55 protein-coding genes (1 of these 55 running past the window's edge) are annotated in these 56,907 nt (G+C 60.5%); 12 read left to right on the forward strand and 43 right to left on the reverse strand.

Annotated elements, in window-relative coordinates; translation table 11 throughout:
* Nucleotides 1-360: 360 nt before the first annotated feature.
* From recO to rpoE, 9 genes are all read right to left on the reverse strand, one after another.
* Nucleotides 361-1,044 (reverse strand): DNA repair protein RecO, encoded by a 684-nt coding sequence (recO, locus tag ACSAMW_RS09305; RefSeq protein WP_500593676.1) that lies wholly within the window; start codon nt 1,042-1,044, stop codon nt 361-363.
* A gap of 15 nt (nt 1,045-1,059) precedes the next feature.
* Nucleotides 1,060-1,962, reverse strand: coding sequence for a GTPase Era (era, locus tag ACSAMW_RS09310; RefSeq protein ID WP_168084343.1), 903 nt, complete (start codon nt 1,960-1,962; stop codon nt 1,060-1,062).
* Nucleotides 1,955-2,647, reverse strand: a complete 693-nt coding sequence (gene rnc, locus ACSAMW_RS09315; protein ID WP_500593677.1) for a ribonuclease III — start codon at nt 2,645-2,647, stop codon at nt 1,955-1,957. Before rnc ends, era begins: the two co-directional genes overlap by 8 nt.
* Nucleotides 2,644-3,021, reverse strand: a complete 378-nt coding sequence (locus tag ACSAMW_RS09320) for a DUF4845 domain-containing protein (RefSeq protein WP_500593678.1) — start codon at nt 3,019-3,021, stop codon at nt 2,644-2,646. The genes rnc and ACSAMW_RS09320 overlap by 4 nt, the downstream gene beginning before the upstream one ends.
* 72 nt (nt 3,022-3,093) lie before the next feature.
* Nucleotides 3,094-3,951 (reverse strand): signal peptidase I, encoded by an 858-nt coding sequence (lepB, locus tag ACSAMW_RS09325; protein ID WP_500593679.1) that lies wholly within the window; start codon nt 3,949-3,951, stop codon nt 3,094-3,096.
* An 8-nt stretch (nt 3,952-3,959) separates the two neighbouring features.
* Nucleotides 3,960-5,756: a translation elongation factor 4 gene (gene lepA / locus ACSAMW_RS09330; RefSeq protein ID WP_500593680.1), complete on the reverse strand. Its 1,797-nt coding sequence runs from the start codon at nt 5,754-5,756 to the stop codon at nt 3,960-3,962.
* 154 nt (nt 5,757-5,910) lie between these two features.
* Nucleotides 5,911-7,338 carry a DegQ family serine endoprotease gene (locus ACSAMW_RS09335; protein ID WP_195755886.1) on the reverse strand — a complete coding sequence of 476 codons (1,428 nt, stop codon included), beginning with the start codon at nt 7,336-7,338 and terminating at the stop codon, nt 5,911-5,913.
* A 348-nt stretch (nt 7,339-7,686) separates the two neighbouring features.
* On the reverse strand, nt 7,687-8,196 hold the full coding sequence (locus ACSAMW_RS09340) for a sigma-E factor negative regulatory protein (RefSeq protein WP_168084349.1): 510 nt from the start codon (nt 8,194-8,196) through the stop codon (nt 7,687-7,689).
* Nucleotides 8,197-8,227: 31 nt separating this feature from the next.
* On the reverse strand, nt 8,228-8,809 hold the full coding sequence (rpoE, locus tag ACSAMW_RS09345; RefSeq protein WP_003252049.1) for an RNA polymerase sigma factor RpoE/AlgU: 582 nt from the start codon (nt 8,807-8,809) through the stop codon (nt 8,228-8,230).
* A 509-nt stretch (nt 8,810-9,318) separates the two neighbouring features.
* Here rpoE and nadB point away from each other — a divergent pair.
* Nucleotides 9,319-10,929, forward strand: a complete 1,611-nt coding sequence (gene nadB / locus ACSAMW_RS09350; protein WP_500593681.1) for an L-aspartate oxidase — start codon at nt 9,319-9,321, stop codon at nt 10,927-10,929.
* Here nadB and ACSAMW_RS09355 read toward each other — a convergent pair.
* From ACSAMW_RS09355 to ACSAMW_RS09365, 3 genes are read right to left on the reverse strand one after another with little or no spacing between them, the layout of a single operon-like run.
* The gene (locus tag ACSAMW_RS09355) at nt 10,872-11,444 is read right to left on the reverse strand and encodes a GNAT family N-acetyltransferase (RefSeq protein WP_500593682.1); all 573 of its coding nucleotides are present in this window, start codon (nt 11,442-11,444) and stop codon (nt 10,872-10,874) included. The genes nadB and ACSAMW_RS09355 overlap by 58 nt on opposite strands.
* A complete protein-coding gene (locus ACSAMW_RS09360) occupies nt 11,441-11,911 on the reverse strand; it encodes a protein YgfX (RefSeq protein WP_500593683.1) in 471 nt (156 codons plus the stop codon). The genes ACSAMW_RS09355 and ACSAMW_RS09360 overlap by 4 nt, the downstream gene beginning before the upstream one ends.
* Nucleotides 11,895-12,149: an FAD assembly factor SdhE gene (locus tag ACSAMW_RS09365; protein ID WP_168084353.1), complete on the reverse strand. Its 255-nt coding sequence runs from the start codon at nt 12,147-12,149 to the stop codon at nt 11,895-11,897. Before ACSAMW_RS09365 ends, ACSAMW_RS09360 begins: the two co-directional genes overlap by 17 nt.
* A gap of 141 nt (nt 12,150-12,290) precedes the next feature.
* Between ACSAMW_RS09365 and ygfZ the strand changes: the two genes are divergently transcribed.
* Nucleotides 12,291-13,232: a CAF17-like 4Fe-4S cluster assembly/insertion protein YgfZ gene (gene ygfZ / locus ACSAMW_RS09370; protein WP_500593684.1), complete on the forward strand. Its 942-nt coding sequence runs from the start codon at nt 12,291-12,293 to the stop codon at nt 13,230-13,232.
* 56 nt (nt 13,233-13,288) lie between these two features.
* Nucleotides 13,289-14,101, forward strand: coding sequence for an HDOD domain-containing protein (locus ACSAMW_RS09375; RefSeq protein ID WP_500593685.1), 813 nt, complete (start codon nt 13,289-13,291; stop codon nt 14,099-14,101).
* 207 nt (nt 14,102-14,308) lie between these two features.
* On the opposite strand, the gene ACSAMW_RS09380 is transcribed toward ACSAMW_RS09375, so the two are convergent.
* Nucleotides 14,309-15,703 carry a sensor histidine kinase gene (locus tag ACSAMW_RS09380; RefSeq protein ID WP_500593686.1) on the reverse strand — a complete coding sequence of 465 codons (1,395 nt, stop codon included), beginning with the start codon at nt 15,701-15,703 and terminating at the stop codon, nt 14,309-14,311.
* Nucleotides 15,696-16,367, reverse strand: a complete 672-nt coding sequence (locus ACSAMW_RS09385; protein ID WP_168084357.1) for a response regulator — start codon at nt 16,365-16,367, stop codon at nt 15,696-15,698. The genes ACSAMW_RS09380 and ACSAMW_RS09385 overlap by 8 nt, the downstream gene beginning before the upstream one ends.
* 188 nt (nt 16,368-16,555) lie before the next feature.
* On the opposite strand from ACSAMW_RS09385, the gene ACSAMW_RS09390 reads away from it, so the two are divergent.
* From ACSAMW_RS09390 to ACSAMW_RS09405, 4 genes are read left to right on the forward strand one after another with little or no spacing between them, the layout of a single operon-like run.
* Nucleotides 16,556-17,536, forward strand: a complete 981-nt coding sequence (locus ACSAMW_RS09390; protein WP_500593687.1) for a Bug family tripartite tricarboxylate transporter substrate binding protein — start codon at nt 16,556-16,558, stop codon at nt 17,534-17,536.
* 48 nt (nt 17,537-17,584) lie between these two features.
* Nucleotides 17,585-18,040, forward strand: coding sequence for a tripartite tricarboxylate transporter TctB family protein (locus ACSAMW_RS09395; protein ID WP_500594011.1), 456 nt, complete (start codon nt 17,585-17,587; stop codon nt 18,038-18,040).
* A 1-nt stretch (nt 18,041) separates the two neighbouring features.
* Nucleotides 18,042-19,553 (forward strand): tripartite tricarboxylate transporter permease, encoded by a 1,512-nt coding sequence (locus ACSAMW_RS09400; RefSeq protein WP_500593688.1) that lies wholly within the window; start codon nt 18,042-18,044, stop codon nt 19,551-19,553.
* Nucleotides 19,546-20,586, forward strand: coding sequence for an AbrB family transcriptional regulator (locus tag ACSAMW_RS09405; RefSeq protein ID WP_500593689.1), 1,041 nt, complete (start codon nt 19,546-19,548; stop codon nt 20,584-20,586). The genes ACSAMW_RS09400 and ACSAMW_RS09405 overlap by 8 nt, the downstream gene beginning before the upstream one ends.
* Here ACSAMW_RS09405 and ung read toward each other — a convergent pair.
* Nucleotides 20,581-21,276 carry a uracil-DNA glycosylase gene (ung, locus tag ACSAMW_RS09410; protein WP_500593690.1) on the reverse strand — a complete coding sequence of 232 codons (696 nt, stop codon included), beginning with the start codon at nt 21,274-21,276 and terminating at the stop codon, nt 20,581-20,583. The genes ACSAMW_RS09405 and ung overlap by 6 nt on opposite strands.
* Before the next feature lie 109 nt (nt 21,277-21,385).
* On the opposite strand from ung, the gene dspII reads away from it, so the two are divergent.
* Nucleotides 21,386-22,489, forward strand: a complete 1,104-nt coding sequence (gene dspII, locus ACSAMW_RS09415; protein ID WP_500593691.1) for an enoyl-CoA hydratase/isomerase DspII — start codon at nt 21,386-21,388, stop codon at nt 22,487-22,489.
* Nucleotides 22,490-22,568: 79 nt separating this feature from the next.
* Here dspII and ACSAMW_RS09420 read toward each other — a convergent pair whose 3' ends face one another.
* The 7 genes from ACSAMW_RS09420 to ppc all read right to left on the reverse strand — a co-directional run bounded on the left by ACSAMW_RS09420 (nt 22,569) and on the right by ppc (nt 29,426).
* Nucleotides 22,569-22,979: a hypothetical protein gene (locus ACSAMW_RS09420; RefSeq protein ID WP_500593692.1), complete on the reverse strand. Its 411-nt coding sequence runs from the start codon at nt 22,977-22,979 to the stop codon at nt 22,569-22,571.
* Between the two features lie 99 nt (nt 22,980-23,078).
* Nucleotides 23,079-23,762 carry an extensin-like domain-containing protein gene (locus ACSAMW_RS09425; protein WP_500593693.1) on the reverse strand — a complete coding sequence of 228 codons (684 nt, stop codon included), beginning with the start codon at nt 23,760-23,762 and terminating at the stop codon, nt 23,079-23,081.
* A 13-nt stretch (nt 23,763-23,775) separates the two neighbouring features.
* Entirely contained in the window at nt 23,776-24,636 is an 861-nt protein-coding gene (locus tag ACSAMW_RS09430; RefSeq protein ID WP_500594012.1) for a DUF72 domain-containing protein, read from the reverse strand.
* Nucleotides 24,633-24,935, reverse strand: coding sequence for a hypothetical protein (locus ACSAMW_RS09435; RefSeq protein WP_500593694.1), 303 nt, complete (start codon nt 24,933-24,935; stop codon nt 24,633-24,635). The genes ACSAMW_RS09430 and ACSAMW_RS09435 overlap by 4 nt, the downstream gene beginning before the upstream one ends.
* A gap of 149 nt (nt 24,936-25,084) precedes the next feature.
* Entirely contained in the window at nt 25,085-25,768 is a 684-nt protein-coding gene (tsaB, locus tag ACSAMW_RS09440) for a tRNA (adenosine(37)-N6)-threonylcarbamoyltransferase complex dimerization subunit type 1 TsaB (protein ID WP_500593695.1), read from the reverse strand.
* A gap of 94 nt (nt 25,769-25,862) precedes the next feature.
* Complete coding sequence (adk, locus tag ACSAMW_RS09445; protein WP_500593696.1) at nt 25,863-26,510, reverse strand: adenylate kinase; 648 nt, start codon at nt 26,508-26,510, stop codon at nt 25,863-25,865.
* Nucleotides 26,511-26,780: 270 nt separating this feature from the next.
* Complete coding sequence (ppc, locus tag ACSAMW_RS09450; protein ID WP_500593697.1) at nt 26,781-29,426, reverse strand: phosphoenolpyruvate carboxylase; 2,646 nt, start codon at nt 29,424-29,426, stop codon at nt 26,781-26,783.
* A 168-nt stretch (nt 29,427-29,594) separates the two neighbouring features.
* On the opposite strand from ppc, the gene ACSAMW_RS09455 reads away from it, so the two are divergent.
* The 3 genes from ACSAMW_RS09455 to lptF all read left to right on the forward strand — a co-directional run bounded on the left by ACSAMW_RS09455 (nt 29,595) and on the right by lptF (nt 31,368).
* Nucleotides 29,595-29,972, forward strand: coding sequence for a pilin assembly protein (locus ACSAMW_RS09455; protein WP_500594013.1), 378 nt, complete (start codon nt 29,595-29,597; stop codon nt 29,970-29,972).
* Nucleotides 29,973-30,129: 157 nt separating this feature from the next.
* Entirely contained in the window at nt 30,130-30,546 is a 417-nt protein-coding gene (locus ACSAMW_RS09460) for a DUF4398 domain-containing protein (protein WP_500593698.1), read from the forward strand.
* Between the two features lie 39 nt (nt 30,547-30,585).
* Nucleotides 30,586-31,368, forward strand: coding sequence for a lipotoxin F family OmpA-related lipoprotein LptF (lptF, locus tag ACSAMW_RS09465; RefSeq protein WP_500593699.1), 783 nt, complete (start codon nt 30,586-30,588; stop codon nt 31,366-31,368).
* A 174-nt stretch (nt 31,369-31,542) separates the two neighbouring features.
* Here the strand turns inward: lptF and ACSAMW_RS09470 are convergent, their stop codons facing one another.
* The 14 genes from ACSAMW_RS09470 to ACSAMW_RS09535 form a co-directional block, all read right to left on the reverse strand.
* On the reverse strand, nt 31,543-32,403 hold the full coding sequence (locus tag ACSAMW_RS09470) for an alpha/beta hydrolase (RefSeq protein ID WP_500594014.1): 861 nt from the start codon (nt 32,401-32,403) through the stop codon (nt 31,543-31,545).
* A 4-nt stretch (nt 32,404-32,407) separates the two neighbouring features.
* On the reverse strand, nt 32,408-33,685 hold the full coding sequence (locus ACSAMW_RS09475; RefSeq protein WP_500593700.1) for a flavohemoglobin expression-modulating QEGLA motif protein: 1,278 nt from the start codon (nt 33,683-33,685) through the stop codon (nt 32,408-32,410).
* Between the two features lie 16 nt (nt 33,686-33,701).
* A complete protein-coding gene (locus ACSAMW_RS09480; protein ID WP_500593701.1) occupies nt 33,702-34,253 on the reverse strand; it encodes a hypothetical protein in 552 nt (183 codons plus the stop codon).
* Nucleotides 34,254-34,270: 17 nt separating this feature from the next.
* Complete coding sequence (locus ACSAMW_RS09485) at nt 34,271-34,987, reverse strand: TetR/AcrR family transcriptional regulator (protein ID WP_500593702.1); 717 nt, start codon at nt 34,985-34,987, stop codon at nt 34,271-34,273.
* A gap of 172 nt (nt 34,988-35,159) precedes the next feature.
* Entirely contained in the window at nt 35,160-36,233 is a 1,074-nt protein-coding gene (locus ACSAMW_RS09490; protein ID WP_500593703.1) for a DUF6036 family nucleotidyltransferase, read from the reverse strand.
* Between the two features lie 45 nt (nt 36,234-36,278).
* Nucleotides 36,279-37,781 (reverse strand): lysine--tRNA ligase, encoded by a 1,503-nt coding sequence (gene lysS / locus ACSAMW_RS09495; RefSeq protein WP_500593704.1) that lies wholly within the window; start codon nt 37,779-37,781, stop codon nt 36,279-36,281.
* A gap of 143 nt (nt 37,782-37,924) precedes the next feature.
* Nucleotides 37,925-39,020, reverse strand: a protein-coding gene (prfB, locus tag ACSAMW_RS09500; RefSeq protein WP_168084376.1) for a peptide chain release factor 2 whose coding sequence is annotated in 2 segments (ribosomal slippage) — nt 37,925-38,947 and nt 38,949-39,020 — 1,095 coding nt in all. Because the reading frame shifts where the segments join, the coding sequence is not laid out codon by codon here.
* 100 nt (nt 39,021-39,120) lie between these two features.
* A complete protein-coding gene (locus ACSAMW_RS09505; RefSeq protein ID WP_500593705.1) occupies nt 39,121-40,128 on the reverse strand; it encodes a diguanylate cyclase in 1,008 nt (335 codons plus the stop codon).
* 54 nt (nt 40,129-40,182) lie between these two features.
* Nucleotides 40,183-41,190 carry a chemotaxis response regulator protein-glutamate methylesterase gene (locus tag ACSAMW_RS09510; RefSeq protein ID WP_500593706.1) on the reverse strand — a complete coding sequence of 336 codons (1,008 nt, stop codon included), beginning with the start codon at nt 41,188-41,190 and terminating at the stop codon, nt 40,183-40,185.
* The gene (locus ACSAMW_RS09515) at nt 41,187-43,448 is read right to left on the reverse strand and encodes a hybrid sensor histidine kinase/response regulator (RefSeq protein WP_500593707.1); all 2,262 of its coding nucleotides are present in this window, start codon (nt 43,446-43,448) and stop codon (nt 41,187-41,189) included. Before ACSAMW_RS09515 ends, ACSAMW_RS09510 begins: the two co-directional genes overlap by 4 nt.
* On the reverse strand, nt 43,445-44,131 hold the full coding sequence (locus ACSAMW_RS09520; RefSeq protein ID WP_500593708.1) for a chemotaxis protein CheW: 687 nt from the start codon (nt 44,129-44,131) through the stop codon (nt 43,445-43,447). Before ACSAMW_RS09520 ends, ACSAMW_RS09515 begins: the two co-directional genes overlap by 4 nt.
* Entirely contained in the window at nt 44,128-45,384 is a 1,257-nt protein-coding gene (locus ACSAMW_RS09525) for a CheR family methyltransferase (protein WP_500593709.1), read from the reverse strand. Before ACSAMW_RS09525 ends, ACSAMW_RS09520 begins: the two co-directional genes overlap by 4 nt.
* A complete protein-coding gene (locus ACSAMW_RS09530; RefSeq protein WP_500593710.1) occupies nt 45,381-45,905 on the reverse strand; it encodes a chemotaxis protein CheW in 525 nt (174 codons plus the stop codon). Before ACSAMW_RS09530 ends, ACSAMW_RS09525 begins: the two co-directional genes overlap by 4 nt.
* Complete coding sequence (locus ACSAMW_RS09535; protein ID WP_500593711.1) at nt 45,905-47,527, reverse strand: methyl-accepting chemotaxis protein; 1,623 nt, start codon at nt 47,525-47,527, stop codon at nt 45,905-45,907. The genes ACSAMW_RS09530 and ACSAMW_RS09535 overlap by 1 nt, the downstream gene beginning before the upstream one ends.
* A gap of 278 nt (nt 47,528-47,805) precedes the next feature.
* On the opposite strand from ACSAMW_RS09535, the gene ACSAMW_RS09540 reads away from it, so the two are divergent.
* Complete coding sequence (locus tag ACSAMW_RS09540; RefSeq protein WP_500593712.1) at nt 47,806-49,425, forward strand: glucan biosynthesis protein D; 1,620 nt, start codon at nt 47,806-47,808, stop codon at nt 49,423-49,425.
* An 85-nt stretch (nt 49,426-49,510) separates the two neighbouring features.
* On the opposite strand, the gene ACSAMW_RS09545 is transcribed toward ACSAMW_RS09540, so the two are convergent.
* From ACSAMW_RS09545 to ACSAMW_RS09575, 7 genes are all read right to left on the reverse strand, one after another.
* Nucleotides 49,511-50,617, reverse strand: coding sequence for an NADH:flavin oxidoreductase/NADH oxidase (locus tag ACSAMW_RS09545; RefSeq protein WP_500593713.1), 1,107 nt, complete (start codon nt 50,615-50,617; stop codon nt 49,511-49,513).
* 212 nt (nt 50,618-50,829) lie between these two features.
* A complete protein-coding gene (gene recJ, locus ACSAMW_RS09550) occupies nt 50,830-52,539 on the reverse strand; it encodes a single-stranded-DNA-specific exonuclease RecJ (protein WP_500593715.1) in 1,710 nt (569 codons plus the stop codon).
* A 54-nt stretch (nt 52,540-52,593) separates the two neighbouring features.
* Nucleotides 52,594-53,136 (reverse strand): YaeQ family protein, encoded by a 543-nt coding sequence (locus ACSAMW_RS09555; RefSeq protein WP_500593716.1) that lies wholly within the window; start codon nt 53,134-53,136, stop codon nt 52,594-52,596.
* Nucleotides 53,137-53,382: 246 nt separating this feature from the next.
* Nucleotides 53,383-53,637: a DUF3509 domain-containing protein gene (locus ACSAMW_RS09560; protein ID WP_500593717.1), complete on the reverse strand. Its 255-nt coding sequence runs from the start codon at nt 53,635-53,637 to the stop codon at nt 53,383-53,385.
* Between the two features lie 115 nt (nt 53,638-53,752).
* A complete protein-coding gene (locus ACSAMW_RS09565) occupies nt 53,753-54,154 on the reverse strand; it encodes a hypothetical protein (protein WP_500593718.1) in 402 nt (133 codons plus the stop codon).
* Between the two features lie 122 nt (nt 54,155-54,276).
* Nucleotides 54,277-55,686 carry a threonine synthase gene (gene thrC / locus ACSAMW_RS09570; RefSeq protein WP_500593719.1) on the reverse strand — a complete coding sequence of 470 codons (1,410 nt, stop codon included), beginning with the start codon at nt 55,684-55,686 and terminating at the stop codon, nt 54,277-54,279.
* Nucleotides 55,687-55,873: 187 nt separating this feature from the next.
* Nucleotides 55,874-56,907: the 3' portion of a homoserine dehydrogenase gene (locus ACSAMW_RS09575; protein WP_500593720.1), read on the reverse strand. The gene runs 271 nt beyond the window's last position; 1,034 of the gene's 1,305 nt are visible here — the last part of the coding sequence; its start codon lies beyond the right edge, outside the window; it ends in the stop codon at nt 55,874-55,876.

Below are 56,907 nucleotides of genomic sequence, written 5' to 3' on the forward strand. Positions count from 1 at the left end.
CTTCCCGGCCTCCGCCTTCGGCTACACAGCAGGGCCATTGTAGGAGCTGGCGAAGCCCGCGAACCTGGCCGAACGCGTTGTGCCATACGTTCCCGGCCTTCGCCTTCGGCTACACAGCAGGGCCATTGTAGGAGCTGGCGAAGCCTGCGAACCTGGCCCAACGCGTTGTGCCATACGTTCCCGGCCTCCGCCTTCGGCTACAACCGGTCCCACAAGGAACGCACAGCAGGGCTATTGTAGGAGCTGGCGAAGCCTGCGAACCTAGCCCAACGCGTTGTGCCAGACGCTCCCGGCCTCCGCCTTCGGCTATGACCGGTCCAACAGGGAGCGCATAGCAGGTCCGATGCGTTGCCGTGCTCGTCACACCTTGCGAAACAGTTCGCGACTCATCAGAGGTTTGCCGCCCAGGTGCGCCGCCAAGGCTTGGCGCATGAGGCGTTTGGCTGCCAGCAATGCACCCTCGGCGGCCCAGTCCGCATCAGCCATGGCCAGCAGGTCTGCCCCTTTGAACAGCCCTGGCGCGAAGCTGGCTACGCGTTCCAGGCCTTCCTCCGTGCTGAGCCTATAGAGCCCCTGCGCTTCTACAGGGTGGCCGCTGTTGTCTTGGTTCAGTGCAAAGGCGTAACCCAGCTCCACCAACAAGCGCCACTCGAAAGCCCGTAGCAAGGGCTCCAAAGGGTGGCCTTGAGCGAGGGCTTCCAGGGTAAGGGCATACTGCTCATACAGGGCAGGGTTTGCCGTCTCGAAGGGCAACAAGCGAACCAGAAGTTCGTTCAGGTACAGGCCGCTGAACAGCGCTTCGCCGACCAGCCAGGGGCTGTTGCCTGCGCTTTCGAACCGACCTACGCTACGCAGCTCGCTTTTGCCCCGGAATTCGACCACCAGCGGCACAAAGGGCCGTGCCAGGCTGCCGGTCTTGCCCCGAGCGCTGCGCAGTACCCCACGCACGCGGCCCCCTGGGGTGAAGAAATCCACTAGCGCGCTGGTTTCACGGTAGGGCCGTGTGTGCAGCACATAGGCCGGCTGAGCCTCTGTGCTACTCATGAACGCACCCGCCGGTTATACGTCACCGTAGCCAAGCGAGCGCAGGGCACGCTCGTCATCAGACCAGCCGTTCTTCACCTTCACCCACAGGTTCAGCATCACCTTGTTGTCGAACATCTGCTCCATGTCCTTGCGCGCTTCCATGCCAATGCGCTTGATACGCTCCCCTTTGTCGCCAATGATGATTTTCTTCTGCCCGTCACGCTCCACCAGGATCAAAGCATGGATGTGCAAGGTAGCGCCCTGCTGCTTGAACTCTTCGATTTCGACGGTGATCTGGTACGGCAGCTCGGCACCCAGCTGGCGCATGATTTTTTCGCGGACCAGCTCGGCCGCCAGAAAACGGCTGCTGCGGTCAGTGATCTGGTCTTCCGGGAAGAAATGCTCGTTTTCCGGTAAGTAATTGCCAATCAGCGCTTCCAGGGTGTCCAGGTTATGGCCCTGCTGCGCAGAGATGGGCATCACTTCGGCCTTGGGCAGTTGCTGCTGCAGCCACTCGAGGTGCGGGATAAGCGCGGCCTTGTCTTCCAGGCGGTCCGTCTTGTTGATGGCCAGAATCACCGGGCCTTCCACGTATTGAACACGCTCGAGCACCATCTGGTCCTCGTCGGTCCAGCGGGTACGGTCCACCACGAAGATCACCACGTCCACGTCCTTGAGGGCTGCAGAGGCCGTCTTGTTCATGTAGCGGTTCAGGGCCTTGTCATTGTCCTTGTGCATACCGGGGGTATCCACGTAGACAGCCTGCACATTGCCTTCGGTCTTGATGCCCAGCATGGTGTGCCGCGTGGTCTGGGGCTTGCGGGAGGTAATGGCCAGCTTTTGCCCAAGGATATGATTGATCAGCGTCGACTTGCCCACGTTAGGGCGGCCGACGATGGCGACATAGCCGCAACGGGTTGCAGGGGTATCAGTCATTGCCATTCTCCACACCCAGGGCGATCAGGGCTGCGGCAGCAGCCACCTGTTCGGCAATGCGCCGGCTAACGCCCTGGCCCCGACTTTTTTCATTGAGCAAAGCCACTTCGCATTCCACGAAAAAGGTGCGGCAATGCGGTTCACCCTGGATATCCACCACCTCGTAGCGCGGCAATTCGCAGGCCCGGGATTGCAGGAATTCCTGCAACCGGGTTTTAGGGTCTTTGTTGGTATCCACCAGCGTAAGGCTTTCGAACTCACCGGCCAGCCAGGCCAATACCCGCTCGCGGGCCGTGTCCATATCGGCATCCAGGTAGATGGCGCCAATAAGCGCCTCCAGAGCATCTGCCAGAATGGATTCGCGGCGGAAACCGCCGCTCTTAAGTTCTCCCGAACCCAGCCGGAGGTACTCGCCCAAATCAAAGCCGCGAGCCAGCAGCGCCAGGGTCTCGCCTTTCACCAGGCGCGCACGCAGCCGTGACAACTGGCCTTCGCGGGCTTGAGGGAAACGGTCGTAGAGCGCCTCGCCTGCCACGAAATTGAGAATGGCATCGCCAAGGAATTCGAGCCGTTCGTTGTTACGGCCGGCAAAGCTGCGATGCGTTAAAGCCAGCAGCATCAGGTCCTTGTCTTTGAAACTGTAACCGAGCTGACGCTCCAGGCGGTTCAAGGTGTTCTGGTTCACGGGGTATGCACGCTGGTCTGGTGATCGAAACTGACGACCAGGTCAATATTGCCCGCCAGGTGTTCGCGCTTCTCATAGGCCAGGTGTGCTACGAGGCCGCCTTGTTGTTCGGTAATGCTCAACGCTTTTTTCAAATCCAGATCCCGGATGTTATTGACCTGCAGGCTGCGGCTAACGTAGTCGAAATAGCCGCCCGCCCCGTCAGCTTTGGCCGCCGGGTCAGTTGCCGCTTTGTCCATGGCCTTCTTGATAGACCAGAAATCGAGGTAGTGAGGGCCTAGCCTTGCCCCGGCAATGGCGATGAAGATAACGGCTACCAACAGCACCAGGCTTCCGATCAGGGACGCACCACGCTGGGATCGTACTGGGTTCATGCAAGCCCCCTGCTCGGCGTTACCGGGAAAACCCACAGGCGCCCATGCAGCACCTGCGGGATAGGACAGGCCTTACTTGATCAGGCCTACCCGATCCAGTGTAGGCATATGACGCATTTTCGGCTCGGGCCAGCTCATCCATACCGCAAAGGCCTTACCGACGATATTGCGGTCCGGGACCATACCCAGCAGGTCCTTGGGAATGCTGGTGTCATCCCAGTAACGGCTGTCATTGGAATTGTCACGGTTGTCGCCCATCATGAAGTAATGACCGGCAGGCACCGTCCACTCCCCACCCGGCAGCATGCGGTAGGCCGCCATCTGCTGATGGATAAGGTGCTCGGCTTTGCCGATCTGCTCTTTGTAAACACCCACTTCGCCCAGTTGCGGATCGAAAGTAGTGCCCACCATCTGCTCTTCTACCAGCGCGCCGTTGACATACAGGTGCTTGTCCGACGTATACCGGATGGTGTCCCCTGGTGTACCTATTACCCGCTTGATGTAGTTAACCGAGGGGTCGCTAGGGTAGCGGAACACCATCACATCACCACGCTGGGGGTCGCCCACGGAGATCACTTTGGTGTCCAGCACCGGCAAGCGAATACCGTAGGAAAACTTGTTCACCAGAATGAAGTCGCCCACTTCCAGCGTGGGTTTCATGGACCCGGAAGGAATCTGGAACGGCTCCACAAGGAACGAGCGCAGCACCAGCACAATGAACAACACCGGGAAAAACGACTTACCGTATTCGACCAGCAACGGTTCCTTGTTCAACTGCTCCAGCACAGCAGGCTCTGGCTGAGCCACGCTGCCCTGGTAGTTCGCAATGGCGGCTCGCCGCCGCGGTGCGTAGTACAGAAGGTCCAGCAGACCCAGCAAGCCACACACGGCCACGAGAATAACCAACAACAGCGGGAAGTTAAGAGACATAGAACCTGCTATTCCAACCTGAGTACGGCAAGGAAGGCTTCTTGTGGAATTTCCACGTTGCCGACCTGCTTCATACGTTTCTTACCGGCCTTCTGCTTTTCGAGCAGCTTGCGCTTGCGGCTGACGTCGCCACCATAGCATTTGGCAAGAACGTTCTTCCGGAGTGCCTTGACAGAGGTCCGCGCGATGATCTGGCCGCCAATGGCCGCCTGGATCGCCACGTCGAACATCTGACGAGGAATCAGCTCCTTCATTTTTTCCGTTAGTGCACGCCCCTTGTAATGGGCGTTGTCACGGTGAACGATCAAGGCCAGGGCATCGATCTTGTCGCCGTTGATCAGCACATCCAGCTTCACCAGGTTGGCCGACTGATAGCGGTCGAAATGGTAATCGAGCGAGGCATAGCCGCGGCTGGTGGACTTGAGGCGGTCGAAGAAGTCCAGCACCACTTCGTTCATGGGCAGGTCGTAGCGTACCTGCACCTGGCTGCCCAGAAACTGCATGTCCTTCTGCACCCCGCGCTTTTCCACACACAGGGTAATCACGTTACCCAAGTGCTCTTGGGGAACCAGGATGGTGGCTTCGACAATAGGCTCGCGGAAGTCCTCGACTGAGGAAATATCGGGCAGCTTGGATGGGTTATCCACGTAAAGCGTTTCGCCCGTTTTCATTTTCACTTCATAGATCACGCTTGGCGCCGTGGTGATCAGGTCCAGGTCGTATTCGCGCTCCAGACGCTCCTGAATGATCTCCATGTGCAGCATGCCCAGGAAGCCGCAACGGAAGCCGAAGCCCAGTGCGTCCGAACTCTCCGGTTGGTATTGCAGCGAAGAGTCGTTGAGGGTCAGCTTCTGCAGAGCCTCACGGAAATCCTCGAACTCATCGGAGCTGGTGGGGAACAGGCCCGCATACACCTGCGGCTGGATACGCTTGAACCCTGGCAGCACTTCCACATCGGGGGTAGTAGACAGCGTAAGGGTGTCACCTACTGGCGCCCCATGGATGTCCTTGATGCTGCCGATGATGAAGCCCACTTCACCCGCTTTCAAGTCAGCGGTAGGTGTGTGCTTGGGTGTAAACACGCCCACGCTATCCACCAGGTGGGTTTTACCTGTGGACTTGACGAGGATCTTGTCGCCTTTCTTGACCCGCCCGTGGCGTACCCGCACCAGCGAAACCACACCCAGGTAGTTATCGAACCAGGAGTCGATGATCAATGCCTGCAACGGCGCATCGATGTTGCCTACCGGAGCCGGAATAGTGTGTACCAGGCGTTCGAGTACCTCTGGCACGCCCATGCCGCTCTTGGCACTGCAGGCCACGGCGTCGGTAGCATCGATGCCGATGATTTTCTCGATTTCTTCCTTCACCCTGTCCGGGTCGGCCTGGGGAAGGTCCATCTTGTTGAGCACGGGCATCACTTCAAGGCCCTGCTCGATGGCGGTATAGCAGTTGGCGACCGACTGCGCCTCTACACCCTGCCCTGCATCCACGACCAGCAGTGCGCCTTCGCACGCTGCCAGGGAACGGCTGACTTCATAGGTGAAGTCTACGTGGCCGGGGGTGTCGATGAAGTTCAACTGATACGTTTTGCCGTCGTTCGCCTTGTAGTGAAGGGTCACGCTATGGGCTTTGATGGTAATCCCACGCTCGCGCTCAAGGTCCATCGAATCGAGCACCTGGGCTTCCATCTCACGGTCGGCAAGGCCACCGCACATCTGGATGAACCGATCGGCCAGCGTCGACTTGCCGTGGTCGATGTGGGCGATGATGGAGAAATTGCGGATATGACTCAGATCACTCACAGATCAACACTCGAAAAGGCCTTGGGCCGGGCGCCCGACAAAAAATAGCCGGGCATTGTACCTGATGCAGCGCACCTTGTGGGAGGGCCTGCATGTTAGCGGGTGTCAGGCATGAAAAAGGCGATCCGAAGATCGCCTTTTTCGAGGGCCTGCGTTACTCGGCCAACTTGAAGGTAATGAAGCTGGCGCGCCCCTGGCGCAGTACGCGCATGGACACCGAGCGATTCTTCGGCAGCCCTTTGGCCACGTCCGTGAACTGCTTGGCTGAGGTGATAGCCTGGTTGTTCAGGTGTGTGATCACATCGCCTGGTTGCAGGCCAATCATGGCAGCGGGGCCATCCTGAACGTCCTTGATCAGCACGCCGCCTTTAAGGTCGGCAGCCTTTTTCTGCTCATCGGTCAGGTCGGCCACAGCAACACCCAGTCGGTTGCTGCTGCGCTCAGGCTGACCATCTGCGCCAGCGGCTGCATCCATGTCATCTTCATCAGGCAATGCGCCTACGGTCAGGTCCAGGTTCTGGCGCTTGCCGTCGCGAATAATCTCAAGGGAGGCCTTGGCACCTGACTTGAGGCCACCTACGAGGTGGGGAAGGTCTGCCGACATGATGATGGGCTGGCCATTCATGCTCAAGATCACATCACCTACCTGCAGGCCACCCTTGGCGGCTGGCCCATCCTGCATCACCTGCGCTACCAATGCGCCGGCTGGCTTGTCCAGCCCGAAGGACTCGGCCAAGTCCTTGTTGACCTCCTGAATGACAACACCCAGCCAACCGCGGCTGACCTTGCCGTCTTTCTTGAGCTGATTGGAGACGTCCAGCGCCACGTCGATCGGAATAGCGAACGACAGCCCCATGAAGCCACCCGAACGGGTGAAGATCTGGGAGTTGATACCCACCACTTCCCCATTCATGTTGAACAGCGGGCCACCCGAGTTACCTGGGTTGATGGCCACATCGGTTTGAATGAACGGTACATAGGAGTCATTGGGCAGGGTGCGACCCTTGGCACTGACAATACCTTTGGTAACGGAGTGGTCGAAGCCAAAGGGCGAACCGATCGCCAGTACCCATTCGCCCACCTTGAGCTTATCAGAGTCGCCCAGTTTGACCGTAGGCAGGTTCTTGCCATCGATCTTGAGCAACGCCACGTCGGTGCGTGTGTCAGTGCCGATCAGCTTGGCCTTGAGCTCGCTGCGATCAGACAGGCGAACGATGATTTCATCGGCGTCGGCCACCACATGGTTGTTGGTCAGCACATAGCCGTCGGGCGAAATGATGAAACCTGACCCCAGCGACTGCGCTTCACGCTGACGGTCACCCCGGTTGCGCGGTGCGTTCTTTGGCATATTGCGCTCGAAGAACTCGCGGAACATGGGCGGCAGGCCTTGAAGGTCAGGCATCTGGCTGTCAGCTACGCCACGGTTGGGCAGCTTCTGAGTAGTGCTGATATTCACAACCGCAGGGGAGGCTTGCTCCACCAATGTGGTGAAATCAGGCAGCGCCTCTGCTTGGGCGGTCACAACCTGCCCCAGCATGAGCACTGCGGCGAAGAGCGACAGGCAGGTTTTCAAGCGTGGTATCGACATACGGCTCCCGTAGATTACGAGGATGGTTAAGCGAAGGGGCGTCCCTGGTCCCGTACCGGGGCGGCAAAGCAACGCACGCTTCCTGGTAGTAGTGACCTATAAAAAAAACAGGGTCGCATTGCAACTGTATCGTCTGAACTTTCATGTTGCATTTTGCTACATGAATCAAAATTTAACGCCTTTGAAGCGCGCTTTCAGACAATCACGCCTCTCCTTAACGGCTAGGGCTACTGAACCCTATGGCAACATTTCATGTAGCTAGAGCCCCCCCTAGATCCCCCACCAGAAACGCAAATGCCGCACATAAGTGCGGCATTCAGGGTAACCCAGGGGGCGGTAAGCTTACCGCTGTGTGCCTTGAGCCGCCGGGGCTTGCTGCCAACCGGCCTGATCCTGTACAGCGGGCGCTTTAACAGCATCGCTGCTCTCGCTTTCCGTGTAACCCGCCAGTACCGCAGGCCCTTGAGCCTGTGGGGCCACCAGTGCAGGCTGCGGAGCCTGTTGCGCAACTTGCGCGCCACCGATGTCGTTCTGGTTGTACAGGCGAACACCTGCCAGCACGGCCAGCGTGACGGAAGCCGCCACGGCCAGGCGGCCTACACTGCGCCAAGGATTACTAGCTGTACGGACAGGAGCAGCTTCATCAGCAAGCGCCGCTGCTACCGCTGCTGCCAGGTCCAGTTTAGGTTCAAGCAGCTCCTTGTGCATGGCAGCCCTTGCGACCTGGTAGCGAGACCAGGTGGCGCGCGCTTCACTGTCCTCCACGGCAGTCAGCACGCGGCGTAATTCAAGTTCGTCCGCTTCGTTATCCATCACCGCGGACAGCGATTCCTGCAGGGCTTCACGACTCATTGCGGTTCCTCTCTTGGCTGTCGCCGCTGTCTCAGGTTTCCTGCAGCAATGGCTGCAAGGCTTTGTCTATGGCTTCGCGAGCGCGGAAGATACGCGACCTCACGGTGCCCACCGGACATTGCATCACACTGGCAATGTCTTCATAACTCAGGCCATCGAACTCGCGCAGGGTCAGGGCCGTGCGAAGGTCTTCCGGCAACTGCTGGATGGTCCGGTGGACGGTGCCCTCGATCTCATCCCTCAACAGCGAGCGTTCCGGCGATTCGAGATCCTTGAGACCATGATCGCCATCGTAGAACTCCGCATCCTCGGAGCTGACATCGCTGTCCGGTGGCCGCCTTCCGCGGGACACCAAATAGTTTTTCGCCGTGTTGATGGCGATCCGGTAAAGCCAGGTGTAGAACGCGCTATCGCCGCGGAAGTTACCCAAGGCCCTGTACGCCTTGATGAACGCTTCCTGAGCTACGTCCTGCGCCTCATGGGTATCGTGCACAAAGCGCACGATCAATCCGAGAATCTTGTGCTGGTACTTGAGCACCAACAGGTCGAACGCACGCCGATCTCCGCGCTGAACGCGCTCGACCAGCTGTTGGTCTTCTTCCTGGGTTAGCATGAACACTCCTCGATACGCGCCAAGGAGCGCTGCAAGAGCCATTGTTCAGGCTTGCAACCATAGACTCGGGCTTTGTGCAAAAGTTCTCCCCTCTACGCAAGTTTCCTACCCGCAAATTCGGGTACAGGAAAAAACGCACCAGGCACTTACCTGCTGCGTGACAGTCCGGATGCCCGGTGACTGACAAGCCGCCCCCAGGGGCTGTGCACTGTCGTACCGTGTTGTGATAACCCACCTATGGATTGTGCCCCAATTAGGAAAGTTCCCAAATCCAGATAGCCAATTTCCTACAAGCCGGGCCATCAAGTCCAGCCCTTCAGCTCTCCAGCGGGACATTAACATGGCTCCGTCTGTGCGCCGCTGGTATAAATATCGACTGCCCATGCAGCACTATGGCTCCATTGTGCCATAGCCGCAGCAGTGGAGCCTTTGCTAGGGTTTCGTGCTACCGCAGTACCCCAGCGGTCAAGATAAAACCGGCCCCCAAGCCGCAGGAGTTTCCCAGCCACATGAGTCAGCATCTGCATCACGACGTATTGGTCATCGGCAGCGGTGCCGCAGGCTTGAGCCTTGCCTTGAATCTTCCAGCCCACCTTAGCATCGCGGTACTGAGCAAGGGCGAACTCTCGAACGGTTCAACCTATTGGGCACAGGGCGGCGTTGCGGCAGTTTTGGACGATGCCGATACTGTGGATTCTCATGTGCGTGACACCCTGGATGCTGGCGGCGGGCTATGCCAGGAAGAGGCCGTCCGCTTTACGGTGGAGCATAGCCGCGAAGCCATAGAATGGCTCATAGACCAAGGCGTTCCGTTTACCCGTGACGAAGCTGCGTCAGCGGAAGATGGCCATTTCGAATTCCACCTCACCCGTGAAGGCGGCCACAGCCACCGGCGTATCATCCACGCTGCGGACGCTACCGGCGCCGCCATCTTCAACACCCTGCTGGCCCAGGCCCGCCAGCGACCGAACATTGAATTGCTCCAGCAACGCGTCTCTGTCGACCTTATTACCGAAGCCAAATTGGGCCGTGAGGGTAACCGTTGCCTGGGTGCCTACGTGCTGGACCGCAAGACAGGTGAGGTGGACACCTTTGCAGCCCGCTTTACCGTGCTGGCCACAGGGGGCGCGGCGAAGGTGTACCTGTACACCAGCAATCCCGATGGCGCCTGTGGTGATGGAATCGCTATGGCATGGCGCGCAGGTTGCCGTGTGGCAAACCTGGAATTCAACCAGTTTCATCCCACGTGCCTATACCACCCCCAGGCAAAAAGCTTTCTGGTGACAGAGGCCCTGCGCGGTGAAGGCGCTGTACTCAAGCTACCTGATGGTGAGCGTTTCATGTCGCGCTTCGACCCACGTGAAGAGCTGGCGCCACGGGACATCGTGGCGCGTGCCATTGACCATGAAATGAAGCGCCTGGGCGCCGATTGTGTGTACCTGGATATAAGCCACAAGCCTGCCGCCTTCATACGCGCCCACTTCCCCACCGTGTATGAGCGCTGCCTGGCGTTTGGGATCGATATCACGCGCCAAGCCATTCCTGTGGTGCCCGCCGCCCATTACACCTGCGGTGGCGTGATGGTCGACAGCGACGGCCGTACTGACGTGCCCGGCTTGTATGCGATTGGGGAAACCACCTTCACCGGCCTGCATGGGGCCAACCGCATGGCCAGCAACTCGCTGCTGGAATGTTTTGTGTATGGGCGCTCCGCAGCCGAGCACATTCAGGCACAACTGCCAGCGGTTACGCTCCCGGAGGGCCTCCCCACCTGGGACGCCAGCCAGGTGACGGACTCGGACGAAGACGTGGTGATCGCCCACAACTGGGATGAGTTGCGCCGTTTCATGTGGGACTACGTTGGCATTGTTCGCACCACCAAGCGACTCACCCGGGCACAACACCGGGTACAGCTGCTGCTAGCGGAAATCGATGAGTTCTACAGCAATTACAAAGTCAGCCGCGACCTGATCGAGCTGCGCAACCTGGCCCAGGTGGCGGACCTGATGATCCGCTGCGCCCTGCTGCGCAAGGAATCCCGAGGGCTGCACTATACGCTGGATTACCCAGGCTTGCTGGATGAGGCCAGGGATACCGTGCTGGAGCCTGCCTGCCCTTGACCTCGGCCGTGACCCCTCTTAGCAAGCGACAGCACATACTTACGCTCATGACCGACCCTGGCCCGGTACGCCGTGCCGCCATCCGTCCAACCCTGCGCCTGATACAGGCGCAAGGCGGCAGTATTGCCTGGGTCTACTGACAGCACCAGTTCAGTGATATCCGGCCATAGGGCCTGGGTAGCAGCCGGTAGGGCCCGCAGGCACGCCGCACCCAGGCCTTGACGCTGGAAACGGCGGTCTATTTGAAAGGAATGCATCAGTGCTGCCATGGGGCCTACCCACGCGGGAGTAAGTGGCGCACGCATCAGCATCAGGAACCCCACAGGCTGTTCCTCTCTCAACACTGCCCAGGCGACTTGGGCTGAAGCAGGGCGGTCCATCAGCAGGTAGAGCGCACTTTCTACGGTGCCACAGGCATCACGCTGCCAAGGTTCCACATCCAGCCCCAGCACAGCCTTGCGCTGCTCGGCATTGAGGTTACCGTAGGGCACCAGGCAGGTGGCATTGGGCGTCATGCGTCTGACGCTTGGGAAACGGGATAGGCAAACAGGCGGCGATCCCAACGCAGCCTCAGGCGCAACCGCCGATGGGCTTCAGCGCCCAGTGAGTCTGCCGGAATGCAGGCTGAACGAGCCCACCATTGGCCCGGTGTGCGGAACCGCAGGATCACGACCGCAGGCAATGCCATGCTGTCTGGGCACAACTGGACCGCCTGCCATCCCAGGCTGCGACTGAACACGGCCCAACCTTGCGGGCTACGGCGCACGCCACTGACAGCACAGGCTGCGCTCAACAGAATGTGGCGGGGCAACACCCAGGCGGCATGGGCAAGGCACGCCGTTACCATCCCCAGCTGTACACTGGCAGGCAACTGCAATACGAACGTGGAGCACAAGGCCAGCAGCAGTGTGGCGCCGTAGGCCGCAAACAGCCGACGCGACGGCTGCCAGCGGCATTCGAACACGTCACTTTGGCTGGACACGGTCCAGGATCATGCGAACCATGCGCTGCAGCTCCGGGTCTTCGGACTCGCTGCGCTCCATGAACCAGCCGAACATGTCCTGGTCTTCGCACTCAAGCAGCCGGACATACACAGCGCGGTCGGTTTCGTTGAGTGAGGGGTACACTTCCTTGACGAAAGGTACCAGCAGCACGTCCAGCTCCAGCATGCCACGGCGGCTATGCCAGTACAGGCGGTTGAGTTCGATGTCCGCGACCATGGTGGGCTCCTTGGAAAAGGCCGCCAGTATACAGAGCGAGCGTTGCCTGGGCACACCAAGGGTATGAGTGAATATGGCGTGCCTGTTTATTTTGCTTGTGCCGCACTATGATGGGTGCACATCCGCTCAGCTAAGTGCCTCATGTCTGACTCTCCTTTTTTCTGTGCGCTCGACCACGAGGGCGTTCTTGCAGTCCGCGGCTCGGATGCCAGCAAATTCCTGCAAGGCCAGCTCACCTGCAACCTCAACTACCTGGGTGCCGACGCCAGCAGCCTGGGCGCTCGATGTACGCCCAAGGGCCGTATGCAGTCGAGTTTTCGCATCGCTCCCCAAGGCAATGGCTACCTGCTGGCGATGGCCAGCGAACTGGTAGAGCTGCAGTTGGCCGACCTGAAGAAATACGCCGTGTTTTCCAAGGCAACGCTCACTAACGACACACCACAGTGGGCACGGTGGGGTATCAGCCAGGGCGACGCGTGGCTGGCAAGCCTGGGCATTCAGTTACCAGAAGCGCCCCACGCCATGGTGAGCCAGGGTGATGCGATGTTCATCCGCGTATCGCCAGGCCGGGCAGAAGCCTGGGTGCCTGCCGAGCAGGCTGAAGGGTTGCGCTTGCAGTTGGCGGAGGGCTTACCCACAGGGCACCTCAACGACTGGCTGCTGGGGCAGGTTCGCGCCGGCATAGGCCAAGTGTTCGGCCCTACTCACGAACTGTTCATTCCCCAGATGCTGAACCTGCAAGCCGTTGGTGGTGTGAGCTTTAAAAAGGGCTGCTACACCGGCCAGGAAATCGTGGCGCGCATGCAATACCTTGGGAAGCTCAAGCGCCGCTTGTATCACCTGGCATTACCGGAAGGCGAGCTGCCAGCACCGGGCACACCGCTGTGCTCGCCTGCACATGCCAGTGCAGTAGGAGAAGTGGTAGTGGCTGCCGCCGCGCCTGGCACAGTAGAGTTGCTGGCCGTGTTGCAGAACGATGTGGCCGAGCAGGGTGAAGTGTTCCTGGGTACTGCGCAAGGGCCCCGCCTGACGCTACTTGAGCTGCCTTACACACTGGACCGCGATCGCGAGATTCAACGCTAACCTGTTGTACAGGGCGTGTTCGCCCAGGCTTCATGCCTTATAACCCGAGAGGCCCCATGAGCGAGCTGGCCCAGGCGGTTCAAAACGACTTGCTGGTCGCCATCGACCGGGATGATCTGATGCTGCCCACGCTGCCCGAAGTAGCGCTGGAAATCCGCCGGGCCGCCGAGAACAGCGAAGTCAGCGTCAGCGAACTCGGCAGGGTGGTGGGCCGTGATCCCGCACTCAGCGCGCGCCTGATCAAGGTGGTGAACAGCCCTCTCCTGCGAAGCCACGTAGAAGTGACCAGCCTGCAGGCGGCGATCACGCGCCTGGGGGTAAACTATACCTGCAACCTGGCGATCGGCTTGGTGATCGAACAGATCTTCAATGCTCGCCAGCCTGTGGTGGAAGCCAAATTAAGGGAAATCTGGAGCCAAAGCATTGCCGTGGCCGGCATTGCCTATGAAATTGCGAGGCGCCAGCCGCACCTCAAGCCAGACCAGGGAGCGTTGGCTGGCATGGTCCACCTGATCGGTGTCTTGCCCATATTGACGTACGCCGAAGAACACAACGACTTGCTCAGTGACCCCATCTGCCTTAACCACGTGATAGACCGCATTCACCCGGTGATCGGCGCACGCATTCTCAAATCCTGGGACTTTCCTCGCGCACTAGCAGAGGTGCCTTTGCTGTACCTGGACTACGAGCGGGAACAGGCCAAGGCCGATTATTCAGACGTGGTGCAGATGGCGTCGCTACTAAGTACGCCCATTGAGCAGCGACCCTCCATCAGCGGGCTACCCAGCTATCAGCGCCTGCGCATGGATGCACTTGACCCACCCTTACTAGGGCGTGAACTGGCTGATGCACGGACGATGCTGGCTTGAGCGCATGCGGGCACGTGAACAGAACGAACCTAGCCTCTTCCTGAGCAAATGAACAATACTGGCCCTGTCTCCCTAGAACCTTGTTCGCCCGCTGCGCGGGGTTCCTACAGAGACTTACTAAGCTCATCGCCATGCGCTATCGCTGTGGGACTGGTCGCAGCCAAAGGCGGAGACCGGGAACCTCCCCTATGAAGTTCACCCAGCTATCTACGGAGCCAGATCAGGCAGCTCAGTGAACGCGACCCTCACTTTCAACCCGCCTAGGGCGCCATCGTGCAGCGATATATCGGCCAGGTGCGCCCTACAGATTTCGCCCACGATCGCCAGCCCTAAGCCCGTGCCTTGTTGGCCGCGCCGGTAAAAACGCTGAAACACCCGTGCCCGATCGTCTTCAGGGATACCCGGGCCTTCGTCTTCCACTTCCAGCACGGCGTCTGGTAACACGCGCAGTACCACCGTCCCGCCCTGGGGCGTATGGGCCAAGGCATTGTCCACCAGGTTGCTGAGCAATTCGGTCAGCAAGGTGGGTTCACCGCGGATATACACCGGTTGTTCGGCCTCAAGGGCCAGGGCCAGGCCTCTTCCATGGGCCAGGGGCGCCAAGGCCATACCCAGCTCCCGGGCCAGTTGCGACAGGTCAATGCGTTCGGCACCGCCCTCGGCAATCGCCTGGGCCCCGTTCTCGATACGTGCCAGGGACAGCAGCTGGTTCGCCAGGTGGGTAAGGCGATCAATACCCTGCCGCCCTTCCACCAGCGCCAAGTGAAGCTCGGCTGGGTCGCTGCTGCGCAACCCTAGCTCCACACGTGCCTTAAGGGCTGCCAATGGCGTGCGCAGCTCGTGGGCAGCCTCGGCGATGAACTGGCCCTGCCGCTCGAACTGCACCCTCAACCGCTCGGTAAAGTGATCGATGGACTGCACCAGAGGCAACAGCTCACGCTGGACCTCTTCACGCGGCAATGGCCGCAGGTCATCGGACCGGCGCTCTTCCACTGCCCGCCGCAAGCGATCCAGGGGGTTCAGCGCATTGCTGACGGTAATCCAGGCCAGCAACAACGCACCGCCCCCCAGCATGCCTAGGCGCAGCAGCGTGTCAGTCATCAGGCCGCGTGCCATGTCTACACGGGCTTCGTCCGTTTCGGCCACACGAATCTCTGCCATGCCGTTCATGCTAGGTTCGGTGACCGCCTTGAGCAGGCTCACCACGCGCACGTCCTGGCCCTTATAGGTGCCGTTGTAAAACTTGGCCAGCGCCGGGTAGGCATCTGTACGAGGTGTACCGGCAGGGGGCGCAGGCATGTTTTCATAACCAGAAATCAACTGGCCATCAATCCCGTTGACCTGGTAGTAGATGCGGCCCGCGCTGTCGTAGGCGAACGTATCCAGGGCCACATAGGGCACATCCAGGCTCAGGCGGCCATCCTGGGCCGTCAAACCCGCAGAGATGGTTCTGGCGGAGGCCAGCAGGGTACGGTCATAGGCGATATCTGCCGCCTCACGCCCATTCCAGTAGGCGCTCATGCCACTGGCCAGCATCAATAGCACCAACAGCCACGCCAGGTTGCCCAGCAGGCGCCAGCGCAGGCTGGCCGGCTTAGGCATCACGGCCTTCCAGCAGATAACCCAGCCCTCTGAACGTCACAATGGCAACGCCTTGGCCGTCCAGCTTCTTGCGCAAACGGTGAATATAGATTTCGATGGCCTCGGCACTGGCGTCTTCATCCAGGCCGAATACTTGAGCGGCCAACTGCTCCTTGCTCATTACGCGCCCAGGGCGAGCAATCAGGGCTTCGAGCACAGCTTGCTCGCGAGAGGTCAGCACCAGTGCTACCTCATTCATGCTGAAGCGTCGCGCTTCCAGGTCGTAGACCAGTGAACCGCAGCGCTGAATGCGCTCTCCGCCTAATAAAGTACGGCGCAGCAGCGCCTTCACACGGGCTTCCAGCTCAGTCAGCTCGAAGGGTTTTGCCAGGTAATCGTCTGCGCCCAGGTTCAAGCCGTGAACCCGGTCCTTTACGTCGCTACGGGCGGTGAGCATCAACACCGGCAGGTTCTGGCCACGGTCGCGCAAGCGGGCCAGCACCTCAAAACCTTCCAGGCGCGGCAAGCCCACATCCAGAATAGCCATGGCGTAGTTTTCGCTGGTCAAGGCCAGGTCTGCCGCCACGCCGTCATGTAGCACGTCTACCGTAAGCCCGGCGGCCTTTAACGCCTGGGCAATGCTTTGCGACAATTGCTCATGATCTTCTACCAGCAGGATGCGCATGCGGTCTCCCTCGTTCAGCGACGCGCGGGAAGTGTCCCTTATTCCCTAGCGCTTGGCGATCCTGGCGCAGGAAAGATAAAGATTTTTTCAGAAAACCACGATTTTGAAAGTCTGGTGAAAGTTTCACGCCATAGGCTCGGGCTCAGCTTGTACTGACTATCACAAAAACAACAATCAGGACGTCGCCCATGACCCCCCTACTGCGCCCCCTCGCGTTGGCAGTCTCCTGCCTTGCATTCGCCCATTCCGCGCTCGCCGAAGAGCCCAAACGCCCTGAGTGCATCGCGCCAGCCTCCCCTGGCGGCGGCTTCGACCTCACCTGCAAACTGGTACAAAGCGCATTGCTGAACCAGAAGCTGCTGGAAAAGCCTATGCGCGTGACCTACATGCCAGGCGGCGTGGGTGCAGTGGCGTACAACGCCGTGGTAGCGCAACGCCCTAAGGATGGCGGCACTATCGTTGCCTGGTCCAGCGGCTCCCTGCTCAACCTGGCGCAAGGCAAGTTCGGCCGTTTCGACGAAAACGCCGTGCGCTGGCTGGCCGCCGTCGGCACCAGCTATGGCGCCATTGCAGTGAAAACCGACTCCCCCTACAAAAACCTGGATGACCTGGTACAGGCCTTGAAGGCTGACCCCAGCAAGGTCGTGATCGGCTCAGGGGGTACCGTGGGCAGCCAGGACTGGATGCAAACCGCACTGCTGGCCAAAGCCGCCGGCATCAACCCTAAGGACCTGCGCTATGTAGCGCTTGAAGGGGGCGGCGAAATCGCTACCGCGCTGATGGGTGGCCATATCCAAGTAGGTAGCACGGACATCTCCGACTCCATGCCCCACATCGAAGCGGGCAACATGCGCATCCTGGCCGTGTTCTCGGACAAGCGCCTGGACGAACCTGCCATGAAGGACATCCCTACCGCCAAGGAGCAGGGCTACGACATCGAATGGCCGGTGGTACGCGGCTTCTACGTGGGCCCGAAGGTCAGTGACGAAGAGTACGCCTGGTGGAAAACCACGTTCGACAAGATGCTGGCCACCGATGAGTTCGCCACCCTGCGCGACCAGCGCGAGCTGTTCCCCTTCGCCCTTACCGGTGCAGAACTGGACGCCTACGTGAAAAAGCAGGTAACGGACTACAAAGGCCTGGCCAAGGAATTCGGGCTGATCCAGTAACCCCCTGGGCCCGCACCCTCGCGGGCATGCCGGAGAATAACAATGAAAATGCTGCAACGGCTGTTTGCCGGGGTGCTGCTGCTGGTGTGTGTCGCCTTGGCGGCCATGGCCTGGCCGTACCAGGCTGCTTTCTCCTACGAACCCGTAGGCCCACGTGCGTACCCCCTGTTGCTGCTGGCCCTCATGGGGCTGGCGTTTGCCTACATGCTGATACGCCCTGCCACCATCGTGCATAACGAGGATGAGCCGGCCCTGGATCGCCACAGCCTGGTGAAGATCGCCGCCTGTGTAGGGCTATTGCTGCTGTTCGCCGGCCTGTTTGAGCCGCTGGGCTTCATACTCAGCGCCCTGCTCATCGGCCTGCCCATGGCGCGCCTGTATGGCGGGCGCTGGCTTCCCGCACTGGTGGTCATCCCGCTATCAGTCGTTGCCCTTTACCTCTTGTTTGACCGCGTGATGGACGTCCCTCTGCCCTTGGGCCTGCTCGACGTACTGGAGAACTGACATGGACACACTCGGTTACCTCGGGCAGGGCTTTGGTGTTGCCCTCACGCCTTACAACCTCACTACAGCCCTGATCGGCACCTTGATCGGAACCGTTGTGGGCCTGCTGCCTGGGCTAGGCCCAATCAACGGTGTGGCCCTGCTTATCCCTATTGCTTTCGCGCTGGGGCTTCCACCGGAGTCGGCGTTGATCCTGTGTGCTGCTGTGTACCTGGGGTGCGAATACGGCGGGCGTATCAGTTCAATTCTGCTGAACATCCCAGGCGAAGCGTCCACTGTGATGACCACGCTAGACGGCTACCCCCTTGCCCGCCAGGGTATGGCTGGCGTGGCCCTGTCGCTGTCGGCCTGGAGCTCGTTCATTGGCGCGTTCATCGCCACCTGCGGCATGGTGCTGTTCGCCCCGCTGCTGGCCAAATGGGCCGTAGCCTTTGGGCCGGCCGAGTACTTCGTACTAATGGTATTTGCCATCGTGTGCCTGGGCGGCATGGCCGGCAACCGGCCTTTGAAGACGTTTATCGCCGCGCTGATCGGCCTGTTTCTGTCCACTATCGGCATCGATGCCAACAGCGGGGTGTACCGTTTTACCGGTGACAGCGTTCACTTGGCCGACGGTATCCAGTTCGTGGTGTTGGTGCTGGGCCTGTTCTCGGTATCGGAAATCCTGCTGCTGCTGGAGAAGACCCACCATGGCCACGTGGCGGTGCAGGCCACCGGGCGCATGATGTTCAACCTCAAAGAGGCCGCTGCGGTCTGGGTGGTTAACCTGCGCTGTGGCTTACTGGGGTTCATTATGGGCGTGCTACCAGGTGCCGGAGCTACCTTGGCCAGCGCCGTGGCCTACATGACTGAAAAACGCATGGCGGGCACCACGGGCAAGTTCGGCCAGGGTGACCTGCGTGGCCTCGCGGCACCTGAAACCGCCATTGGCGCATCGGCCTGTGGTGCACTGGTGCCGATGCTTACCTTGGGCGTACCAGGGTCGGGCACCACGGCCGTGATGATCGGCGCGCTGAGCCTGTACAACATCACCCCAGGCCCCTTGCTGTTCGAACAGCAGCCGGACATCGTGTGGGGCTTGATCGCTTCGCTGTTTATCGCCAACGTGATGCTGGTCATCCTCAACATCCCCATGATCCGCGTATTCACCCGCATCCTGTCCGTACCCAACTGGGCGCTGGTACCGATCATCGCCATCATCACCGGTATCGGGGTGTACGCCGTACACGCCACCACCTTCGACCTGTTCCTGATGGTGGGCATCGGTATCTTCGGCTATATCCTGCGCAAGCTGGACTTCCCTCTCTCGCCGTTGCTGCTGGGCTTTATCCTGGGCGGCCTGATGGAACAGAACCTGCGCCGGGCGCTGTCGATCTCCAACGGGGACCTGCATATCCTTGCAGGCAGCCCGATCACCATCGGCACTTGGGTGCTGACCGTTGTCATGCTGGCCTTCCCGTTGGTGCGCATCTGGCGTAACCGTCAACGCGCACGACAGGCTGCCAATGCCTGAACGTGACGCGCCGGCCTGGTGGCTGACCGGCCTCACCGGCCTTGCCGGAGGGTGCCTGGCCAGCCTGGTCGGTTGGCCACTGCCCTTCATGACCGGCGCACTGATGGCCGTGATCCTGGTGCGCTGTGCCACGCCCTGGCAGCTGCGAGAAATACCCAACGGCCGCCGGTGCGGGCAATGGATCATTGGCATCGGCATTGGCCTGCATTTCACCCCCCAAGTGATCGAGCAGGTAGCCGACCATTGGGTGCTTATTCTAGGGGGCGCGCTGGTGACCAGCCTGTCCAGCCTAGTGAGCGTGTGGCTGTTGCTGCGCACCGGTGAAGACCGCCCCACAGCGTTTTTCTCCAGCATGCCCGGTGGTTCGGGGGAGATGGTAAACCTGGGCGCCCGTAATGGCGCCAACCTGAGCCGTGTTGCCGCTGGGCAAAGCCTGCGCGTGCTGTTAGTGGTGCTGTTGGTACCGGCCCTGTTCAAATACCTGCTGGGCGAGGGCGGCGTCGTTCAACACGGCGGTGCCCTGCCTTGGGGGTGGCTGGCACTGGCAGGCGTATCTGGTTTGGGTGCGGCGCTGATCTGGCAGAAGCTGGACCAACCTAACCCCTGGCTGTTTGGGCCGCTGCTGGTGACGGCCAGCTTGAGCATCGGGTTTGACCTGCACGGTTCACTCCCCACCGGCGGCAGCCAAGTGGGCCAATGGTTGATTGGCAGCGGCCTGGGCTGTCATTTCAACCGGGCATTTTTCCGCCGTGCGCCCTCCTTTCTCGGGCGTACCTTGGTAGGGACCCTCTTGACCATGCTGATTGCCGGGCTGGCGGCCTGGGTACTGAGTGCCGCCACCCAGTTGGACCTACGCTCGCTTACTCTGGGCATGATGCCCGGCGGCATCGCTGAAATGAGCCTGACCGCCGAAACCCTGCAGTTGTCCGTTCCCTTGGTGACCGCGTTGCAGGTCATGCGCCTGCTCTTCGTGCTATTCCTGGCCGAACCCCTGTTCCGGCGCTGGGCACAGGGGCTTCAAAAACCGTTATAGCGCCCAGTCGATGGGCGTCATGTCGTGGTCTTTGAGAAACTGGTTGGCCTTACCAAAGTGCCCGTTGCCGATGAAGCCCCGGTGCGCCGATAACGGCGAGGGGTGCACGGAGGTGAGGATCAGGTGCTTGGTGTTATCGATCAGCTTGGCCTTGCTCTGGGCGTGCGCGCCCCACAGCAGGAACACCACATGCTCGCACCGCTCATTCACGGTTTGAATGATCCGATCGGTAAACGGCTCCCAGCCCTTTTTCGCATGGGACGCCGCGTTGCTCCGCTCCACGGTCAGAGTGGTATTAAGCAGCAGCACCCCCTGCTCCGCCCACGGCTGGAGGCATCCATGGCGAGGGATATCAATGTTCAGGTCACGCTTGAGCTCTTTGTAGATATTCACCAACGAGGGTGGCGTGGCGATGCCTGGCTGCACCGAGAAGCACAGGCCATGGGCCTGGCCAGGGCCGTGGTAGGGGTCTTGCCCCAGAATAACCGCTTTTACCTTGTCCAGCGGCGTGAGGTTCAACGCGTTGAAGATCAGCGGGCCGGGTGGGTAGATCTCTTTGCCAGCCGCCAGCTCATGGCGTAGAAACTCGCGCAACTGGCGCATGTAGGGTTGGTCGAATTCATCTCTGAGCGCTTCTTTCCAGCTCGGTTCGAGCTTGATGCGGTCGTCTTCCGGGGCAGTAGTCGTCATGTGGCAGTCCATGGAACAATCCGGGGACACTAGGAAAGACCTTCTCTGTTGTCAATCGAACTGACCCAAGCGGTCCACAATTCCAACAAGCGTTACACAGAGGTGTTCGATGAACCTGAGTTTCGAAGAATTGATCGGGGCCAGCGGTGCCTGCATCGGCATCGCTACGCTGGACGCCCCCAAATCCCTCAATGCGCTCTCGCTGCCGATGATTGAGGCACTGCTGGAAAGATTGGAGGCGTGGGCTCAAAACCCGCGTATCGCCTGTGTGTTGCTCAAGGGCAATGGGGCCAGGGCGTTCTGCGCCGGGGGCGATGTCCGCACCCTGGTCGACGCTTGCCGCTCGCACCCTGGCGAAGTGCCCCCCTTGGCGGCACGTTTTTTCGAAGCTGAATACCGTTTGGACTATCGCCTGCACACATTCAAGTGCCCGGTGATCTGCTGGGGCCATGGCTATGTGCTGGGGGGCGGCATGGGCTTGCTGCAAAGCGCAACCATCCGCATCGTTACCCCGACCAGCCGGCTGGCCATGCCGGAAGTGAGTATCGGGTTGTACCCGGACGTGGGCGCGGGATGGTTCTATAACCGCCTGCCCGGCAAGCTGGGGTTATTCCTGGCCATGACCGGGGCGCAGGTCAATGGCACCGATGCGTTGGACCTGGGGCTGGCTGACCGCCTGCTGCGCGACGACCAGCAGGACGCCCTGATCGACGGGCTGGTACAACTGAACTGGCAGGAAGACGCTCAGGTGCAACTGACTAGCCTGCTGCGCGCCTTGGAACACGAGGCGCTTCCCGACCGCCCTGACCCGAAGTGGCTGGCGCGCCGTGCTGCCATTGATGACCTGCTTGATGTGGCCACCCCTGTGCAAGCGTGGAAAGCGATTGCCCGCTGGCACGACCACGCCGACCCAGACCTGGCGCTGGCCGCGCGCAACCTGGTCAGCGGCTGCCCCCTCACCGCGCACCTGGCCTGGCATCAGCTCAAGCGCGCCCGCCAGCTGTCCCTGGCTGACACACTGCGCATGGAGTTCAGCATCAGCCTTAATTGCTGCCGTCACCCAGAATTCAGCGAGGGCGTACGTGCCCGGTTGGTGGACAAGGACAACACGCCCCACTGGCACTGGCCCGACGTGGCCGCGATCTCCGAGGCGGTCGTGCAAGCGCACTTCAGCCCGGCGTGGGAGGGCGAGCATCCGCTGCAGGACCTGTAACATCCGCACTGCTAGGGCAGGCGGACCCGCCATGCCGCTGCGCCCTGTTAACCGTCTGCCGCTTTAACGTCGGCCAGCGTTATCGGCGGTCCCAGCCCCCTCTTCCACCATAACCACCGCGCGGCCCCCAGCCTGGCCCACCTGGGCCATGGCCTTGCCAACCTGGACCCTGCCAACCAGGCCCACGGTCGTGGCGCCACTGGGGTGGAGGGCCGCCTTGCCAGCCGGGGCCAGGCCGAGGTGGTGGGCCAGGGCGCCAGGCCGGTGGAGGGGGTACCGGGTAATACCGAGGCGGCGGCACGTAATAGCGCGGGGCGGGGGAAATGTAGTAACCCCCCGCATACCCATAGGGGTACCCGTAAGGGCGTTCTACGTACACAGGGCTAGGTGCACTGTACACCTCTGTGCGTACGTAACTGTCAGTGGCATAGGGCGCACAGCCGGACAGCAGTGCACTAAAGACGGCAATGATCGATAAGGTGCGATACATGGGGCGGCCTCCGGGACCGCAGTGGGATAGCTGCACAACCTCAGACTCTGTTTTAACGATCCAGTGCGTTTTGGGAAACACCTGGTAATACATCTAGGCCTATCGGCACACCGACCATCCGCCCATATCCAAGTGGAAGTGATTGCGGTGCGCAGCGTTGTAGTCGGGCCCCAGCACAGTGCTGAAGTACCGGCAGGCTGACGTGCGCGCTGCTTGCAAGAAAGCTGCATCGTCATTGGCACCGCTCCAGCCTTTAAGCACGCTGATGCGCCGGCCATTGGCCAGGCGAAACGCTGAAATGTCCAAAGCATTGGCAGTGGCGTGCTGGCTGAGGCGGCCTTGGGCACGGTGATAGATATTACGGCAGGCATAGCTGCCCATGTGCTCGACCTCCACCACGGATGAGTTGAACGCCGCTTGAGCTGCCGGTTGCAACCCGTAGCGTTCGAACAGTGCAAACGCAACGGCTACCGGGCAGGTGGCCAGAAAACTACTACTGAGGCGTACAGGCCCTCCGCTTACCCTCACCACATTTACCAACGGGCAACGGCTACTTGGCGCAGCATCTGCCTGGGCACGGGTCACGAAGCTTGAAGTGGCTAGGGCGGCCTTGCATAGGTCAGGGTCGCTGCGCAGGCGCATGAGTTTGTAGGGGGTCAGCCAGTTGGGCGGTTGCTCAACGTTCAAAGGGGCCCACGGGTCCCATTGGGAAGGAAGCGGGACGGTCCACCAGGCCAGCCACAGTGTTAGCCCAAGGCCTATCCAGACGCCTAGCGTGCGCACAGCAACGCCCGTGTCAGAGCAGCCCCATCTGCGCCGACGGCTCAGGTTCGGTCAGTGCTGGCATACCCGGTAAACGCGCCATCAGCCGAGCATGGAACCGTTGCGCAAAGGCAGGTGCGTCCAAGTTGTCTGCCGTGTGTAGAAACACGTAGGGGCACTTGTCGGCCTCGATCCATGTCGCGACTTTCTCTACCCAAGGGTCTAGAAACGGCTCGTTATCCTCCACATTGGGCAGCCCGATGATCCGTACCTGTGGGTGGTGGGTGAAGGCAGCCGGGCGCGGAGGTACGTGGGGCTTTTTTTCCTGTGCATGCACAATGCGTGGGTCCGTGGACGTCACGCTGAACAATGCGCGCGGGTCCAGGCAAATCCGCTCTGTTCCTGTAGACAACAGCAGCCGGTTGAGGGCGCGTTCTTCTTCGCCACGAGCAAAGAACGCAGGGTGGCGCACCTCTACAGAGACAGGCCGCCCCAAGGCTTCGATAAATACGGCCAGTTCGCCCAGGCGCGCTGGGCTGAAGCTGGCCGACAGCTGCAGCCAGACGGTAGATACCCGTGGGCCAAGCGGTGACAGCAATTTTAAAAAAGCTTCTGCCGCCTCTACCTGGGTTGCCAGGTCACCCTCGTGGCTGATGTCGCGGGGAAACTTGGCCGTGAACCGAAAATGCTCAGGCATCTCCCGCGCCCATCGCGCTACGGTGCTTTCAGCGGGCCGGGCATAAAAGGTGGTGTTGCCTTCTACCGCGTTGAAGGTAGTGGCATACAGCCGCAGAGCATCGGCGGCGGTGGATTCAGCGGGATAAAGGCGACCACGCCAGGCAGGGTCGCTCCACGAAGGGCACCCCAGGTAATAGGGCAGGTGAGCGGAAGTCAGATGTGCACGTCCAGGCCAAGCACTTCCCCTTCCCAGTCCACAAACGTGGCGGTGGTCATGTAGCTGGCCAAGGCAGACGCCACCCGCGCATTGATGCCGCGGAACATTTCTTCTTGCTGACGGGCCGAGAACACAGGCACCAGCGAGCCGCGACTTCCGCCTGCAGCGGGTCGCTGACGGGCTTCGATCACCTCGGTTTCGCCTTCCTGTTCGTCGACCGCTTCGTCTACCCTTGCCAGGCCGCTACGTGGCTTGCGCTTGATGGGGTAGGCGCGCGATCCCACTCCGTCTATGCGCATAAGGGGGCTCGGTTAACTGCTGTCTATAGGCAGGCACTGTAGCGTGAGGCTGCACGGCCTGGTGATAACTTGACCACATAAACTGTAAAAGGTTTATAGCCTGTCTTCGAACAAGAAGCGATCAGCCCGCGACCTGCGGCAAGTTCCCGCTACGTGGGCTTGTTCACTTTAGGTGTGGCGACATTATCACGCAGATAGACCGGGTGGGCCTGCGCCGCCTCGATGGCCTCGTTGCGCGCCCATGCGAAACCCGCCAAGGCAAGCACGTCTTCAGCGTGGGGCAACGCCGAAGCATCGAAACGCTGAGCCTTCACCGCCAGGCGATCCGCATAGCCCCATCCTGTGCCTGCGCCATACCAGCCTTCCAGGTTATCGGCAGGCACTTGGACAGCATGAGGTGGTAGCACGGCCTCGGTACCACACAGGCGCATTTCGCCACCCTCCTCGCGATAGCAGCCCCAATACACTTCATCCATTCGTGCATCGATAGCGGCCGCCACCTGGGTAGCGCCTTCCCGGCGCCAGGCGCCTTGCGCTAACGCGGCCAGGTTGGACACCCCTAGCACGGGGCGGTCCAGCGCAAAGGCCAAGCCTTGCACCACACCAATCGCAATTCGCACCCCAGTAAACGCGCCGGGGCCCCGACCAAAAGCGATGGCATCCACAGCACTCAGGCCTACCCCCGCGTCCGCCATGATCTGCTGGATCATGGGCAGCAGCTTCTGGGCGTGCAACCGCGGAATCACCTCGTAGTGGCTTAATACCTTGCCGTCATGCAACAGGGCGACGGAACAGGCTTCAGTGGCGGTATCGAGGGCCAGCAGCGTGGGCATTGCGGTATCCGGTCAGGTAGAAATGGGGGGGTTGGAAAGGCGGGCAGTATAAACGACGAAAGCCCGCGAACGGGCTTTCGTTTACCACCAGCGATCAGCTCAGCGCTGCAACCACCTTGTGGGTAATGTCTTCAACAGTGCCCACGCCTTCGATACGGGCGTACTTGGGCTTGCCCTGCTCAGCAGACAGGTTCACGTAGAAGCTGACCAGCGGCTCGGTCTGGTCATGGTAGACCTTCAGGCGCTTGCGTACGGTTTCCTCAGTGTCATCGGCGCGGTGAACCAGGGCTTCGCCTGTTACATCATCCTTGCCTTCCACTTTCGGCGGGTTGAATACCGTGTGGTACACCCGGCCCGAATTTTCATGCACGCGGCGGCCAGCGATGCGGTTGACGATTTCTTCGTCCGCCACGTTGATTTCCACCACGTAGTCCAACACGACACCTGCACTGACCAAGGCCTCGGCCTGAGGAATGGTGCGCGGGAAGCCGTCGAACAGGAACCCCTTGGTGCAATCGGGCTGGGCGATACGCTCCTTGACCAGCGCGATGATCAGGTCGTCAGACACCAACCCGCCGCTGGCCATCACTTCCTTGGCCTTGAGGCCCAGTTCGGTGCCGGCCTTGACTGCTGCGCGGAGCATGTCGCCAGTGGAGATCTGCGGAATACCGAACTTCTCGGTGATGAACTTGGCCTGCGTACCTTTCCCGGCTCCGGGAGCTCCCAGCAGAATCACGCGCATCGATATGCTCCTCAATGTTTTTTTATTTAAACAACACCAATGACCCTGGAGAAAACATAACTACCGGTGAGCCATCGAAAAATTCGGGCTGGCCGAACAATCGGCCAAAAGGCTGCCCAAGATACACAGCCGCCTACCCCCAGACAAGCCACCTAAGGTCGCAGGCACCCGCCGCAGGGCGACAGGTGCGACCCAGTGCAACCCTCTAACCTTTCAAGCACAGGTAAAGCAGCCCCTGACCCGCCTGTGGCCAGGAGCACAGCGCACGTGTTACCCCGTGTTGCGTAGCCCGGCAGCGATACCTGCCACTGTTACTAGCAAGGCCTGCTCAAGGCCACTGCCTGGGGCCCCCTGCTGAACGCGCGAACGTGCCAGCAGCTCCATTTGCAGCCGGTGCAGTGGGTCCAGGTAGGTATTACGCAGCGCGAAGAACTCCAGGGTTTCCGGGCTGCTGGCAAGCAGCTTGCTCTGCCCTGTCAGGGTTAGCACTTGCCGCACGCACTGCGACAATAAGTCGCGCAACTCATGGCCCAACGGCTTCAGGGCATCCTTGACCAAGTGCTCGTCGTACTGCCGCGCAATCTCGGCATCGGCCTTGGCCAGTACCATTTCCAGCATGTCGATACGTGTACGGAAGAACGGCCAGTGTTCGCGCATGTCAGCCAGCCGGTCGCCCTCCCCACGCTGCAGTGCATTGCCCAGCGCTGCTTCCCAGCCCAACCAGGCTGGCAGCATGAGGCGGGTCTGGGTCCAGCCGAAAATCCAGGGGATAGCGCGAAGGCTTTCAATGCCCCCTTGCCGCCGTTTAGCGGGGCGGCTGCCGAGGGGAAGGCGCCCCAGTTCCTGCTCGGGAGTGGATTGGCGGAAGTATTCGACAAATTGCGGGTGCTCACGCACCACCTTGCGGTAGGCCTGCACACCGTCCCTGGCCAACTCGTCCATCAGCGCACGCCACGGCGCCTCCGGTGGTGGCGGCGGTAACAGCGTGGCCTCCAGTACAGCGGCCAGGTACAGGTGGAGGTTCTGCTCGGCGATGTCTGGCAGGCCGAATTTGAACCGGATCATCTCCCCCTGTTCGGTGGTACGGAAGCGACCGGCTACTGAGCCGGGGGGCTGGGACAGAATAGCGGCGTGGGCCGGGCCACCTCCGCGCCCTACCGTGCCGCCCCTGCCATGGAACAACAGCAGTTCCACGCCATGCTCGCGGCAAATGTCGACCAAGGTTTCCTGAGCACGGTACTGCGCCCAGGCCGCAGCGGTAGTACCTGCATCCTTGGCCGAGTCGGAGTAGCCGATCATCACTTCTTGCGGGCCTTGTAGCCGTGCGCGGTAACCTGGCAATGCCAGCAGGCGTTCAATGACCGGGCCGGCGTTGTCCAGGTCGGCCAATGTTTCAAACAACGGCACCACACGCATGGCCCGCTGCAACCCGGCCTCTTTGAGCAGCAGTTGCACGGCCAACACGTCTGAAGCAGCGCCTGCCATGGAAATCACGTAGCTGCCCAGGGAGGCTGCAGGCGCTGCCGCCACTTCACGGCAGGTAGCCAACACTTCAGCAGTGTCCGCCGAGGCCTTGAACGACGGCGGCAGTAAGGGCCGACGGTTGTCCAGCTCCGCCAAAAGAAACGCAACGCGGTCTTCCTCGTCCCAATCGGCGTAACGGCCCAACCCCAGGTATTCAGTGATATCGCTCATGGCTGCACAATGCCGTGCAGCGTCTTGGCGCACGTCCAGGCGCACCAGGAACAGCCCGAAGGTGACGGCGCGCCGGATGCAATCGAGCAGAGGGCCATCAGCGATGACCCCCATGCCGCACGCATGCAGCGAATCGAAACACAGTAGCAAGGGTTCCAAGAGCTCGCGGTTGTCCTGCAGCACGTCTGCATAGGCAGGTTCAGGGCCCTTGAGAGCAGCTTGGGCCCAGTGGCGTGTGGCCTTGAGCCGTTCACGCAGTTGCTTGAGCACACTGCGGTAAGGCTCAGGGCTGTTTTCACTGCGTGCGCGCAGTGCGTCGCTGGCCTGCTGCATGGACAGCTCGCCTGCCAGGTGGTCCACGTCCCGCAAGAAAAGGTCTGCTGCCATCCAGCGTGCTAGTAGCAGCACCTCGCGGGTAACGGCAGCGGTAACGTTGGGGTTGCCGTCCCGGTCCCCGCCCATCCAGGAGGCAAAACGGATAGGCGCCGCCTCCAGGGGCAGGTGCAGGCCCGTGGCCTCGTACAGTGCGGCGTCTACCTTGCGCAAATGGCTGGGTACCGCGTGCCAAAGGGAATGCTCAATGACGGCAAAGCCCCATTTGGCCTCGTCCACAGGCGTAGGGCGTGTTCGCCGGATCTCGTCAGTGTGCCAAGCCTCGGCAATCAGCCTTTGCAGGCGATTGTGAAGGCTCTGCTGCTCCGCGGTAGTGAGGTCTCGATGATCCAGCGCCGCCAACTGGGCGGCAATGGCATCGTACTTCTGGATCAACGTGCGACGCGCCACCTCAGTGGGGTGGGCGGTCAGCACCAGTTCGATGTCCAGGCGGCCCACGTGCTGTGCCAGGTGATCCGCGCTGTGACCGGCGGCACCCAGCCGTGCCAGCAACTCGGGCAGGCGCTGGGCGTCCAGTACTTCACCGGCCTGGCCGCTGTCTTCGGTGCGTCGGCGGATGAGCTGGTATTGCTCGGCAATGTTGGCCAGGTTCAAGAACTGTGTGAAGGCCCTGGCCACTGGCAGCAGGTCGTCTTCACTGAGCTCATTGAGCCGGTCACTCAGCTGCGCCGGGCCGGCCTGGGCGCTGCGCCGGTCGGCCTTGGCGCCATGGCGAATGCGCTCGATCTTGTCCAGAAAGGCATCGCCGTATTGCTCGCGAATGGTGGTGCCAAGCAATTCGCCCAGTACATGGACCCGTTCGCGCAAGCGCGCGTCGATCTCACTCATGTTTCCATTCTCCGTCAAAGGGCCGGTAGACGCAGCAGGATAGCGCACCGGATGACTGAACGCGGCGTCGAAAAACAGCTCAATACCCAGGTAACTCACCCGTCGTCCAAGGGCACACACACCGCGGTTGTGCCTTGGGCGTTGTGTTATCCGACCCACGAGGTGCCCATGAAAATCCGTGAGCTAGCCCGCCACTGGGAACAGAACGCCAAAGGCCGCCTGACCGAAACCCCCTACAGCATCCACTTGGACGTTGAGTCAGCCGCACGCCTGGAAGCCTTGCAGGAGATGTACCCCAAGCACCACCCCGAAGAACTGCTAGGTGAGTTGATCGGGGCTGCTTTAGAAGAACTGGAAACCAGCTTTCCCTATGTGCGAGGCACCAAGGTAATTGCTACCGACGAGGAAGGCGATCCGATGTATGAAGACATCGGCCCTACCCCACGTTTCCTGGCGCTGTCGCGGCGTAACCTTGAGAAAATGACCCAGAGCTCACCCCAAGCGCCCATACCTCCTCAGCCTGCTGGTGCGCCACAAGGCTCATAACAGAGCCTTCAGACTGTAAAAAACCACGCAACAGGCCAGATTTCTGAACTATTCGAAAAACACTTGAGTCCCAAACATTAGCCATCGCAGTACAACGCTCGCGGCCACGTTGCCCCTGCCGCTGCCATGGAAACACCGTTCTGAAAAAAGCCCTCCTATGGAGTCGAAGATCATGAAGACTTGTACTGCCAACCCTTCGTCCAACGCTGTTCGTGGGCTCAAGCTCGCCGTACTGGCGTTGGGCAGCAGCTTCATCCTGGCCGGTTGCGCGGGTAACCCACCGACCGAGCAATACGCCCTGGCCCAGTCGGCCGTGAACAGCGCCGTCAGCGCTGGCGGCACTGAATTTGCGGCCGTGGAAACCAAGTCGGCCCAGGACAAGTTCAAGGCGGCTGAAATCGCCATGCACGACGAAAACTATGACAAGGCCCGGATGCTGGCCGAGCAAGCCGAATGGGATGCTCGTGTAGCGGAACGCAAGGCCCAAGCTGCGAAGGCACAGAAAGCTGTAGACGATGCGCACCAAGGCGTGGAAGACCTGCGCCAGGAAGGCATGCGCAACATCCAGCCTTAATTGCCACGACCGTACTTCGCACAGATAAGGAATAGCCCCATGCGTAAACAATTGATGATCCCTGCCCTGTTGGCCGTGGCCGTTAGCCTGAGCGCCTGCTCGCACGACCCGAACGCCAACCTGGAAAGCGCGCGCACCAACTTCACGTCGCTGCAGACCAACCCTAAGTCGGCCACCTTGGCGGCACTGGAAACCAAAGACGCTTCCGAGTGGCTGGACAAGGCTGACAAGGCCTACCGCAATGACGAAGACAAGAAGAAGGTTGACCAGCTGGCCTACCTGACTAACCAGCGCGTCGAGTTTGCCAAGCAGACCATCGCCCTGCGCACCTCTGAAGACGACATCAAGAACGCCGCTGCCTTGCGTGCCAAGGCTCAGCTTGACGCCCGCGATGCTCAAATCAAGAAGCTGCAGAACAGCCTGAATGCCAAGCAGACCGAGCGCGGCACCTTGGTCACCTTCGGCGACGTACTGTTCGACCTGAACAAAGCTGAACTCAAGCCTAGCGGCATGACCAACGTCATTCAGCTGGCTCAGTTCCTGAAGGACAACCCAGACCGCCAGGTGATCATCGAAGGCTACACCGATGCCACTGGCTCTGACTCCTATAACCAGAACCTGTCCCAGGCACGTGCCAACTCGGTACTGGCTGCACTGGTTCGCCAAGGCGTTGATATCAAGCGCATTGTGGCCCAGGGCTACGGCAAGCAGTACCCAGTTGCTGACAACAGCAGCAGCTCAGGCCGTGCCATGAACCGTCGCGTGGAAGTGACCATTTCCAACGACAACCAGCCAGTAGCCCCACGCTCTTCGATGAAGTAAGCGTTGCTGCCGTGCCAAGAGACCAGCCCTTAGGGGCTGGTTTTTTTTTGCGCCGTAGAAACAAACACTGTTGGACCACGCAGGGCCTGTGAACGGGCTGCAAACAATCCTGACGTATTTTCCAGCCTTTTTCGCAGGCTAGCGCCTGCTCCCACAGGGGGGTAGGCCGCCGGCTCAGAGGTAATTGGGAATCTCGCCCAGCCGTCGCAGGCCGTTGAAGTGGCTGGGGTCTTCCAGGAACTTGACCATGACTTGTCGGTAGGTAGGGTCGGCGAAGGTTTGCACGTGTGCGCCTCGGGTAAGTTGGAGTACCCGTGGCGGAGGCAATGCCTTGTACAACGCAAGGCCGTTTTCCAAAGGCACCACCGTGTCATCCAGGCTCTGGAACACCAACTTGGGCACCTTGGCCAAGCCAGGCGCCGCCCTCAAGGCACTGTCCCCATCGGGCACGAACCACGACAACGGCACCTGCAAGGGCCACGTCAACCATGACGTACTCAAGGCAAACTGGCCGACCTTGCGGTAACTGGCAGGCGCACCGTCGAATACCATGGCTTGGAACCGCGCGGCCTCCTGTGGGTGCCCAGCCAGGTAATGGATCGCCAGCGCGCCCCCTAGGCTTTGGCCCAGCAACACCAATGGGTGGCCTTGAGTCTCAGGCGACGTACGCAGCCACGCCAGTGCAGCTTGAATGTCGAGGTAGATACCCGGCAACCTTGCCTGCCCTTCAGACAAGCCATACCCCCGGTAATCCAGCAGCAATACCTGATAACCTTCAGCGGGCAACCACCAACTGCCGCCCAGGTGCCGTGCCAGGTTGCCCCCGTTACCGTGCAAATGCAGCACGGTCCCTTTCACGGGCACACCTGCCTTGGCAGGCAGCCACCAGGCATGCAGTCGCACGCCGTCGGACGTGTGCAGCGTTACCGGCTGCCATTGCACCTTGGCCACGTCTGGGGTGAACGGCTCGCCAGGCTCCGGATAGAACAGCAGGCTGCTGCAGCCCGTTATTGAGAGCAGCAGCGCCACTGTCAGGGCGTTAAATGATATTCGCGTAATCCGCTTCAATGCGGTCAAGGCTCAGGTGGTTGAGGAAGTTGGAAAAGCACATCCAGGCGGACAGTGCATTCATGTCACGAAATTGCTCTGGCAAGTACTTGGGTGGCGCTACCAGACCCTCGTCTACCAACTGGCGCAAGATACGCATGTCCTCCAGGGTCGTCTTGCCACAGAACAGCAGTGACACTTGGTCCAGCTTGCCCTTGCGCACCGCCAGCTGGATGTAGTTGTACACCATGATAAAGCCCTTGAGGTAGGACAGGTCCTTGGTAAAGGGCAGGCCCGTGGGGGTGGAGCCACGGAATACCCGGCTGGCATTGCCGTAGCTGTCCTCCATGCCAAAGCCCTGCTCCCTGAAGAACTCGAATACCTGCAGGAAATCGGCGCCCTCTTCCACCATATGGATAGCGCGTGTGCGGTTGGTAAGCTTGCGCAAGCGGCTGGGGTAGGAGGCGAACGCAATGACCTCCATCAAAATGGCCAGGCCCTCTTGGGTCACGGTAGACGAAGGCGGCCCCTTGGACAGGAAGGTACACACCGGCTGGTTAAGGCCGTTGAGGGTGGTGCCCACATGCACCAGCCCCTCATGCACCTCCAATGCACGCACGTCACGCTCATTGAACATGGCATCGGCGCGTACTTTGATGTAGTCCGCCCCAGCGGCAGCGTCGGCGACGATCCCGTCCGACTCGAACACGCGGATAGTTTCTTCGGTTTCACCGAACACTCGGTTAAGCCGGCTCTGCAGCATGTCTACCGCCTGCTTGGCGGTAAGGTTCTTGACCTCGTCCTTGAGGTCGCCACGGCCGTCGATCCTGTTGAGGTAGTCGGAGAGCATCAGGCCAAGGTCCGACAGCGTAGGGTCGCCCGCATGGAAAGCGTCGGAAGCCGCACCGTACAGTTCCTGGGAAATCAGCCCGAAGTCTTCGGTGCCACGGGCTTCGAGCATGCGCACCACCATGCGGTACTCGCGGCACATACGCCGCATGATCTGCCCCACAGGGTTGAACTGGCCCAGCTGACGGGTCACGTCACGCTCGATATTCTGAAACTCGATCCGTACCGCCGCCGCATCGAAACTCAATGGCCGGCCCTGGTACCAGGCGCGGTCTACGATAGGAAGGGCCTTACCCTTGGCCTTGAGAAAGGTTTGGCGAACGTTGTCGTCCCATTTCACCGCATCAAGAATCCTGATGGGGGTTTGCGCGCTCACAATGCGGTCAGACAGTGCGCGCACCGTCTGCTGATACTCGTCCATCAGCCCTCCTTGTCAGTCAATGCGCAACTCGCTTGTAGCGAGCAACCTCTACAAACACATCGGAATTGGCAGGGTCGTCCAGCCAGGCAAAGACCTGGGCCGGGGTGGACCGCACGGCAACGCCCTGGCCGTCCTGGGTATCGAAGCGCTCGCCGGCCAGGGACTGTTGTGCAATGGCCTGCTGCAAGGGCTCCAGGTCCAGGTTGTAGACCACCAATTCACCGGCATCACTCAGTTCAAAACCTACTATGGCAAAACGGCCCCCGTAGGCCTTGGGCATGGGGGCACTGGCGTACCAGCGCCCGCCGTGGCGGCTGACGGTAAACAGGGCCTGATCACGCGGGGCAGAGGCACCCTTCTGGTAGCTCACAGCCGAGTAACGACCATTGGTTGCAGGCTGGATGTTCAAGTGAAGGTGCTCACCCCAGGCATCTCGGGCTTGCCATTGGCCAATCAATGCGGCTGGCGCCTTGGTACCAGGCGGGATGGGCTCGTCGAAGGTCGCCAGGCAACCGGTCAACAGGCCGCTGGCGAGTAGCATTGCCAAAAGCGTGCGCCACACATTCATCCCAAAGCTCTCCTCGGTCAGGCTGCTGCCAGCACCAGGTGCATGTAACGAGTAAGAATATCCAGCATCTCATTGCCGTGTTTAGCAGATGCGGGCGCTAGCAGGGCCTGATATTCCATCTGCCCGATCAACGCCGTCAACACCTGCGCATCCTGCTCAGGGCAACGTGAGCCCAACACGCGCAGCATCTGGCAGGCCCCCTCATGGAGGATCTGTTGGTGCGAGAGTACCAGCCCGGCCAGGCGGGGGGTCAGCAGCGCTTCCTGACGAAACGCCTGCTCGGCCATCAAATAATCGCGCCGCGTGTTCAGTTGCTTGCGCACATAGTCTGCCGTCATGCGGGCAATGGCATCGGCCAGGCGGCCCCGTGCTTCAGGGGTGTTGTCGGTGGCAGCCAGCAACTGGCGCAGCATTTCCTCGCTGCTGGACCATAGCTTGGCCATGTGGGCGGCGCTTCGCTCCACATAGCGGGCAAAACTGTCTGCCAAGAGGTCTTCGATGTCCTTGAAATAATAGGTTGTCGCCGACAGTGGCACTCCGGCTTCCGTGGCCACAGCACGGTGTCGAACACCGCGTACCCCATCGCGTACCACAATACGCATGGCGGCATCGAGGATGGCTTGGCGGCGCTGCTCGCTGCCCTGCCGTGCCGGCTTGCGGCCTTCGTACTGAACACTGTTGGCCACGGCGCTGGCAACGCCGGCGGCCCCTGTTGCTACGGTTGCAGGTTCCACGTTTGATCCTTTCACATTGACGCATCCAAGGCCGCCAGCGGCCCTCTGTACCGAGGCGGCCATTTTGCCCCAATTGGACCAGGATGGAGGTTGTTTTGTGTTGAAAGAAGATCAGGCGTAAAAAAACCGGCTGTGAGCCGGCTTCTTGTGGTTTGAGATAACCTGCCATTGATCACATGGCACGTTGCGATGCCTCGAAATGGCGCGTCTGAAAAGGTAGCAGCGCCTGGACCTTAAGACCGAGCCCTTGCTCAAGCCCCCAAGATAAAGCCAATCGGTCAACCCGTCCTTTGCGTGTGACGTCGACTACCTTGCTGCCTGCAACCAGGCTCAGGGCTCGATACGTCTCGGATACCCTGGCATCCGTCGCGCAGGTGAATTGAGTCAATCGCTCAAGGAGATAACCCGCCCGCCGGATCTCTATCTCGCTATGAGGCGCCTGAAGAAAACCAGCTAACGCGTTCTCAAGACTGCCGTCTGAATACCAAACGGCCTTGGCAGTACTGATCAGCACTGCATCGTCCGTCTGATCGAGAGGCAGTTTCGTCAACACGGCCAACTGTGTAGAAAGCGAAGCCTCAGGGCAATGATTCTTCATGAGTAGCCTCCAAATCTCCGATGATGCCTCGCAGAATCGAACGCGGGATTCTTTGTTTCCAACGTACACATCAATCGCTTGCAAAGCTAGCTGCTCCAGCTCCGCGGTCGAAACGAGGCCATGGATAAGAAGCTTTTGGATATCTTCGACGTCCTGGTCAGTAGCACGCCCGAGCTTCGATATAGCAAGATCTACCGGGGCCGCAATCAGTATATGCAGCGCTGACGTAGGGCTAAACGCCTCAAGCGGAACGGCGCGATCAAGATAATCTTCGTGCAGTGGTCCTAGCGTTGTATTGAACGTCAAATCATAGTTAAGCGAAAGCGCACGCCCCGTGTCCGGGTCGATAAAAGTCTCTGGCGTAGCACCGAGGTTTTCGACCAGGGCTTGCTTATCTATTGCGCGGCTGCAGTAGAACATTTCACCGTCCACATCAACCGACACGCGATGATGGGTGTACAGGTGCACGGCTACACCGCCAAAAATGATGATCTTTACTGAACCCGGCGGATACCCTGCAAGCTCGTCTTCCACACTTTGAAACATGGCGACAACCGCCTGGCCCAGAGGGGTCGTTACCTGAATGTAAGGCAGAGCTTGATGTTGTACCACTGTCAGATATCCATACCTTAAAGTGAAACGCTCCATCAGCGGTTTAACGGCCGCTGATGGGGACTTGGCTGGCTTGAGTTTTCAGGCCTGTGGCCGCATGTGCGGGAACAGGATGACATCGCGGATGGAGGGCGAGTTGGTCAGCAGCATCACAAGGCGGTCGATACCGATGCCTTCCCCTGCCGTTGGCGGCATGCCGTACTCCAACGCCCGCACGAAGTCGGCGTCGTAGTGCATGGCCTCGTCATCACCGGCGTCCTTGTCGGCCACCTGAGCCATGAACCGCTCGGCCTGGTCTTCAGCGTCGTTGAGCTCCGAGTAGGCATTGGCCAGTTCGCGGCCGCCAATGAACAGCTCGAAACGGTCGGTAACGTTGGGGTTTTCGTCGTTGCGGCGCGCCAGCGGCGACACTTCGAAGGGGTACTGCGTGATGAAGTGCGGCTGCTCCAGCTTGTGCTCCACCAGCTCTTCGAAAATCATCACCTGCAGCTTGCCCAGGCCTTCAAACCCGAGCACCTTGGCGCCAGCTTTCTTGGCGATTTCACGGGCCTTGTCCAGGTCAGTGAGGTCGGCAGCCGTCAGCTCGGGGTTGTACTTGAGGATCGAGTCGAACACCGACAAGCGCACGAAGGGTTCGCCAAAGTGGAACACCTTGTCACCGTACGGTACGTCAGTGGTGCCCAGTACCTGCTGCGCCAGCTCACGGAATAGTTCCTCGGTGAGGTCCATGTTGTCTTCGTAATCAGCGTAGGCCTGGTAGAACTCGAGCATCGTGAACTCAGGGTTGTGCCGGGTAGAAACGCCTTCGTTACGGAAGTTGCGGTTGATCTCGAACACTTTCTCGAAGCCGCCGACTACCAGCCGCTTGAGGTACAGCTCCGGTGCGATGCGCAGGAACATTTCCATGTCCAGGGCATTATGGTGGGTTTCGAACGGCTTGGCTGCTGCGCCGCCCGGGATGGTTTGCAGCATGGGGGTTTCGACTTCCAGGAAGTCGCGCTTGGCCAGGAACGCACGAATGTGCGCAATGACCTGCGAACGCACACGGAAGGTATCGCGCACGTCTTCGTTAACGATCAGGTCCACATAGCGTTGGCGGTAACGGGTTTCGGTGTCGGTCAGGCCATGGTGCTTGTCTGGCAGCGGGCGCAGCGCTTTGGTGAGCAGCTTTACCTGTGTCATGTCCACGTACAGGTCACCTTTGCCAGAGCGGGCCAGGGTGCCTTCCACAGCAATGATATCGCCCAGGTCCCAGGTCTTGATCGCCGCCAGGGTGTCAGCCGTGAGCACCTTGCGGTTCACATACACCTGCAGGCGGCCGGTCATGTCCTGAATCACCATGAACGCGCCACGGTTGAGCATGATGCGGCCTGCCACCTTGACCGGAATCGCTGCAGCTTCCAGCGCTTCCTTGGTCTCGGTGGCGTATTGCTTCTGCAGGGCATCGCAGTAGCTGTCACGGCGGAAGTCGTTGGGGAAGGCATTGCCTGCCTCGCGGGCCTGGGCAAGCTTTTCCTTGCGCAGGGCGATCAGGGTGTTTTCTTCCTGTTGCAGGTCTTGCGGGTCGAGTGGTTGGTCGCTCATGTCATATCCGTCAAAGTGTTCTTCAGCCTCAAGCAGCAAGCTTCAAGCTGCAAGTAGAAGCAGAATCAAGAGCTGCAAAGCAGGCGCGGGCCGCTTCTGGCTTGCAGCTTGCGGCTTGTAGCTTGCCGCTGATGAAGCAAGGCCTAAAGGCCTTGCTTCAGGCTCGCCTCAAGGTATTCATCCAGGTCGCCGTCCAGCACCTTGTCGCAGTCACTGCGCTCCACGCTTGTGCGCAGGTCCTTGATACGGGACTGGTCCAGTACATAAGAGCGGATCTGGTGGCCCCAGCCGATATCGGACTTGGTGTCTTCCAGCGCCTGGGACGCGGCGTTGCGTTTTTGCACTTCCTGCTCGTACAACCGGGCCCGCAGCATTTTCATGGCGGTGTCCTTGTTGGCGTGCTGGGAGCGCTCGTTTTGGCAGCTGACCACGGTATTGGTGGGCACGTGGGTGATCCGCACGGCCGAGTCTGTGGTGTTCACGTGCTGACCACCGGCACCGGATGACCGGTAGGTGTCGATACGCAGGTCGGCCGGGTTGATCTCGATCTCGATGTTGTCATCGATTTCAGGGGACACGAACACAGCCGTGAACGAGGTATGGCGGCGGTTGCCGGAGTCGAATGGGCTTTTGCGCACCAGGCGATGCACACCGATTTCCGTGCGCAGCCAACCGAACGCGTACTCGCCCTTGATGTGCAAGGTGGCGCCTTTGATACCAGCGACTTCGCCCTCGGACAGCTCCATGATGGTGGCATCGAAACCGCGCTTGTCAGCCCAGCGCAGGTACATGCGCAGCAGCATGTTGGCCCAGTCCTGGGCTTCAGTGCCGCCAGAACCGGCCTGGATGTCCAGGTAAGCGTTGTTGATGTCCATTTCGCCGCTGAACATGCGGCGGAATTCAAGTTGCTCCAGGGCCAGGCGCAGCCGGTCCAGCTCGCTGACCACGTCGGCTACGGCGCCTTCGTCGTTTTCCTCGACAGCCATGTCCAGCAGGTCGCGGCAATCGGCCAGGCCGCTGTGCAGCTCGTCGAGCGTGTCGACGATGGTCGCCAGGGTTGAACGCTCCCGGCCCAGGTTCTGGGCATATTCGGGGTTGTTCCACACATTGGAATCTTCAAGTTCGCGATTGACTTCGGTCAGCCGTTCAGACTTTTGATCGTAGTCAAAGATACCCCCGAATGGTTTCGGAACGTTCGCGAAGGTCCTTGATAGTGTTCAGGATCGGGTTGATTTCCATGGCGGCTGGGCACTCGCATCAAAAGCTGCGGAGTATAGCATGCGGGGCACCTGCCTTGTAGCCGACAAGGCCAGTACCCGCCCCACCCGCGCTCGCCTGTTCATTCAGCCATGACCACCCGGTTGCGGCCACTATGCTTGGCCATGTACAGCCCTTTGTCGGCTGCCAATATCAGCAGGCGGCAGGCTGTACCGGGCGCTGGCGTGATAGTTGCCAGGCCAATGCTGACCGTAAGCGCCGAGTCGGGGTCTGGGGCGTTGTGCCAGATGCCCAACGCAGCAATGCTCTGCCTAAGCTTCTCCGCTATCAGGCGGGCGCCTCCTGGTGACGTGCTGGGCAGTACCAGCGCGAACTCTTCACCACCGTAACGGGCAGGCAGGTCGCTGGAACGGCTGGAACAATCGCGAATGGCGTCCGCCACCTTGCGCAGGGCTTCGTCCCCTTCCAGATGGCCGAAGTTGTCGTTGTAGGACTTGAAGTAGTCCACGTCAATCATCAGCAGCGTGAGCTGGGTCTGGTCGCGCATTGCCCGGCGCCACTCCAGCTCAAGGTATTCGTCGAAGTGACGACGGTTGGACAGGCCTGTCAAGCCATCGGAGTTCATCAACCGTTGCAGCACCAGGTTGGTATCAAGTAACTGCTGCTGGCTCACGCGAAGTGCGCGATAGGCCTCGTCGCGCTGCAGTAGCGTGAGGTAGGAACGAGAGTGGTAGCGAATACGCGCGATCAACTCGATGGTATCAGGCAGCTTGACCAGGTAATCGTTGGCACCTGCTGCAAATGCAGCGCTCTTGACCACCGCGTCTTCTTTCGTGGAAAGCACAATGATCGGTATGTCACGCGTGGAGGGATGGTTGCGGTACTCGCGCACCAGCGTCAGCCCATCTAGCCCAGGCATGACCAGGTCCTGAAGGATCACGGTAGGCCGAATACGCACTGCATTGGCGATCGCCTGATGGGGGTCGGCGCAGAAATGGAAGTCAATGTTCAGCTCTGTCGCCAGGCTGCGCCGAACGGCCTCGCCGATCATGGCCTGATCGTCGACCAGCAAGACCATGGCCTTGTTCTCGTCGGTGGATTTGAACTGGTCGATCTGCAGATCAATCATTGCGTTTCACCTGATTACTGCCAGAGGGCCGATAGGGCCTTATACCTATATTGATCATGCGAAGCTTTCCATTAATCGTGGCGCAATGCATTCCAGGGGTTGCACCTCTACCGCTGCATCGATGGCAACGGCAGCCTTGGGCATGCCAAAGACCGCACTGGTGTGCTGGTCCTGGGCAATGGTGAGGTGACCCTGCTCACGCATGCATTTGAGCCCCTGCGCGCCGTCGCGGCCCATGCCGGTTAACAGTACGCCTACGGCTTTACCCTGCCAGTACCGCGAGACGCTTTCAAAGAACACGTCGATGGAGGGGCGGTAGATTTCATCGACCGGCTCAGCGGTGTAGGCCAACGTGCCGTTTTGGGTCAAGCGCAAATGATGATTAGTGCCCGCCAGCAACACATCGCCGGGCTGGGGCCGATCCCCTTCCCTGGCCAACCGGACAGGCCGGCGCGATGCGGTACCCAGCCAGTCCGCCATGCCGGCCGCGAACACTTCATCCACATGCTGTACCAGCACCACTGCTGCCGGAAACGCCACGGGCAAGGCCTTGAGCAACGTTTCCAGCGCAGCGGGGCCGCCTGCCGAGGACCCGATGGCCACCAGCCCTGGTGGCTGAGACGCATTGGGCTGAACGGAGCGTTGCGTACCGGCCACGTCGGCGCGCTGACCAATCAACCATCCGATGTTGACGATTTTACGCAGCAGCAGGGCCGCGGCAGCCTTTGCGTCACCCACGCCTATGGCCGGCGTATCCACAACATCCAGCGCACCGTAGCCCATGGCTTCAAACACACGGTGCAGGTGCTGTTCCCGGTCCACTGTCACGATCACGATCGCGCAGGGGGTATTGGCCATGATCTGTCGGGTGGCCTCTACTCCGTCCATCTTGGGCATCACCAGATCCATCAGCAGAACGTCGGGGCGCTGTTCGGCACAACGCCGCACGGCCTCTTCACCGTCGCCTGCTACCCAGATCACTTCATGGGCCGGTTCGTAGGCCAAGGCGCGGCGCAGCGCCTCTACCGCCAGGGGCAGGTCATTGACGATCGCTATCTTCATCCCTGAGCCTCTCCAATCAGCTCGGCTACCGCATTAAGCAATGCATCATCATGGAAACTGGCCTTGGCCAGGTAATAGTCAGCCCCTGCCTCCAGGCCACGCTGTCGATCTTCTTCACGGTCCTTGTACGACACTACCATGACAGGCAGTGAGTGCAGGCGGCTGTCACGGCGCACTAGGCTCACTAACTCAATACCGTCCATACGTGGCATGTCGATATCGGTGATCAGCAAGTCGAACGCTTCGCTGCGCAGTGCGTTCCAGCCTTCCATACCATCAACGGCCACCGCCACCTCATACCCTGCTGCGGCCAGGAGTTTGCGTTGCAACTCGCGTACCGTAAGCGAATCGTCCACCACCAGTATGCGCTTGCCCGCACGCCGAGCCCCCTGGCCCGCTTGCCGGTCTATACGCTCCAGGCGCCCGCTGCTCAACAGTTTGTCTACCGAACGCGCCATGTCTTCCACATCTACGATCAGTACCACCGAACCATCATCAAGCAATGCGCCTGCTGAGATGTCCTGAACCTTCCCGAGCCTGGCGTCCAACGGCAGTACGGCCAGCACGCGCTCGCCAATGAAGCGTTCCACGGCAACGCCATAGAGGGCATCACGCTCGCGCACCACTACCACGCACAGGGTGTGACCGGCTGGCTGAGTGGGCGCCCGCTGCAGCAATTGGCTGGCCGCCACCAGCCCGACCTGCTGGCCGTGGTAGAAAAAATGCTGGCGCCCCTCAATCTGCACCATGTCCTCGGGGGCCAGGTGCAGGCTGTGTTCGATATGAGCCAGGGGGAACGCGTAGGCTTCATCGCCGACCTCCACCACGAGGCTGCGCACCACTGACAGTGTAAGGGGCACTTGCAGCATGAACCGGCTACCATGCCCGACGCTCTGGGTCAGCTCGACGGCGCCGTGCAGGTCACGCACCATGTGCTGCACGGCATCCAGGCCAACTCCGCGACCAGACACTTCAGTGACCGTATCGCGCAAGCTGAAGGCCGGCAGGAACAGAAACGCCAGCAGTTCCTCTTCGCTCATGCAGCCCACGCTGTCCGCCGGTGCCAATTGCCGCTCTACAATGCTCTGGCGCAGCCGGGGCAGGTCAACGCCCGCGCCGTCGTCGCTCAGCTCCAGTACCAGTTGCCCGGCATGGTGTGACGCGCGCAGGCGCAAGGTGCCCTCGGCAGGCTTACCAGCCAGCACGCGATGCTCCGGCATTTCGATACCGTGATCCACTGCGTTGCGCAGCAGGTGAGTCAAGGGGCCTTCAAGCCGTTCGAGCACGTCACGGTCAACCTGCGTTTTTTCGCCCTCCACCTCAAGCCGCACCTGCTTGCCCAGGCTGCGGCCCAGGTCTCGCACCATGCGCGCCTGCCCGCCCAGCACATCGGCGAAGGGGCGCATACGGCACGCCAGTGCCGTGTCGTACAGTTGCTGAGCCCGCTGCGCTGCTTCCCAACCGTAGTCATCCAGCTCAGCGGTCTGCCCCAGAAGGATGTGCTGTGTGCCCGCCAGGGATGACCGGGCCTGGGCCACAAGGCTGCGCAGGTCCTCGAGGGTGCCACCGTTATCAAGGCTGTCCTTGAGGTCGTCCAGCATTCGCAGGCTCTGGGCCTGCATCCGTTTGAGGCGGTGCAGGCTGGCCAGGTAGGGCTTGAGGCGCTGGGTTTCCACCATCGCCTTGCTGGCCAGGTCCAGCAGTGCGTTCAGGCGCTTGGCCGTGACGCGCAACACACGCTCGCTTTCGTTGCCACGGGGCTGAGCAGGGCCTGCCGAGGGAGCCTCTTCTGCCGCTGCCTGAGGCCTGTGTGCCACAGCATCCGGAGCACGCGGAGGCGGCGGGACTGGTAGCGGTGCTAGCACGGTTGACGGGTCCAATACCGCCGCCAGCCTGGCCAGGTAAGCATCAATGTCCGGGGCCTTGGGTGCGGTCTCTGGCGCAGCAATGCGCATCAGCAGGTCAGCCCCTTGCAACAAAGCGTCAATGTGCTCGGCAGCCAGGCGCAGCTCACCCGCTTGAGCGGCGACCAAGCAGTCCTCCATTACATGCGCTACCCGCACGCCCGCGTCCACACCAACGATGCGGGCCGCCCCTTTAAGCGAGTGGGCGGCCCGCATGCATGCCTCAAGCTGCCCAGCGTCTACAGGGTTGCGCTCCAGTGCCAACAGGCCCGCGCCAAGCACAGCGGTCTGCGCTTCCGCTTCCAGCGCGAACAGTTCGAGCAATGAGGCATCGCGCATCTGTTCGGGGGTCATGTGAGGCTCCGGGTAATGGCAACCATCAACGCCTCGTGGTCGAGAATGCGCAGCGTACGTGGGCCGTCATTCAGCACAGCTACCGTGAACCGCTGGCCATCCGGGCTGGCTCCAGCCGCGATGGCGCCCCCTTCGAAACGCCGGATACCGTCTACCTCATCCACGGGTACCACCACAGCACCGCCTTGGGCCGCCAAGATCAACAGGCGCGGCACCACGCGCCCGGCGGTAGTGGCTTGGGTATCGGTGTCTACCCCCACTAACGTGTGCAAAGCAATGCAGGGCACCAGGGCACCACGCACGTTGGCTACGCCCAGCAGGGTACGAGAACGTTGATGGGGCACCGAATGAATAACCTGACGAGGTGCCACTTCCACCAGGCAGTTGGTGGCCAGCCCCAACCACTCCGCGCCCAGGCGAAACACCACTAACGAACGGGACGGCACTGCCTCGGGCGTCGGCGCATAGACGAGTTCCCCCGGCGCTCGCTCAAGGCTGTAGCGGTCCAGCAGTACCGTGGCAGCCTGCGCGAACACCGGACAGTTGAGGCACCGGATGTAATCCACCAGCCGTGGGCAAGACTTGTCACCCCGTACACCGATGGTCTGCCAGCAGGGATCGATGGACTGGCTGGCGCTGTCAGCGGCGTAGACCAGCACGCTAGGGGGTTGAGCATCGCTCATGCGTCAGGCTCCTTGCGTGCGCGCAGGGCTCGGGCCTGCAAGCGTTGCGCCCCTTCGGTATCACCCTTGGCAGCCAGCAGCATCGCCAGGTGTGCCAGGGCCTCGGCGTGCTGCGGCGCCAGATAGAGCGCCTTGCGGTAAAAACCTTGGGCCTGCAGCGTATCGCCACTCACATCACTGAGCAGGCCCAGCCAATAGAACACCTGAGCATGGGGCGGGTGATCGCGCAGGTAGCGTTCGCAGGCTGCGCGCGCCTGTGCGCTGCTCCCACTGTTGGCCAGCACGGCAATGTGCTCTAGCAGCGCTGCTGCGTCACCGGCCCCCTGCTCTGCCTTGGAGGCAGGTGCCGGGGTGACCGCAGGTTGTGGCTTCACAGTGGCAGGCCGGGAGGGTGGAGCACTCCAGTAGGTAGGCGATACCGCTGGGACTACTGGGGGAGGCGCGCCTGCCGCTGTAGTTTGCTGGCGTACAAAAGCGAACGCCTGCGCAATGCCCAGTGGCCGCATACCATTTGAGGTCAGCAAACTACCTTCAGCAGGGCCAATAAACAGCACACCATCCTGCTGCACCAGCCGCTTGAGGGTTTTAACCACCTGCTGCTGGGTGGGCACATCGAAGTAAATAAGCAGGTTGCGGCAGAACACGACGTCGTAAGGTGGCTCACCGGCCAGCAGCAATGGGTCCAGGATATTGCCCACCTGCAGCTTCACTTGGTTGATAAGGCGAGCCTGCAGCCGGTGCCCGTCGCCCTCCGCCGTAAAGTGGCGTGCCTGAAAAGCCTTGTAGTCACCCCGGAATGAATTGCGCCCGTACAACCCCTGCCGTGCCTTGGCCAGTGAATGAGGGCTCACGTCTACACCATCGATGATAAAGGCCGAAGGTGGCAGGCCTGCCTCGAACAACGCCATGGCCAAGGAATAAGGTTCTTCACCTGTCGAGCAAGGCAGGCTGAGCAGCCGCAGCGGGCGCGTGCTGCCCAGCTCGCTCCAGCGCGCCCGTGCCAGCCGCCCCAGGGCTGCGAAGGATTCCGGGTACCGCATGAACCAGGTTTCCGGCACGATCACCGCTTCGATCAGGGCTTGCTGCTCGTCTGGCGCACTGTTGAGCAGCGCCCAGTAATCGGCCAGGGTAAGGGCTTGCACCGCCGCCTGGCGCAGGCGCACCGCACGTGCAATCGTTGCCTCGCCTACGGAAGCCGCATCCAGGCCAATGCGCTGGTACAGAAAATCCAGAAACGGCTGCTCCGGGTTCATGGCATACCTTCGCTCAGCAAGGCGCTGTTATGGGACGCGAACAGCAGCAGGCGCACACGCTCGTCCAGCAACTCGTTCACGCTAATCCATTGCAGCAAGCCCTTGGCATCCTCGCGTATAGGCCCCAGATACCGTGCATGAGGGTTATCCAACCCATAAGGCTTGAACTCTGCCGGATCGCAGCGCAGGGTTTCATTCACATGCTCAAGCACCAACCCTAGGCAGCGATCATCCCGGTATCGCACCAGAACGGTCCTGGTGCTGGTACGACGAATGGCTGGCTTACCCAGTGCCAGATGCGAAACATCCATCACAGGCACCACCTGGCCTCGATAAGCAAATACCCCGCCTACCCAAGCGGGCGCCTGGGGGATAGGCTTAAGCGGCAATAACGGCACCACTTCCACAATGTCTGCCGCAGGCAAGGCAAACCGTTGCTCACCCAAGGTAAACAGAAGGAACAGTTTGCCCGCCTTCGCGCTCGTGAGCGCACCTGTGGCCAGCTGGGCGGTAGTAGCCATCAGACCTTGAAGCGCGATACGCCGCCACGAAGGCCGGCAGCCACTTGGCTCAGCTCATCGATGGCAGAGCTGGCCTGGCGCAAGGAGTCCACGGTCTGGCTGCTGGCATCGCTGAGCTGGCTCAGGGCATGGTTGATCTGCTCGGCACCAGTGGCCTGAGCCTGCATGCCTTCGTTGACCATCAGTACGCGAGGCGCCAGGGCCTGCACCTGATGAATGATCTGATTGAGTTGCTCGCCCACCTGCTGCACCTCAAGCATGCCGCGACGTACTTCTTCGGAAAACCTGTCCATGCCCATCACACCGGCGGAAACGGCGGACTGGATCTCGCGCACCATCTGTTCAATGTCATAGGTGGCCACCGCCGTCTGGTCGGCAAGGCGGCGCACTTCCGTGGCGACAACCGCGAAGCCTCTGCCATATTCTCCGGCTTTCTCCGCCTCGATGGCGGCATTGAGCGACAAGAGGTTGGTCTGGTCTGCCACTTTCACGATAGTCACCACCACCTGCGTGATGTTTCCGGCCTTTTCGTTAAGCGTAGCCAGTTTGGCGTTCACCAGGTCTGCGGCACCCATCACTTGCTGCATGGTCTCTGCCATGCGCGCCAACCCTTGCTGACCATTACCCGCCAACATCGAAGCGGTGTCCGCAGCACCGGTCACCTCCCCCATGGTACGCACCAGGTCACGTGAGGTGGCGGCGATTTCCCGCGAGGTAGCGCCGATTTCGCTAGTGGTGGCGGCCGTTTCCGTAGCGGTAGCCTGCTGTTGGCGGGACGTGGCGGCAATCTCGGTGACTGACGTGGTCACTTGTACAGATGAGCGTTGTGCCTGGGCCACCAAGGCGTTGAGATCGTCCATCATGGCATTGAAGCCCGTTTCGATGGCGTGGAATTCATCGCGCCGCCCCAGGTTCAGGCGTGCGCTGAGGTCTCCGGCCCGCGTAATCGCCAGAATGCTCAGTAGCCGGTTAGTGGGTGCCATGATATTGCGCAGCAACAACAACCCGCACGCCATGGCTGCCATCAGGGCAACCAGCAAGCAGCCGAGCATGACCAGCTTAGTGGTCGCGACCGTACCTTCGATAGCCAGGCCTGCGGCCTCGGCGGCCTTGCGGTTAAGGTCCACCACCACATTGATCTGCTTGCGGCCTGCAGTCCATGCCGGCGTCAGGTCCTGATCCAGCACGTCCATGGCTTCAGTAAAATGGCGCTTCTGATAAGCATCAAGGGTTTTGCTCAGCGCAGCATCATAAGCGACACGCCAGCGCTCGAATTCGGCGAAAGCGTTCTTCTCTTCATCTGACTTCAACGTACCGCGCAGCGTCGCCATCAGTGTGGTCAGGCGCTCGTTGAACCCCTTGTACTGCTCCTCATCCGCAGACACCAGCTCGCGTTGGTAACTCAGGCCCAACAGCTGCTGGGTGTATAGGTAGCTGTCTACCCAGGCGCCGCGCAGCATCGAACTGGAGTACACACCGGGAATGCTTTCGCTGCGTAGGCTGGCGGCCTCCTGCTCGATCACGACCAGGCGTGAATACGCGATCAGTACCATGGAGAGCATGATGGCAATGACCACAGCAAAACTTGCCAGAATCCGCTGGCGCAATGTCCAGTTCTTCACAATCACTCCTCGGTGCTTAAGTGCGCGGGCGAAAGTGAGGCAGTATAGACCAGGCTTTTTAAGCGAGGCGGGACTTTCAATGATCCAATCGCCAATGCCTACGGCAGAGGCTTGCAGTTGGCACACAGCCGCCCATAGGCCCTTGGAACCGTGAACCATCCCGCCCTGCGTTGTCTACAAAAGCCGTAACGCCTGGGAAGCCGCGACATCGAACCTTCCAAGCCCCTGTCGCGCCCTGCTCCCCGGCTAACGTCCGTATTTTCAGTTAAGGGTTGTTCATGCACCGCAGAAGCCTGTTGAAAGCATCCATGGCCTTGGCGGCCTACACCGGCCTGTCGTCTACTGCACTGATGTCGGCGCGGGCATTGGCCGCCACGGCCGATGGCGATGCCGAGCATTTCGACTTCGAAGGCCTCAAGGCTCAAGCCAAGGCCTTGGCCGCACAGCCTTACACAGACCGCAAGCAGCAACTGCCGCCTACGCTGGCAACCATGACCCCGCAGCAGTTCAACGCGATCCAGTACGATGCCAATCACTCGCTGTGGAAAGGCCTGAACGGCCAGTTGGACGTGCAGTTCTTCCATGTAGGTATGGGCTTTCGTACCCCAGTTCGTATGTACAGCGTGGATGCGGCCAGCCGCCAGGCGCGTGAGGTACATTTCCGCCCTAGCCTGTTCAACTACAACGACAGCAAGGTCGATCAGAAACAGCTAAAGGGCGACTTGGGCTTCTCCGGCTTCAAGCTGTTCAAGGCCCCGGAAATTGCCAGCCATGACATCCTGTCATTCCTCGGCGCCAGCTATTTCCGTGCAGTAGACAGCACCAAGCAATACGGCCTCTCAGCACGTGGCTTGGCCGTAGACACCTATGCCAAGCGCCAGGAAGAATTCCCGGATTTCACCAAGTTCTGGTTCGAAACACCAGGTAAGGATGCCACCCGTTTTGTAGTGTACGCGCTGCTGGAATCCCCTAGCGCTACAGGTGCCTATCGCTTTGACATTGATTGCCAGGCCGAGCAGGTGGTGATGGCGGTGGACATGCAGGTGACGGCACGTACCGCCATTGAGCAATTGGGTATTGCCCCCATGACCACGATGTTCAGCTGCGGCACCTATGAGCGGCGCATGTGCGACACCATTCACCCGCAAATCCATGACTCGGACCGCCTGGCCATGTGGCGTGGCAACGGCGAGTGGATCTGCCGCCCCTTGAACAACCCGGCCAAGCTGCAATTCAATGCCTTTGCCGACACCAACCCCAAGGGCTTCGGGCTGGTACAGACCGACCATGAATTTGCCAGCTATCAAGACACCGTTGACTGGTACAGCAAGCGCCCCAGCTTGTGGGTAGAGCCCACCACGCCGTTTGGGGAAGGCTCCATCGATTTGCTGGAAATCCCCACCACTGGGGAAACCCTGGATAACATCGTGGCCTTCTGGACGCCTAAAAAACCGGTAGCGGCGGGCGATACCTTGAGCTTTGGCTACAAACTGTACTGGAGCGCCTTGCCACCTACAGGCACCCCTTTAGCCCGCGTCCATGCTACCCGTTCGGGCATGGGCGGGTTCCTGGAGGGCTGGGCGCCCGGCGAGCACTACCCCGAGAAATGGGCACGTCGCTTTGCAGTGGACTTCACGGGGGGCGGGCTGGATCGGTTGCCGGAGGGAACAGGCATAGAGCCGGTCGTAACGGTCTCAAATGGCAAGGTCCAGGATTTCAATGTCCTGGTGCTGCCGGACATCAAGGGCTACCGCATTACCTTTGACTGGTACCCCACCAATGACAGTGTGGAACCTGTGGACATGCGCCTGTTTATCCGTACCAGCGACCGTACCTTGAGCGAAACCTGGTTGTACCAGTACTTCCCGCCAGCTCCGGAAAAGCGCAAGTACGTTTAACGGGGTATGGAATAAAGCGGTTCGCCCCCTTCGTGGGCTTCTACAGAGGTTTGTAGGAGCCCACGGAGGGGCGAATCTCTTATGGTCAACCCTTCAGGTCAGACTCATGAATAGGCTGATCGCGGTGGGTCGCCCGCTGGTACTGTGCAGGCCAGGTGGCTTGGCGACCGCCGAGGTCTTCGTCCGCCTGCAATGGCCAGTAAGGATGACGTAGCAGTTCGCGAGCAAGGAAGATCAGGTCTGCTTGCCCAGTGCGCAGTATGTGTTCGGCCTGGGCAGGGTCTGTGATCATACCCACTGTGCCTGTGGGCAGCTCTGCCTCCTTTCGCACGCGCTCGGCAAAGCGCGTCTGATAGCCAGGGCCTGTAGGGATCTCGGCCTTGGCCGCTGTACCGCCCGAAGACACATCGATCAGGTCCACGCCAATGGTCTTCAGGCGCTTGGAAAGCGCTACGGTTTCGTCCGTGTTCCAACCGTCTTCAACCCAATCCGTGGCCGACACCCGCACAAATACCGGCAGGTCTGCTGGCCATACCTTGCGTATGGCTTCAGTCACTTCCAGCACCAGGCGCACCCGGTTCTCGAAGCTGCCGCCGTACTGGTCTGTACGGCGGTTGCTTAGGGGCGACATGAACTGGTGCAACAGGTAACCGTGGGCCGCGTGAATTTCCACCACCTTGAAATTGGCGGTCAAGGCGCGCTTGGCGGCGGCAACAAAGGCGTCTTTTATGCCGTTGATGTCAGCCTCCGTCAGCTCAGTAGGGCGTGCGTGCTCCGGATCGAACGGAACCGGGGACGGCGCTACGGGCGTCCAGCCCCCCTCCTCCAGCGTCACACTGCCATGCTTGCCCAGCCAGGGCCGCCAGGTACTCGCCTTATGCCCGGCATGGGACAGCTGGATGCCGGGGACGGCACCCTGGGCGTCTATGAAGCGGTTGATGCGCTGCAGCATCGAGATGTGTTCATCTTTCCACAGCCCCAGGTCTTCGGGGGTGATTCGGCCATCCGCTGTAACAGCCGTGGCCTCGAAGATAACCAGGCCCGCGCCGCCAGCAGCGCGGCTGCCCAGGTGCACCAGGTGCCAGTCATTGGCAAAGCCGTCTCGGGATGAATACTGGCACATGGGCGAAACCACGATGCGGTTGCGCAGGGTCAGCCCACGTAGGGTGTAGGGTTCCAACAGCAGGCTCATGAGGCACCTCTTGAATAGGGAATAAGCATTAGGCTTTGTACGAAAAGTGGCTGCGCTCGGCCATGCTGTGTCAAAAGCCAGGTCGGAATGCTCATTTACACCCAGTAAACTCCGCTTCCTCCCTGACTTTTTCCTTGCCTAGCCTTCGCTCGCCGACTTTTCGTACAAACCCTGGCAGCCTAATAGACCTACAGGGGCAACCACAGATTCCGCTAACGTGCACTCATGTGGGCAATCAGCAACTGGACGCTTTCGATACCCCGGTATTCGTTTACGTCCAGCTTGTAGGCCAGCTCCACCCAGCGTGCCTCCGGGTTGGGCCACTGCTCGCGGTCCACCCCGAAGGCGATGCCGTCCAGGCGCAGGCTGCCGCATTCGCTCTTGAGCACCACCTTCAAATGGCGCTCGCCGACTACGCGCTGCTCCACCAGTTGGAACACCCCATGAAACAAAGGCTCAGGGAAATGCTGGCCCCAGGGGCCGGCGTTACGCAGGGCGCGGGCTAGTTCCAAGTGAAACTCTTCAACAGCCAACGTGCCGTCCGATAACAGTCGCCCAGTGAGATCGTCTTCGTTCAAGTGCTCACGCACCTGAGCATCGAAAGCGTCGGCAAAAGCCTGAAAGTGTTCAGCCGGTAAAGACAGGCCTGCGGCCATGGCATGGCCACCAAACTTAGTGATAAGGGCTGGGTGCTTGGCGGCGACTGCGTCCAGTGCATCTCGGATGTGGAAACCGGGTACCGAACGTGCCGACCCTTTGAGCAACCCGTCACCAGCATCGGCAAAGGCAATGGTAGGCCGGTGATAGCGCTCTTTCATGCGTGAGGCCAGAATACCAATCACACCTTGGTGCCAGTCCGGCTCGAACAGGCACAACCCGAACGGCATGGACGCCAAGGGCAGGTCCTTGAGCTGGGCCAACGCCTCACGTTGCATGCCCTGCTCCACGGATTTGCGGTCCTGGTTCAAGCCGTCCAGTTCGCTGGCGATGTCACGGGCATGGGCCAGGTCTTCACTGAGCAGGCATTCGATGCCCAGGCTCATGTCGTCCATGCGGCCAGCGGCATTCAAGCGCGGCCCTAGAATGAAGCCCAGGTCACTGGAGGTGAGCCGCTGATGGTCGCGGCGGGCCACCTCCAGCAGGGCCTTGATTCCGGGCCGCGCCCGGCCTGCACGAATACGCTCCAAGCCCTGGTGCACAAGGATCCGGTTGTTGGCGTCCAGCGGCACCACATCAGCCACACTGCCCAGCGCGACCAGGTCCAACAGCTCACCAATGTTAGGCTGAGGGACGTCTGCGTAGCGGCCCAGCGCACGCAAGCGCGCCCGAAGTGCCATCAGTACGTAGAAAATGACCCCCACCCCGGCCAACGCCTTGCTGGGAAAAGTGCACCCTGGCTGGTTGGGGTTAACAATGGCAGCGGCCTGCGGCAACAAGGGGCCGGGCAGGTGATGGTCCGTGATCAAGACGTTAAGCCCGGCTTCGGTTGCAGCCTGCACGCCTTCCACGCTGGAGATACCGTTGTCCACCGTCAGCAGTAGCTGCGGCTGGCGCTCCAGGGCCACGGCTACGATTTCCGGCGTCAGGCCATAGCCGTAGGTAAAGCGGTTGGGCACCAGATATTCCACGTCTTTCGCACCCAACAGGCGCAGGCCAAGTACGGCTACGGCACTGGCCGTGGCGCCGTCAGCGTCGAAATCGCCTACCACCAGGATACGCTGGCCTTGGTCAATGGCATCGACCAGCAGCGACACAGCCTCGCCTATCCCTTTCAACTGCTGGTAAGGAATAAGCCGCGCCAGCCCTTTATCCAGCTCGGCCTCACTTTGCACGCCCCGGGCGGCATAAAGACGGGTCAACAAGGGTGGCAAATTGCCAAGGAACGGCAGCTCGGCGGGTAGTGGGCGGGGCTCGATACGCATGTGTGGCAGTGTTCTCAGCTCGTGGGGCAGTTCAATAAAGCCGGCATAGTGTGCCTAGCTGCGCTCGCCCATCAACCATTCCAGCTGAACTTCATGCTGGCCCCGATCGTCGGTCACAAATACAGTGCCTTCGCTGATCATGACATCCCACTTGATCACGCGGGGCATGTCCTTGGCCAACACCTCCAGCACCTCTTGAGGTACGGCAGCAATGTTCAGGTTTTTAAGCGGGCGGGCCGCTTCTGCAACCTTGCCCTGCCACACGCGCAGGCTGCCGTAGGCCAGCAGGCTCACACGTTCTGTACGGCGGGAGCACCAGGTCAGGCGATCCAGGTCCGGCTGGCCAACCTCGATCCAGTGAAGCACGCGGTCATCCAGGCTCTTTTCCCAGAGCGCCGGTTCGTCCACGTCCGAAAGGCCGCGCCCGAAGCTTAGGTGTTCGTTGTACCAGAGTGCATAGGCCAGCAGGCGTACCGCCATACGCTCTTCGGTTTCCGAAGGGTGACGCGCGATGGTTTGCTTAATGCTTTCGTACACGCCACGATCAAGATCGGTCAGGTTGAGTTCGAATTTATAGGTTGTCGATGGCTGTGCCATGGGGGGCTTCGAAATAGCGAGGGGGGCGATAGTCTACCCGATGCACCGGGTAGAGGTTTAACGCAGGCAAAAGAAACCCCGGACGCGGTGGGGAGGCCGGCCGGGGCAAACATGGCCTTCTGGGCCATCGGGCGGCTGACTGGCACCGGAGCACAATGCCAATCAAACGTCCATGAAATTAAGAGAACCTGTATTCTGGAAGGTTCCCGATTTAACGCATTTCCACTGTGAATCGACGACCGGCGCTCAATGCGCGCATGGCGGCATCATGCTTGGCTCCAAACGCCCTTCGGCAACCATCAGGTCACGGTGCAGGCCATCTACTACGTCGGTAAGCGCCTGTGTGCTGGCGAGTTGCGAATTAGCCACCTCACGGTGCAGAACTTCTTGACCTGCCTGATCAGTGACCGCCAAGCGCAGCCGACCTTGGAGATTCGATGGAGCCAGACTGACGCGGTAAGGCGCCAGTGCATCACTTAACAATAAGCTGACGTTATCCATCTCGATCACCCTTATTTACCCGAAATTCATTTCAGTGCCAGTAAATGACCATCGTGTGCTGGCAAAAGTTCTGAACGGGCGGCAAACAAGCGCAACGGCAGACCTGAAAGAGCATTCAGGCGATAAGCGGCTCGGCGCGCTGGGTTTTGAAGCGGCACAGCATGGCATGCAAAGGGCAGATGGACTGCCCCAAGGGCAGTACACCTAATACCCACAGGCCAGCCTGCCGAGCCCGTCGAATGGCGGCGCGGGCGTTTGCACAATCGGCATGACCTTGAATGATGACCGCCTGCGCATGCTCACCCCGCGCAAGCCGGTCCAGGAATGCCGGGGCCAAAGAAGCCTGGCTCCCCAATACCACGATGTCGGCCGCGCCTTGGCGCTCCAGGCAACGTTGTGCCCTGACGGGGTCTTCAGCAATTCGCACGCCGAACACGCTACAAGCGTTAAGCATCTGGTGCAGTTGCAGCAGGCGGGCAGGCTGCTGCTCAATGACGAGAACCTTGAGTGAACGCATGGGCGGCCTCCGGGAAAGAACGACCGCCACCTTAATGCAGCAAACCCCCGCAGCTAAATAGGATTGATCCTAAAAGTTTGCGGGAAAAGTCTGCACGCAATGCCATCACCTATGGCACTTTCCTACAAAGGCTTGCCGCGGTTCCCATGGGCGCTGACAAATGCCTGGACGGCTGCAATGTCGTTGGGCACTACGGTGCAACGCTCTTCGCGCTGGAACAGGTCCTCCAGGTGGCCAGGCAAGTGCAAGGCCTTCCCTACCCCCGCCTTTTCCACAGCCTCCGGGAATTTCACCGGGTGCGCCGTTCCCAATACGACCATGGGGGTGTCCAGGCTACGCCGGCATTCGCGGGCAGCGCGCACGCCGATGGCGGTGTGTGGGTCAAGCACTTCACCGGTGCTAGCAAATACGTGAGCGATGGTTTCGCAGGTTTGCTCATCGGTGACGGCCATCGAATCGAACAGACGCCGCGCCTCGGTCCAGCGGTCCTCTTCAACACTGAAGCCGCCGCCGAGCCTGAAGCTGGACATCAGTTGCGCGAGAACGGTGCCATTACGGCCATGAAGATCAAAGAGCAGGCGCTCGAAGTTTGACGACACCATGATGTCCATCGAAGGCGACAACGTAGGGTGCAGGGTGTCCTTGACGTACTGGTTGCCACTCATGAAGCGGTGCAGGATATCGTTTCGGTTGGTAGCCACGATCAGCTGATTGATGGGCAGGCCCATGTTGCGAGCCAGGTAACCGGCGAAAATATCACCGAAATTGCCCGTGGGCACCGAGAATGCCACGGACCGTGCTGGCCCGCCCAACTGCAGCGCCGCATGGAAGTAGTACACGATCTGGGCCATGATGCGCGCCCAGTTGATCGAGTTGACGGCCACCAGCCGGGTGCCCTTGAGGAAACCCTGGTCGGCGAAACTGGCTTTGACCATTTCCTGGCAGTCGTCGAAGTTGCCTTCCACGGCCAGGTTATGGATGTTGTCGCCAAACAGAGTGGTCATCTGGCGGCGCTGCACTTCCGACACACGCTGATGTGGGTGCAGGATGAAGATGTCCACGTTTTCGCAATGCTTGCACCCTTCGATAGCGGCCGAACCGGTGTCGCCACTGGTCGCGCCGATGATGACTACGCGCTCGCCCCGGCGGGCCAGGATATGGTCAAGCAGGCGGCCCAGCAGTTGCAGGGCGAAGTCCTTGAAGGCCAGCGTCGGGCCATGGAACAGCTCCAGCACCCACTCATTGCTGCCAAGTTGGCGCAAGGGCGCAATGGCAGGGTGCGAGAATTTAGCATAGGTGTCTTGCAGGATCTGCTTGAAGTCTGCATCTGCAATGCTGCCCGTCACGAAAGGGCGCATTACACGGAACGCCAGCTCGTGATAAGGCAGCCCCGCCCAGGAGGCGATCTCTTCCTGGGTGAAACGCGGCAGGTTTTCTGGCACATACAGGCCGCCATCGGTGGCCAGGCCAGCCAGCAGCACATCTTCGAAATTGAGCGCGGGTGCCTGGCCGCGGGTACTGATATAACGCATGGGGCAAACCTTTGGTTTGAGCTGCAAGCCACAAGTGGCAGGCTGCAAGAAAAAGCCGCGGGGCCTTGAAAACTTGCAGCTGCCTTGTTACCGCAGCGGTCATCGATTCATGTTAGGGCAGCGCACTGGAAGGCGCTGCAATCTCGCTCTACTTGGTGCTTGCCGCTTGCAGCGTGCGGCTGGAAACCTAGGCCAGGTGCTCGACCCGAATACGCACCACGCTACCTACCACGTCATCCAAAGCCTCAAGCGCCGTAATGGCTTCGATCATGCCCTTCTCCACCACTTTGTGCGTGAGCAGAATCATGGGCACCAGGCCGTCATGCTCTTCGGCCTCTTTCTGCATAATCGATTCGATGTTAATGCCGCGGGCCGAGAGAATGCTTGCCACTTGGGCCAGCACACCTGGGTGGTCCTTGGCCTGAATGCGCAGGTAATAGGCGCTTTCGCAGGCATCAATGGGCAGGATCGGATGGGCGGATAAGGCGTCTGGCTGGAAGGCCAGGTGCGGCACGCGATTCTCAGGGTCCGAGGTCATGGCGCGGACCACGTCCACCAGGTCGGCTACTACAGAGGAGGCCGTCGGCTCCATGCCTGCGCCTGCTCCGTAGAACAGCGTCGAGCCTACGGCGTCGCCGTTGACCATCACCGCATTCATCACACCGTTGACGTTGGCAATCAGGCGGTCTGCTGGAATCAGGGTGGGGTGTACGCGCAGTTCGATACCGTGGGCAGTGCTGCGCGCCACACCCAAGTGCTTGATGCGATAGCCCAAGGCTTCGGCATAATTCACGTCGGCCGTGGTGAGCTTGGAAATGCCTTCGGTGTAGGCTTTGTCAAACTGCAGCGGGATTCCGAAGGCAATGGACGCCAGAATGGTCAGCTTGTGAGCGGCGTCGATGCCTTCCACATCAAAGGTAGGGTCTGCCTCGGCGTACCCCAGTGCCTGGGCCTCTGCCAATACGTCAGGGAAGGTACGGCCCTTCTCGCGCATTTCAGTGAGAATGAAGTTTCCCGTGCCGTTGATGATGCCGGCCACCCAATTGATACGGTTGGCCGACAGGCCTTCACGAATGGCTTTGATCACCGGAATACCACCGGCAACGGCCGCTTCAAAGGCAACAATTACGCCCTTTTCGCGGGCCTTGGCGAAGATCTCGTTACCGTGCACTGCGATGAGTGCCTTGTTGGCGGTGACCACGTGCTTGCCGTTTTCGATGG

Source organism: Pseudomonas sp. AB39(2026), from assembly GCF_059831485.1.

Bases quoted from the DNA above. Each gene is read 5' to 3' on its own strand.
- recO (WP_500593676.1), bottom strand. From the start codon at position 1,044: ATGAGTAGCACAGAGGCTCAGCCGGCCTATGTGCTGCACACACGGCCC.
- era (WP_168084343.1), bottom strand. From the start codon at position 1,962: ATGACTGATACCCCTGCAACCCGTTGCGGCTATGTCGCCATCGTCGGC.
- ACSAMW_RS09320 (WP_500593678.1), bottom strand. From the start codon at position 3,021: ATGAACCCAGTACGATCCCAGCGTGGTGCGTCCCTGATCGGAAGCCTG.
- lepB (WP_500593679.1), bottom strand. From the start codon at position 3,951: ATGTCTCTTAACTTCCCGCTGTTGTTGGTTATTCTCGTGGCCGTGTGT.
- ACSAMW_RS09340 (WP_168084349.1), bottom strand. From the start codon at position 8,196: ATGAGTCGTGAAGCCCTGCAGGAATCGCTGTCCGCGGTGATGGATAAC.
- rpoE (WP_003252049.1), bottom strand. From the start codon at position 8,809: ATGCTAACCCAGGAAGAAGACCAACAGCTGGTCGAGCGCGTTCAGCGC.
- nadB (WP_500593681.1), top strand. From the start codon at position 9,319: ATGAGTCAGCATCTGCATCACGACGTATTGGTCATCGGCAGCGGTGCC.
- ACSAMW_RS09355 (WP_500593682.1), bottom strand. From the start codon at position 11,444: ATGACGCCCAATGCCACCTGCCTGGTGCCCTACGGTAACCTCAATGCC.
- ACSAMW_RS09365 (WP_168084353.1), bottom strand. From the start codon at position 12,149: ATGGTCGCGGACATCGAACTCAACCGCCTGTACTGGCATAGCCGCCGT.
- ygfZ (WP_500593684.1), top strand. From the start codon at position 12,291: ATGTCTGACTCTCCTTTTTTCTGTGCGCTCGACCACGAGGGCGTTCTT.
- ACSAMW_RS09375 (WP_500593685.1), top strand. From the start codon at position 13,289: ATGAGCGAGCTGGCCCAGGCGGTTCAAAACGACTTGCTGGTCGCCATC.
- ACSAMW_RS09380 (WP_500593686.1), bottom strand. From the start codon at position 15,703: ATGCCTAAGCCGGCCAGCCTGCGCTGGCGCCTGCTGGGCAACCTGGCG.
- ACSAMW_RS09385 (WP_168084357.1), bottom strand. From the start codon at position 16,367: ATGCGCATCCTGCTGGTAGAAGATCATGAGCAATTGTCGCAAAGCATT.
- ACSAMW_RS09390 (WP_500593687.1), top strand. From the start codon at position 16,556: ATGACCCCCCTACTGCGCCCCCTCGCGTTGGCAGTCTCCTGCCTTGCA.
- ACSAMW_RS09395 (WP_500594011.1), top strand. From the start codon at position 17,585: ATGCTGCAACGGCTGTTTGCCGGGGTGCTGCTGCTGGTGTGTGTCGCC.
- ACSAMW_RS09400 (WP_500593688.1), top strand. From the start codon at position 18,042: ATGGACACACTCGGTTACCTCGGGCAGGGCTTTGGTGTTGCCCTCACG.
- ACSAMW_RS09405 (WP_500593689.1), top strand. From the start codon at position 19,546: ATGCCTGAACGTGACGCGCCGGCCTGGTGGCTGACCGGCCTCACCGGC.
- ung (WP_500593690.1), bottom strand. From the start codon at position 21,276: ATGACGACTACTGCCCCGGAAGACGACCGCATCAAGCTCGAACCGAGC.
- dspII (WP_500593691.1), top strand. From the start codon at position 21,386: ATGAACCTGAGTTTCGAAGAATTGATCGGGGCCAGCGGTGCCTGCATC.
- ACSAMW_RS09420 (WP_500593692.1), bottom strand. From the start codon at position 22,979: ATGTATCGCACCTTATCGATCATTGCCGTCTTTAGTGCACTGCTGTCC.
- ACSAMW_RS09435 (WP_500593694.1), bottom strand. From the start codon at position 24,935: ATGCGCATAGACGGAGTGGGATCGCGCGCCTACCCCATCAAGCGCAAG.
- tsaB (WP_500593695.1), bottom strand. From the start codon at position 25,768: ATGCCCACGCTGCTGGCCCTCGATACCGCCACTGAAGCCTGTTCCGTC.
- adk (WP_500593696.1), bottom strand. From the start codon at position 26,510: ATGCGCGTGATTCTGCTGGGAGCTCCCGGAGCCGGGAAAGGTACGCAG.
- ppc (WP_500593697.1), bottom strand. From the start codon at position 29,426: ATGAGTGAGATCGACGCGCGCTTGCGCGAACGGGTCCATGTACTGGGC.
- ACSAMW_RS09455 (WP_500594013.1), top strand. From the start codon at position 29,595: ATGAAAATCCGTGAGCTAGCCCGCCACTGGGAACAGAACGCCAAAGGC.
- ACSAMW_RS09460 (WP_500593698.1), top strand. From the start codon at position 30,130: ATGGAGTCGAAGATCATGAAGACTTGTACTGCCAACCCTTCGTCCAAC.
- lptF (WP_500593699.1), top strand. From the start codon at position 30,586: ATGCGTAAACAATTGATGATCCCTGCCCTGTTGGCCGTGGCCGTTAGC.
- ACSAMW_RS09475 (WP_500593700.1), bottom strand. From the start codon at position 33,685: ATGGACGAGTATCAGCAGACGGTGCGCGCACTGTCTGACCGCATTGTG.
- ACSAMW_RS09480 (WP_500593701.1), bottom strand. From the start codon at position 34,253: ATGAATGTGTGGCGCACGCTTTTGGCAATGCTACTCGCCAGCGGCCTG.
- ACSAMW_RS09490 (WP_500593703.1), bottom strand. From the start codon at position 36,233: ATGGAGCGTTTCACTTTAAGGTATGGATATCTGACAGTGGTACAACAT.
- lysS (WP_500593704.1), bottom strand. From the start codon at position 37,781: ATGAGCGACCAACCACTCGACCCGCAAGACCTGCAACAGGAAGAAAAC.
- ACSAMW_RS09505 (WP_500593705.1), bottom strand. From the start codon at position 40,128: ATGATTGATCTGCAGATCGACCAGTTCAAATCCACCGACGAGAACAAG.
- ACSAMW_RS09510 (WP_500593706.1), bottom strand. From the start codon at position 41,190: ATGAAGATAGCGATCGTCAATGACCTGCCCCTGGCGGTAGAGGCGCTG.
- ACSAMW_RS09515 (WP_500593707.1), bottom strand. From the start codon at position 43,448: ATGACCCCCGAACAGATGCGCGATGCCTCATTGCTCGAACTGTTCGCG.
- ACSAMW_RS09520 (WP_500593708.1), bottom strand. From the start codon at position 44,131: ATGAGCGATGCTCAACCCCCTAGCGTGCTGGTCTACGCCGCTGACAGC.
- ACSAMW_RS09525 (WP_500593709.1), bottom strand. From the start codon at position 45,384: ATGAACCCGGAGCAGCCGTTTCTGGATTTTCTGTACCAGCGCATTGGC.
- ACSAMW_RS09530 (WP_500593710.1), bottom strand. From the start codon at position 45,905: ATGGCTACTACCGCCCAGCTGGCCACAGGTGCGCTCACGAGCGCGAAG.
- ACSAMW_RS09540 (WP_500593712.1), top strand. From the start codon at position 47,806: ATGCACCGCAGAAGCCTGTTGAAAGCATCCATGGCCTTGGCGGCCTAC.
- ACSAMW_RS09545 (WP_500593713.1), bottom strand. From the start codon at position 50,617: ATGAGCCTGCTGTTGGAACCCTACACCCTACGTGGGCTGACCCTGCGC.
- recJ (WP_500593715.1), bottom strand. From the start codon at position 52,539: ATGCGTATCGAGCCCCGCCCACTACCCGCCGAGCTGCCGTTCCTTGGC.
- ACSAMW_RS09555 (WP_500593716.1), bottom strand. From the start codon at position 53,136: ATGGCACAGCCATCGACAACCTATAAATTCGAACTCAACCTGACCGAT.
- ACSAMW_RS09560 (WP_500593717.1), bottom strand. From the start codon at position 53,637: ATGGATAACGTCAGCTTATTGTTAAGTGATGCACTGGCGCCTTACCGC.
- ACSAMW_RS09565 (WP_500593718.1), bottom strand. From the start codon at position 54,154: ATGCGTTCACTCAAGGTTCTCGTCATTGAGCAGCAGCCTGCCCGCCTG.
- thrC (WP_500593719.1), bottom strand. From the start codon at position 55,686: ATGCGTTATATCAGTACCCGCGGCCAGGCACCCGCGCTCAATTTCGAA.